This window comes from Streptomyces sp. NPDC003042, assembly GCF_053591315.1.
On record NZ_JBSFTP010000017.1, the window covers coordinates 54232 to 105457 of the forward strand.

The window sequence follows — 51226 nt, forward strand, 5'->3', positions numbered from 1 at the left end:
GCCACCGGCGGCTCCCGCATGCAGGAGGGAATGCTCGCGCTGACCCAGCTCCAGCGCGTCGCCCGCCAGTGCGTCCTGACCCGGGCGGCCGGGCTTCCGCAGATCGCGGTCCTGCGCGACCCCACGACCGGCGGCGGCTGGGCGACCCTGGGGGCGGGGGCGGACGTCGTCCTCGCGCTCCCCGGGGCGCAGGTCGGCTTCGCCGGGTCGCGGGTGCGGCCCGCCGACGCCGATCCGGCGGCCTACACCGCCGAGGGTCAGTACGCCGCCGGTCACGTCGACGCCGTCGTACCGGCCCCGGAGCTTGCGGGCGTACTGGCCGACTGGCTGCGCCTGCTGACCGCGCCCCCGGCCGCCGGCCCCGTCGAGCCCCCGGCCGCGCTGGCGGCCGTAGCACCACCGGCCACCGGCTGGGACGCCGTCCAGCAGGCCCGGCATCCGGACCGGCCGCGCGCCGAGGCGTACCTGGACGCGTACTTCACCCTGCGCCTGCCGCTCTCCGGGGACCGGGCCGGCGGCACCGACCCCGGGATGCTGTGCGGATTCGGGCTCCGGAAGGGCCGGCCGGTGGCGTACGCCGCCCAGTGCGGCACCGCCACCCGCCCGGCGGGCTACCGTACGGCCGCCCGCGTGATCCGCCTCGCGGACCGGCTCGGGATCCCGGTGCTCACCCTGGTCGACACCCCCGGCGCGGCCAACGACGCCGCCGCCGAGCACGCCGGGGCCGGCGCGGCCATCGCCGACACCTTCGCGGCGGTCGCGGCGGCCACCGTCCCGGTGACGACCCTGCTGATCGGCGAGGGCGGCTCGGGCGGCGCCCTCGCGCTGGCCGCGCCCGGGAACACCTGGGTCACCCCGGACAGCTACTTCTCGGTGATCGCCCCGGAACTGGCGGCCGCGATCCTCAAGCGCCCCCCGTCGCAGGCTCCCGCGACGGCGGACCAGCTGCGCATCCGCCCCCAGGACCTGGTCGCCCTCGGCGTGGCCCGGGGCGTGGTCGGACCCTGACCAGGAAAGGCGGCGCGCCGGGACCCGGACAGGTGGGCCGAGTCGGCGCGGTCCTCCGGAGACTGCCGACTATCCTGTGCCGCATCGAAGGAGAACGGAAGCCAACTCCCCTTCACACCCGCCCGGACCGGGCGAACCTCCCCGGACTGATCCCCACGTGCCGCCCGAAGTGCCGTGCCAGATGCGCCTGGTCGTAGAACCCGGCAGCCGTCGCCGCCTCGGCCGGCGGCAGCCCCGCCAGCAGCAGCTCCCGCGCCCGCGCCACCCGCCGCCCCGTCAGGTACGCGTGCGGGGGCAGCCCGTAGGCCTGGCGGAAGGCGCGGATCAGCTGCGTGGGGTGTACGCCGTCCAGCGCCGCCGAGGCCTGCGCCAGGGTGATCCCCTCGGCCACCCGCGCGTCCAGCAGCTCGCGCAGCCGTACGGCGACCCCCGCGCCCGGGGGACGGTCCGGCGCCCGCTCCCGCCCGGCCAGCCACCACCGCAGCCGCTCGCCCACGAAGGCCAGCCGCGACTGCGCCTCGAAGGGGTCGGGTTCGCCCAGCGCGAGGTGCACCCCGTCCACCCGCTCCCGCAGCGCCGGGTCGCGCAGCAGCGGGGCGTCGACGGCGGCTCCGGCGAGCCGCTCCGGCAGCACCGAGGTCTCCAGGTACAGCACCCGCTTGCGGAAGCCCGCCTCGGTCACCGTCCGCCCGTCGTGGACCACCCCGGGCGGGAGCAGGATCACCGACTCCGACACCCCGACGCCGTGGCGTTCCCCGTCCAGGCCGAAGTCCACCTGTCCGCCGTCCAGGACCATCAGGGCCCAGGTGTCGTGGACGTGGGCCGGGTACGCGTGGTCGGTGAAGCGGGCGTGGAAGACCTCGGCGATGCCCTCGACCTGCGGCTGCCAGGCAAAGACGGTGCTGGGCGGACGGATGGCGGCCATGTCAGCAACGTACAAGACCGGCCCCCACCCGCCGGGCAGCCTGTCTCCATGACGACGACGCAGAAGATCGACATCGCCGAGAAGCTGGCCGGCATCACCGAACACTGGGCCCCGCACCGCATCGCCCGCGTCAACGACTACGAGGTCAAGGCGGCCAAGCTCCGGGGCGAGTTCGTGTGGCACACCCACCCGGACACCGACGAGCTGTTCCTCGTCGTGAGCGGCACCCTCACGATCCGCCTCCGTGACGGGGACGTCGTCCTGAACCCGGGCCAGATGTACGTCGTCCCGCGCGGGGTCGAGCACCTCCCGGAGGCGGCCGAGGAGGTGTCGATCCTGCTGTTCGAGCCGGCCGGCACCCCGAACACGGGTGACCGTCCCGGCGCCCGCACCCGGCAGCCGGTGGACGCCTAAGGGCTGTGACCGGCAAGGTTCACCGGGCAGTGGATCAGGCTTTGGGAGACCGGGCGTCGTAGCGGGCGAAGTCGCGCCACCGCGCGGCGAGCAGGCCCACCACCAGCACGCACCCGAGCCCGCCGCCCGTGATGGCGACGGCCGGGGAGGTGAGGTCGGCGACGGTCCCGGCGAGGAAGTCACCGAGCCGGGGCCCGCCCGCGACGACCACGATGAAGACGCCCTGGAGCCGGCCCCGCATGCCGTCCGGGGTCGCGGCCTGGAGCATGGTGGTGCGGAACACCATCGAGATGGTGTCGGAGCAGCCGGCCAGGGCCAGGCAGAACAGCCCGAGCCACAGGTTCCGGGTGAGCCCGAAGACGGCGATCGCCAGCCCCCAGGCGGCGACGGAGAGCAGGATCGCCAGCCCGTGCCGCCGGATCCGCCCCTGCCAGCCGGAGAACAGTCCGCCCAGCAGCGCCCCCACGGCGGGCGCGGCCACCAGCAGGCCGACCGTCTTCGCGTCGCCGCCGTACCAGAGCACGGCGATCGCCGGGAACAGCGCCCTGGGGTGGGCCAGCACCATGGCGGCCAGGTCGGAGAAGAAGGTCATCCGGATGTTGGGCCGGGTCCCGAGGAAGCGCAGTCCGTCGAGCACCGAGGCCCGTCCCCGCTTGCCCTCCGGCAGCATCGACGGCAGCCGCCACATCGCGTACAGGGCGGCGGCGAAGGTCACCGCGTCGATGAGGTACGCCGCCTGGTACCCCCACCAGCCGACGATGAGGCCGCCGAGCACCGGGCCCGCCATCATTCCGGAGGTCATGGTGACGGAGTTCAGCGCGTTCGCCGCGGGCAGCTGCTCGGGCGGCAGCAGCCGCGGGATCATGGCCGATCGGGCCGGCCCGTTCAGCGCCCCGCAGACGGCCTGCAGCGCGACGACCGTGTACAGGAGCCAGACCCGGTGGTAGTCGAGCAGCGCGGCGCCGGCCAGGCCGATGGACAGCACGGCGAGCCCGGTGGCGCTCCACAGGCCGAGCTTGCGCCGGTCGACGGTGTCGGCGATGGCGCCGCCGTAGAGCCCGAAGGCGACCAGGGGCACGAGCGAGAAGAGCCCGACCAGGCCGACGGAGAAGCTGGACCCGGTGATGTCGTAGACCTGGAGCGAGATCGCGAGGGCGGTCATGGCCTGGCCGACCCAGGAAATGGTGCCGCCGATCCACAGCCGGCGATAGTCCGGGGAGGCGCGCAGCGGGGTGAGGTCGGCGAATACGCGCCGCTTGGGGCGGGTGGGCGTCTCTGTCCGGGTCACAGCGGATGGTAACCGGCGGCCGGTCCGCGCCCCGCTGTGTTTTCGGCCGCTCCCCCCACGCGTACCTCGCGCCCCGCCCGGGACCTCAGCCCCGCACCCGGCCACCGCTTGCCGGTAACTCGCCACTGTCACCTGACATTTGACTGAATCGGCAGGCGCTCCCCGCCTCGTGTTCGGCTCATGATGAAAAGACTCGTATGTCCAGGGAGGCGTAGTGATCGAACCTGGCAACAGCACCACGAGCACCGGCGCCACGCAGAACACGGTGCGTTCCCCCGACCCCTCCATCGATCCCCTCACCGTCGGCGTCGAGGAAGAGTTCCTGCTCGTCGACGCCCGCACCTTCAAGGTGGCCCCGGCCGCCCCGCTCGTGCTCGCCACCGCCGGCGGGCTGCTGGGCGAGCTGCACCAGGAGGCCACCCGCTATCAGGTGGAGCTCTCCACCCCGGTCGCCCACTCGGCGGCTTCGCTGCGCGAGGAGCTCGCCGCCCTGCGGCGCACGCTCGGCCGGGCCGCCCGGGACCACGGCTGCCGGCTGCTGGCCGCGCCCTCGCCGGTGGTGGCCGTGGAGGGGCCGCTGCATCTGACCGACGACGAACCGCGCCAGCGCGAGCAGCACCGCCGTTTCGGTTCGCTGACCGACACCCTGGTCAGCTGCGGCCGGCACGTCCACGTCGGCACCCTCGACGTGGACACGGCGGTGGCGGTGTCCAACCGGGTCCGTCCCTGGCTGCCGACGCTGACCGCGCTGGCCGCCAACTCCCCCTTCTGGGGCGGCCGGGACACCGGCCACGCCAGCTGGCGGGCGATGGCCTGGTCGGGCTGGCCCTCGGCGGGCCTGCCCCCGCACTTCACGTCCACGGCGCACTTCCGGCGCTCGGTGCAGACCCTGCTCGGCTCCGGGGCGGCGCTGGACATCAAGATGGTCTACTGGGACCTGCGTCCCTCCGGGCACTGGCCGACGGTCGAATTCCGGGGGCTCGACATGTCCCCGGACATCGACACCTCCATCCTCCAGGCCGAGCTGGCCCGCGCGCTGGTGGCCACGGCTCTGCGCGAGATCGCGGAGGAGCGGCCGGATCCGCCCGTACGGGACGACGTACTGCGCCTCGCGCGCTGGCGGGCGGCCCACGACGGCCTGGAGGGGTTCGGTCTCGACCCGTACACGGGCGCCGAACTTCCGGCGGCCGATCTCGCGGAGGCCCTGCTGGACCTGATCGCCCCGGAACTGGCCGCCTCCGGCGACCTCGACCACGCGGCCAAGACCATGGCCGGCCTCCTGCGCGACGGCTCGGGCGCCGCCCGCCAGCGGTCGGCCTTCGCCCGCCGTGAGGACCTGACCGACGTACTGCGCCACTTGGCCGACGAGACGGAGAACTTCTAGCCACTGCCCCCGACGCCGGACACTCCCCCCGAGCACGCGAGCCGCAGGCGGGAAACACCCTCGCCTGCGGCTCTACTCCGGACGGTCGACGCTCGCGCGGCAGTTGCCTGATGCACATGACACAGGTGCGTGTCGGGCCCGAATCCGCCGGTCACCGTGTTCCTCTGACCACGCGGCCCGGCCCTGTAGGTCGGTGCGAACGGAGGTCCGGATGGCGGAATCCTATGCAGGTACCTATTACCCGCATCTGCGCGAGGTACTCGACCCCCGCTACGCGGGGCTCTCCGACAGGGAACTCGAAGAGGCCTTCGCGGAGGCGTTCGGCGAAAGCGTCACCCCTGCGGAGTACGAAGAGTTCTTCAAGGGACTGGGCAGGACGCTCAGCAAGGCGGCCAAACAGGTGGGCAGGGTCGCCTCAGCCGTCGGCCCTGGCCTTCTCCAAGGGGCCCTCACCGGGAGTGCGCTGGGCCCGTTCGGCGCACTGGGCGGGGCGGTGCTCGGCGCCACCGGGTCGGCACTGAAGAAGTACGGCGGCCGCGATGTGCGCGGCATCGGCGGCCTGCTGAGTGGTGCTCTCAATGCCGCCGGCGCACTGACCGGGCGGGGCGCGCTGACGTCGGGCCTGCTGGGCTTGGCCGGCGGGTTGGCCGGCGGCAAGGGCGGCCCGGCCACGGGCACCCTCATGGCATTGCTGGGACGCCCCGAGATGGCGCGGGCGCTGGCCGCCCTGAGTGGCGGTCGAAACGCCTCGATCCCCGTGGGCCGCCAAAGGGTCCCGGTGCCCGCCAACGCCTTTGCCGGCCTGCTCGGCACGCTGGCGAGAGAGGCCGAGGCGGAGTGGGCGACCGGCGCGGACTCCGATGAGTCGCCGGCGGGCGAGGACCAGGCAGGCAGGCTGCTCGGTCTCCTGGTCCGCGCGGAGCAGGAGACCGCTGCATCCGAGTCATACGAGGAGTCCGGCAGGTGCGGATGCGGCCATGGAGCATCCGGAAAGCACGAGCAACGGCGTGCTGACGACGGGTATGAAGGGTTCGGCGAATCCGAAGAGGTCGAAGGATTCGAAGAGTTCACCGAATACGCCGGGTATGCCGAATTCGACGACGGCCTGGCAGACTCCGAGGAATTCGCCGACCGGTTCCACGACCTTCTGCATGCCCGGTGACCAGCCTGCACGTGCTTGAGATGCTGCAGCGCCGACTTGCCGGTGATGCGCCGGCGTCGGACGGCCTGGCCGACCTCGCCGGCCTCACCGGCGCCACCCCACAGCTCGCCCAGCTGCTGAGCCAACGCGAGGCGCAGCTGCAGCGCGAACTGGCCGCGGCCGAAGAGGCCGAGCAGCGGGAGGCGGAGGAGGCACGCCGCCTCTCCGAACGTCATGAGCGCGACGAGGAGGCCATGCGCCGTGTGGACGAGCTGACGACGGAGCTGGACGCGGCGTACGGCCTGCTCGACGATCTGGCCGCCGCGCTCGGCGCGTGCCCCGCATGCTTCGGCGCGGACGGCGCCTGCCGTTGGTGCCGCGGTCGTGGCGCGCCCGGCTTCACCGCACCCGAACCCGACCTCTTCAACAGGCTGGTTCGCCCGGCCGTTGTCCTGTTCGCCCGCCTGAACCGGCGGGTTGCCCCCACCGTCACCACCGGACCACCGTCCCAGCGCGAAAGGACACAGCAATGAGCGGGTACGACGAACTCGAAGAGCTGCTCGACGGCATCGAGTACGACGAATACGAAGAGAGCAGGCCCGCGCGCCGACTGGTGCGCACACCGACCCGGCGCAGCAGCTTCGCTCCGAGACCTACGCCGACGCCGGCCAGCCAGACCCAGCTGCAGTCCACCGTCCGCAATCTGGACGGCAAGATCGAGACGCTCGGCAGCGCGGTCAAGTCCCTGGAATCCCGGACCACCTCGCTCACCACCGGCCAGAGCAGGCTAGCCGCAAGCGTCCGCAAGGAGGCCGACGAACGCAAGAAGAGCTCCGACGCGATCCGGGCAGACCTCCAGCAGACCAAGATGCTCAGCCTGCTGATGCCAATGCTCACGCAGGAGAGCGTAGAGGCCACGGTGGACGGCAAGCCGACCAAGGTGGTCACCCAGTCGCAGAGCCCGATGGGCGGTCTCCTGCCGTTCATGCTGCTCATGCCGGGCATGAGCAGCGGTGAGCCAGGCAAGGGCGGCCTCGGTGGCGGCGACATGATCATGAACCTGGTCCTGCTGTCGATGCTGACCAAGAAGTGAGGCGCAGATGGCTACGCTGACATTCGGCTCGGGCCCCGGCGTCACACCCGCCAACGGGCAGGCCGCCGGGCAGGTGGGCATCCCCCACAATCTGCTGGGCCGCTCGAAGGCGAAGGCCGAGAAGAGGCTCAAGGGCCTCGGGCTGGTTCCGCAGCTGCGTGAGGTCGTCACCGACGGCGATGCGGACGTCGTCTTCGGCGTCGTACCGCCTCCCGGCTCGATCGTGCCCGCGGGCTCTGTCGTCACCGTGTACGTGGCCACGGCAGCGCCCGGCTCGGTCGACCTGAACCAGAAACTGGAGCGGCTGCTCAGGGTGGTCGCCACGCTGGAGACCGAAGCCGCCGCGAACAAGCGGCAGACGGAGCTGCTCAGCAGGCTCGATCAGATCGTCGACGCCCTGTCCGAACCGGGCGGCGCGAGCACGGCCTTCGCCACCACGGAGTGATCGGAGCAGTCCCAGATGGATCCGGCGCTGTACGAGTTGGCCCGCCACGGCGACCCCGGCGACGAGGTCAGCGTCATCCTGCGGCTGCGGGACCCGCACCGGCCGCCGGCGACGGTGCGGGTCGTCAACACTTTCGGCGACATCGCCACCGTGCGGGTGCGGCGCCGGGACATCGCCGACCTGTGGGCCGACCCCGCGACGCTGAGTGTCAAGGCTCCCAGGCTGTACACCCCGGATGTCGAACCGCCCCCGGTCGGCGCCGGCACGGAGTCCCCGTCGCTGAACGGCCACACACGGCCGGAGCTCGGCGAGACCGGCCGGGGCGTCGTGATCGGAATCGTCGACTGGGGCTTCGACTTCGCTCATCCGGACTTCCGGCATCCGGACGGACGGACCCGGCTCCTGGCCCTGTGGGACCAGCGTGCGGCGCCACCGTCCGGGGCGGGGCGGTTGTTCACCGCCGCCCACATCGACGCCGCGCTCGCGGAACCCGACCCGTACGGGGCGCTCGGATACCACCCGGCCGACTTCGATGCCGGCCTGGGGGCCCATGGCACGCACACCTTGGGCATCGCCGCCGGCAACGGCCTGGCCGGCGGTCCACCCGGCATGGCGCCCGAGGCCGACATCGTCGCGGTCAGCCTGAACAGGCAGTCCGGCGGGCCGATGGTGCCCCTGGGCAGCTCGGGTGACCTGCTGGACGCCTGCGCCATGATCTTCGAAACGGCCGGCTCACGGCCCTGCGTGATCAACCTCAGTCTGGGCCGGCACGCAGGCGAGCACACCGGTCGGCTGCTGCTCGAACAGGCCCTGGACCACCTGGTGAGCGTGGCGCCGGGCCGTGCCGTCGTCCAGAGCTGCGGCAACTACTTCCAGCGGCGGGCCCACGCCTCCTGGCTGCTGCGCCCCGGAGAGACGCGTTCCTTCCGGGTCGAAGTGGACCCGGCCGACTCCACCCCGCAAGAGGTCGACCTCTGGTACCCCGGCCGCGACCGGCTGACCGTCGAGGTGGCCACCGCCGGAGGCGCGCACCGGACCGTGGTGCCGCTCGGCCACCGGGGAGTGATCAGCCTCGACGGACGTGACGTGGGCCGGATCTACCACCGGGCCTGCGACCCCAACAACGGCGACAACCAGGTCTCCCTCTACCTCGAGGCGGACCGCGCGGTGGACGGCTGGGACGTCACTCTGCACGCGGACGATGTGGTGGACGGCCGGGTACACGCCTGGATCGAGCGGGACACCGCGTGCCGGCATTGCCAGGCTCACTTCGCCGACGCCGATGTGGACACCGCCACCACGCTCGGCACGATCGCCAACGGCTTGCGCACCATCGCCGTCGGGGCGTACGACGCGCACCGTACGGACCGGCCGCCGGGCCGGTTCTCCTCCTGCGGCCCGACCCGGGACGGACGGCAGAAGCCCGACCTGGTGGCCCCGGGGGTGATGGTGCTGGGAGCGCGGTCGCACCCCGGCGGAGACGGCGGCGGCGGCCCGGCCTACGTGCGGATGTCCGGCACCAGCATGGCGGCCCCCGCGGTGGCCGGCACGGTGGCGCTGATGTTCGAGGCGGCCGGACGGCCCCTGGCCATCGAGGAGACACACCGGGCACTGCTGGCCAGCTGTGACCCGCCGATGCCGGGTACGGACCCGCGCCGGCTCGGCAGCGGCTACCTGCGCGCGGACCGCGCGGTCGCCCTGGTCCGGCCCCCCGAACCGGCCGCCGGCAGCCGGCCGATGTCCGATCGCCAACCGGTGACCGAGGCCCAGCCGGTGACCGAGGCGCTGGCCGGTCCGCCCGTGATGACCGACTGTGGCACGCCGGTCCGGCCGGTCGACCGTCCGGCGGTTCTCAAGACCGGCTCCCGCCACCTCGCCGTGGGCGACGCGCAGCGCCGGTTGAACCTCGTCCACGCCCAGGCTCTCGTCGCCGGCCGCCGGGGGCTGCCGAACGCGCCGCTGACCGTGGACTGCGTCTTCGGCTCCAAGACCTACGCCGCCGTAGTCGAGTTCCAGCGGCGGGTGTTCCCCGGCGATCCGGACGAGCACGACGGACGGATCGGCCGCAAGACGTGGGCGCTGCTCGACGTCCGGGACACCCCGCCCCCACCACCACCGCCACCGCCCCGCCCGGACAAGGACGCGTGCGCGATGGGCAATCTGCGGGTGGCAGTGATCGGCGGCGGCTTCGCCGGCCTGATGGCCGCCTGGTCGCTGGCCAGCGGTGGCACCCGGGTGACGGTCTTCGAGGCCGCCGGCCGGCTCGGCGGGCGGGTGCGAACGGACCGCTCGCTCGTACCCGGCAAGGTCGTCGAGGCGGGCGCTGAGCTGATCGGCGCGAATCACCCGACATGGATCACCCTCGCCCGCACTTTCAAATTGAAGCTGACCCCGGTCACCCAGAAGACCGACTATCCCAAGAACCTGAAGGTGCGGTTGCGGCTGGGCAGCACCGACCTGACCGAGGCGCAGCAGAAGAAGGCGGGGGTGAAGCTCGATGAGGTGATGCGCAGGATCGGCGCGGAGGCGAAGGCGGTCAACGCCCTCCGGCCGTGGACCAGTACAGGCGCCGCCAAGCTGGACACCATGACACTCGCCGACCGGCTCAACGACTCGAAGATGTTCGGCCCGGCCTCCTCGATCGCCCGCAGCCTGTTCGAGTTCGTCACCGAGAACGACCAATGCGTCCCAGTGGACAAACAGAGCTACCTGGGCTTCCTCACCGCGGTGAAGGCGCACTCGATGGGCGGCAACATGCTGGCCTATTGGACCCACACCGAGACCGACCGCTGCGAGGGTGGCAACGACCAGCTCGCCGACAGGCTCGCGGCTTCCCTGAAGGACATCCGGCTCAATACCGAGGTCACCGGCATCGAGGTGCACGACGAGGGCGCACGGCTGACCTACCGCTCCGCCGGAGCGAGCGGAACCGCCGACTTCGACTTCGCCATCCTGGCCGCGCCGCCCACCGTGTGGCCGCCGGTCGCCGGGCGCACGCCCTTCGACCCCGCCGACTTCACCATGCAGCACGGCCCGGCGGTCAAGTACCTCAGCGCCTTCGACCAGGACATCTGGACCCCGGACCATCTGGCGCCCAGCGCGCTCTGGGACAGGCTCGGCAGCGTGTGGGAGGGCACCGACAAGCAGACGAGCCCGCCGAAGGGCTTCGACCTGACCGTCTATTCGGGCGGGTCGATCGTCCTGGACGCCCCGCGCTACGCGACACGGATGGGCGAGATCTATCCCCGCTTCGCGGCCAACGTGAAGAAGTCGGCGCTGATCGACTGGCCGAACGAGCCCTTCATCCGCACCGGCTACTCCGTGCCGGCCAAGGGCCAGGTCACCACCGTGGCGAAGAACCTGAGCGGTTCGTTCCAGGGGCGGTTGTTCTTTGCCGGCGAGCAGGCCTCGCCGGGATTCTACGGCTACATGGAGGGGGCGCTGCAGTCCGGCGTACTGGCCTCCTACCGGGTCGGCGCGGCCTGGCGCGCGGCCTGCGGCCGGCCGCGCCCGACCGCGGAGGTGGTGGCGGAGCTGGCCAGGTGGATCGGTACGGAAGCGGCGGAGAGCGAGGCGGACATGATTCGACCCGGTGGCCTGCGCGAGCTGTGGACCTCGGTCCCGGACTCGGACGTGTACGAGTACGAGTACGAGTCCGGGAGCCCCGGATACGCGGAGGCGATCGGGCCGTGCCCGGACGTTCCGGTGCCACCGTCCGCCCGACCGGCTCTCCTCGTACGCAACTCCGTACACTCGGCGGTACGTTCAGCGCAGCGCCGTCTCAATGTCATCCACGCCGACGAACTGGCCGCCGGCCAGCCCGGCCTCGCGGGCGCGCCGCTGGTCGACGACTGCGTTTTCGGCTCGAAGACCTTCGCCGTGGTGGTGGCCTTCCAGCAACAGGCCTTCCCGGGGCAGCCGAAGGAACACGACGGCAGGATCGGACCGAAGACGTGGGCCAAGCTGGACGCCGGCCTCGCCCCGCCCCCGCCGCCACCACCCCCGCCGCCCCCTCCGCCGCCCCCGCCTCCGTTCGTGCCGCCTGCCCCGCCCAGCCCCGTACTGGCCGCGGCAAAGCCGGTGCGACGGCCGTGCTGCGCGCTCACCCCGTTCTTCCTCATCGGTACCGGTGGCGTCGGCAGGCACAGTGACAACCTCCCGAACATCGTCTACACGGGCAAGGCCGGATTCGTCGACTTCGGCCACCTCTGGGACACCTGCGATGTCACGGCCTTCGCCTACCAGGAGATCCACAAGACGGGAGGCGCCAACGGTACGAAGATCAATACCGGCGAGGGCGAGGCCACTCTGACGAGCGCGGTTCCCCGCACGGAGTGGCTGGAGGTGGCCCGGTCGATCGCTTTCGACGACTCTCTGGCGCACGAGATCGCCACGTACCCCGACGGCGCCGGCGCCTGCGGCTTCAAGCCCGCCAACCAGCACATCTCCTCGTTCTCCCCCGAGGACCTGTGTTCCAACTACCTCGGCACCGTGGTCGCGGAACGGGCGATCACCGCCGGCGGACCGTTCGTCGCCGAGGCCGAGCGTCAGGCGGCCGCGCTACTCGTCTCGCTCGACGCCCAATCGGCGACGGAGACCGGGGCGGCCTTCGCGAAGATCAAGAACCGGTGGGTGGACTCGACGCTGGGCATCAACAACACGTGCTTCCTCAAGCGACGCAACTTCTCCTCCGTCCCGTGGAAGGCGGGTCACCCTAGCGACGCGGCCACGCCCGCGTTCGTGGTCAAGCCGTTCTCGTTCACCGCCACGTACGACTACAAGCACGTGATGGGCCCCACCCGGGCCAACTTTCCCACCGAGATGGCCGCGATCAAGACGGCGGCGCGGACGCAGTACGGCCCGGACTTCGCGACCCCATAGCCGGCACACCCGACCCGAACACGCCAAAGCCGCAGGTGAGATCGTTTCTTCACCTGCGGCTCGCAGTGGGGCGGGTGGGACTCGAACCCACGGCCGACGGATTATGAGTCCGCTGCTCTAACCGGCTGAGCTACCGCCCCTTTACGGCGTGGCGCGTACATGTGTGCGCGCCGTCTGCCGCAGCATAGCCGCTCATACGATCTCCTGCCTCGGATGCCTCGCATGATCGGCTTCGCCTGTTCAGAGAGACCGCGCCGAGGGCTGCCCGGTTCCCGGATCAGGGCAAAAAGAAAGAGGACCCGCCCGGGGTCCTCTTCTTTTCTGCTCCCCCGACTGGACTCGAACCAGTAACCTGCCGGTTAACAGCCGGCTGCTCTGCCAATTGAGCTACAGGGGACCGCGCTCCCCCGACTGGACTCGAACCAGTAACCTGCCGATTAACAGTCGGCTGCTCTGCCAATTGAGCTACAGGGGATTGCTGCGGTGCGCCGAACAGCCCACCTCCGGCCTTGCCGGGGGGCGACTGCCCGTTGCGAGTCATAGATTAGCGCAAGCAGGGGGGTGCTCCGCCAATCGGTATCCAGAGCGGGCCGGGCACCACACGACGAAGGGTGACAGGCATGCGGTACAAGGTCACATTCGCGGTCGGACTGGCCCTCGGGTACGTGCTCGGGACCCGGGCCGGGCGCGAGCGGTACGAGAAGCTGAAGAAGTCCGCGCAGGACCTCGCGCGGAACCCGGCGGTGCGCAACGCCGCCGAGAGTGCCGGGCAGACCGGGCGCCACGTGGCGGGCAAGGCCCTCGCCGCGGTGAGCGACAAGGTCGGCGACTCCATGCCGGACGCACTGGCCGGACGGGTACGTTCCCTGCGCGGCCGGGTCGGCGCCCGGACCGGCGGCGAGGACGAGTGGGGCACGAGCAACACGTGAGGCCCGGTACGGGCGCGGCGCACTCTGGGCGGAGTCCGGCCCGGCGTGCGGCAGAATTCTCCGCATGGGGATAGTCGCCGGGCTGGACAGCTCTTCCACCTTCACTCGCATCGTGGTCTGTGACGCGGAGACGGGCGCGGTGCTGCGCCAGGGCTACGCGCCCCATCCACAGCCGGCGGGTGAGGCCGTACCCCACGAGACCGACCCGCAGGCGTGGCTGCTCTCGCTCGGCGAGGCCGCCGGCGGCGGGCTGCTGGAGGGGGTCCAGGCCATCGGGGTCTCCGCGCAGCAGCACGGCGTCCTGCCGCTCGACGTACAGGGCAACCTCGCCCGTCCCGCGCTGGTGGGCAACGACAAGCGCGGCCAGGTCGCCGCGGCCGACCTCGTCGAGGCGCTCGGCGGCCGGCAGGCCTGGGTCGCGGCCGTGGGATCCGTCCCGCACGCCGCCCAGCCGATAGCCAAGCTCGCCTGGCTGGCCCGCAGCGAGCCGGAGGCGGCCCGCCGGGTGTCGGTGGTGTTGTCCCCGCACGACTGGCTCGTCTGGCAGTTGCTCGGCCGGCCCGCCCGCCGCACCACCGACCGGGCCAGTGCCTCCGGGACCGGCTACTGGTCGGCGGCCACCGGCGCGTACCGCCCCGACCTGGTCGAGCTGGCGCTCGGGCACCAGGCGCTGCTGCCCGAGGTGCTCGGCCCCTGCGACGCCGCCGGGATGACCCCCGAGGGGCTGCTGATCTCCGCCGGGACCGGGGAGACGACCGCCGCCGTCCTCGGGCTGGGCCTGGGCCCCGGCGACGCGGTGGTCTCGCTGGGCGCCTCCGGCTCGGTGATGGCGGTCCACCACGAGGCCGTGTCGGAGCCGGGCGGCCTGGTCACCTCGCTCGCCGACGCCGCCGGCATGCACCTGCCCGTCGTGAACACCTCCAACGCCGTACGGGCCCTGCGCGGCACCGCCGAGCTGCTGGGCACCGACCTGGAGGGGCTGAGCGCGCTGGCGCTGAAGTCGACCCCGGGCGCGCACGGCCTCGTACTCCTGCCGTACCTGGAGGGTGAGCGCACGCCGAACCTGCCGCACACCGCCGGAACCCTGTCGGGGCTGCGCCGGGACTCGATGAAGCCCGAGCACCTGGCGCGGGCCGCCTTCGAGGGCATGCTGTGCGGGCTGGTGGACGCCCTCGACGTGCTGCGGCACCGGGGCGTAACGATCCGCCGGGTGTTCCTGCTGGGCGCGGCGGCCGAGCTGCCCGCCGTACAGGCCGCCGCTCCGGGGCTGTTCGGGACGCAGGTCGTCGTACCGGCGCCGGCGGACTACGCGGCGCTGGGCGCGGCCCGGCAGGCGGCGTGGGCGCTCGGGGTGCGGCAGGGCACGCTGGCCCCGCACACCCCGCCGCTCTGGGCGGCTCCGGCGGCTCAGGTCTTCGAGCCGGGCGAGGAGTTCCCGGCCTGGCAGGCGGTGCGCCAGCAGTACATCGCGACGCGCGAGGAACTCCACCCGGGCGCGTTCCAGTAACCCGGGCGGGACCTGGGCCGCAGGGCGGGGCGGCCTACGCCTTTTGACCGGGCTTTGCGAAAACCGGTGGGGATCTGGGGGCCGGTTGGCACAAGATGGAGCGAACCCCCTCGATCTTGCCGACCGGAGCCTGCGCGTGCTCATACGACTTCTGCGGGCCCACCTGGGTCCGTACCGGAAACCGATCGCCGCACTGGTGCTGCTGCAACTCCTGCAGACCAGTGCGAGCCTTTACCTGCCCACGCTCAACGCCGACATCATCGACAACGGTGTCGTCAACGGCGACACGGGCTACATCCTGCGCTTCGGCGCGCTGATGCTGGCCGTCTCCCTCGTACAGCTCGTCACCAACGTCGGAGCCGTCTACTACAGCGCCCGCACCGCGGCGGCGCTCGGCCGGGACGTCCGCGCCGCCGTCTTCGACCGGGTGCAGAGCTTCTCCGCGCGGGAGCTCGGCCAGTTCGGCGCCCCGTCCCTGATCACCCGTACGACGAACGACGTCCAGCAGGTCCAGATGCTGGTGCTGATGACCTTCACGATGATGGTCTCGGCGCCGATCATGTGCGTCGGCGGCATCGCCATGGCGCTGTCGCTCGACGTGCGGCTGTCGGGCGTGCTGATCGCCGTGGTCCCCGTCCTCGGGATCTCCGTCGGCGCGATCGTCTTCAAGACGCGGCCGCTGTTCCGGCAGATGCAGGAGCGGCTCGACACCGTGAACCGAGTGCTGCGCGAGCAGATCACCGGCAACCGGGTGATCCGTGCCTTCGTCCGCGACACCTACGAGAAGGAACGCTTCCGCGAGGCGAACGCCGACCTCACCGGCGTCTCGCTGGCCTCGGGCAAGCTCCTCGCGCTGATGTTCCCCGTCGTCATCCTGGTCGTGAACGTCTCCAGCGTCGCCGTCATCTGGTTCGGCGCGATGCGCGTCGACAGCGGCGGCATGGAGATCGGCCAGCTGACGGCCTTCCTCGCCTACCTGATGCAGATCGTCATGTCCGTGATGATGGCCACCTTCATGTTCATGATGGTGCCGCGCGCCGAGGTCTGCGCCGAACGCGTCCAGGAGGTCCTGGACACCGACTCCAGCGTGGTCCCGCCCGCCGACCCGGTGCGCGAGCTCGTCCGGAGCGGGCGCCTCGAACTGCGCGGCGCCGACTTCCGCTACCCGGGAGCCGAGGCCCCGGTGCTGCGCGGGGTGGACCTGGTGGCCCGCCCCGGCGAGACGACCGCGGTGATCGGCTCCACCGGAAGCGGCAAGTCCACGCTGCTGGGGCTGGTGCCCCGGCTGTTCGACGCGACCGGCGGCGAGGTGCTGGTCGACGGCGAGGACGTACGCCGGCTCGATCCGGAGCTGCTGGCCAGGACGGTCGGCATGGTCCCGCAGAAGCCGTACCTGTTCTCCGGAACCGTCGCCTCCAACCTGCGCTACGGGCGCCCGGACGCGACCGACGAAGAGCTGTGGCAGGCCCTGGAGGTGGCCCAGGCCAAGGGCTTCGTCTCCGAGCTGGAGGGCGGGCTCCAGGCGCCCGTCACCCAGGGCGGCACGAACGTCTCCGGCGGCCAGCGCCAGCGCCTCGCGATCGCCCGCACGCTCGTGCAGCGCCCGGAGATCTACCTCTTCGACGACTCCTTCTCCGCCCTGGACTACGCGACGGACGCGGCGCTGCGCGCGGCGCTGTCCCGCGAGACCGAGGACGCGACCGTGGTCATCGTCGCCCAGCGGGTCTCCACGATCCGTGACGCCGACCGGATCATCGTCCTGGACGAGGGGCAGGTGGTGGGCGAGGGACGCCACCACGAGCTGATGGCCGGCAACGAGACCTACCGGGAGATCGTGCTCTCCCAGCTGACGGAGGCGGAGGCCGCATGAGCGGGCCCGGAGGACGGATGATGGCGGGGCCAGGAGCCGAGCGGTCCATGGATTTCAAGGGCTCGGGCAAGCGGCTGCTGGGTCAGCTGGCGCAGGACCGGGGCAAGTTGTGGGGCATGGTCGCGGCCGTCGTCGGCAGCGTCGGCTGCGCGGTGGTCGGTCCGAAGATCCTCGGCGACGCCACCGACCTGGTGTTCGCGGGGATCGTCGGCCGGCAGATGCCGGCCGGAACCACGAAGCAGCAGGCGCTGGACGGGCTGCGGGCCGACGGCCGGGACGGTATGGCGGACATGCTGTCCGGCACCGACTTCACCCCGGGCCGGGGCATCGACTTCGGCGCCGTCGGGGTCGTGGCGATCTGGGCTCTGGTGGTCTTCGTCCTGGCCGGCCTGCTGATGCTGGTCGCGACCCGGCTGTCGAACCACGTCATGAACGGCACCGTCTACCGGATGCGCGAGGAGCTCCAGGCGAAGCTGTCGCGGCTGCCGCTGTCGTACTTCGACCAGCAGAAGCGCGGCGAGGTGCTGAGCCGGGCGACGAACGACATCGACAACATCGGCCAGACGCTCCAGCAGACGATGGGTCAGCTGATGAACTCTCTGCTGACCATCGTCGGTGTGCTGGTCATGATGTTCTGGATCTCGCCGCTGCTGGCGCTGGTCGCGCTGGTGACCGTACCGGTGTCGGTCTACGTCGCGGCGAAGATCGGCAAGAAGTCGCAGCCGCAGTTCGTGGCGCAGTGGAAGAGCACCGGCGCGCTCAACGCCCACGTCGAGGAGATGTACTCGGGGCACACCCTGGTGAAGGTCTTCGGGCGGCAGAAGGAGTCGGCGGCCGTCTTCGCCGAGCAGAACGAGGCGCTGTACCGGGCCTCCTTCAAGGCGCAGCTGGTCAGCGGGATCATGCAGCCGGTGATGTTCTTCATCTCGAACGTCAACTACGTGCTGGTCGCGGTCGTCGGTGGTCTGCGGGTGGCCTCGGGCACCCTGTCGATCGGTGACGTGCAGGCCTTCATCCAGTACTCGCGGCAGTTCTCGATGCCGCTGACGCAGGTGGCCTCGATGGCGAACCTCGTGCAGTCCGGTGTCGCGTCGGCGGAGCGGGTGTACGAGCTGCTGGACGCGGAGGAGCAGGAGCCGGACGCCGAGGTTCCGGAGCGTCCGGAGGAACTGCGCGGCCAGGTCACCCTCGACAAGGTGGCCTTCCGCTACGAGCCCGACAAGCCGCTGATCGAGAACCTCTCGCTGACGGTCGAGCCGGGTCAGACCGTCGCGATCGTCGGCCCGACGGGCGCCGGCAAGACGACCCTGGTGAACCTGCTCATGCGGTTCTACGAGGTCACGGGCGGGGAGATCGCCCTCGACGGGGTGGACGTCGCGAAGATGACCCGCGAGGAGCTGCGCGGCGGCATCGGCATGGTCCTCCAGGACACCTGGCTGTTCGGCGGCACCATCGCGCAGAACATCGCCTACGGTGCCTCGCGTGAGGTCACCCGCGCGGAGATCGAGGAGGCGGCGCGGGCGGCGCACGCGGACCGCTTCATCCGCACGCTGCCGGACGGCTACGACACGGTGCTGGACGACGAGGGCGCCGGGGTCAGCGCGGGCGAGAAGCAGCTGATCACGATCGCGCGGGCGTTCCTGTCGGATCCGGTGATCCTGGTGCTCGACGAGGCGACCAGCTCGGTGGACACCCGTACCGAGGTGCTGATCCAGAAGGCCATGGCGCGCCTCGCGCACGGACGGACGTCCTTCGTGATCGCGCACCGGCTGTCCACGATCCGCGACGCGGACGTGATCCTGGTGATGGAGAACGGCTCGATCGTGGAGCAGGGCACGCACGAGGGGCTGCTGGCGGCGGGCGGCGCGTACGCGCGGCTGTACGCGGCGCAGTTCGCGCAGGCGGTGGCCGAGGTCGACTGACCGGCGCGGCACGTGGGTGGGGGCGCCTTTCGGGGCGCCCCCGTTCTTTTCATGTACGAGCTCATGTACCAGCCCGTGCTACCAGCCCGTGTCCCGGCAGCGTTCAGTCGAGGTAGCCGCGCAGCTGGTCGGCGAAGGCGTGGTCGCGGAGCTTGTTGAGGGTCTTGGACTCGATCTGGCGGATCCGCTCGCGCGTCACGCCGAAGATCCGGCCGATCTCCTCCAGGGTGCGCGGCCGCCCGTCGGCGAGCCCGTAGCGGAGCTGGACGACCTTGCGCTCGCGCTCCCCGAGGGTCGACAGCACGGCTTCCAGGTGCTCGCGCAGCAGGAAGAACGCGGCGGACTCCACGGGCGAGGCGGCGTCGCCGTCCTCGATCAGGTCCCCGAGGGCCACGTCGTCCTCCTCACCGACCGGCGCGTGCAGGGAGACCGGCTCCTGCGCGAGGCGGAGCACCTCCAGCACCCGCTCGGGGGTCAGTTCCAGGTGGACGGCGACCTCTTCGGCGGTGGGCTCGTACCCGCGTTCCTGGAGCATGCGGCGCTGGACGCGGATGACGCGGTTGATCAGTTCGACGACGTGCACGGGGACGCGGATGGTGCGCGCCTGGTCGGCGAGGGCCCGGGACATGGCCTGGCGGATCCACCAGGTGGCGTACGTGGAGAACTTGTACCCGCGGGCGTAGTCGAACTTCTCGACGGCCCGGATCAGTCCGAGGTTTCCCTCCTGGACCAGGTCGAGCATGGTGAGGCCGCGGCCGACGTAGCGCTTCGCGACGGAGACGACGAGCCGCAGGTTGGACTCGATCAGCCGGCGTTTGGCCATCCGGCCCATGACGACGAGCTTGTCGAGGTCCAGGGCGAGCCGGGAGTCGAGGTCCGCGGCGCTGCCCAGCTTCTCCTCGGCGAACAGCCCCGCTTCCACGCGCCGCGCGAGGTCGACCTCCTCGGCGGCGGTGAGCAGCGGGATCCTGCCTATCTCGCGCAGGTACTGCCGGAAGAGGTCGGCGGACGGTCCGGCTCCGCTCCCGCTGTCCCTGCTGCGCGCGCGCTGCGCGGGCACGTGCTCGATCAGCTCCACGACCTCGGGCTCGACCTCGGGCTCGACCTCGGGCTCGTCGTCGGGCTCGTCGTCCACGGGGTCGGCCTCCGCCTCGGCCTCGGGGTCCGCGGTGGCGACGGCGACGCCGTCGTCGGCGGGGCGGCTCGCGGTCACGGTCAGGATCCGGGTCTGCACGGGGGCGACCTCCAGGGCTCCGAGGACGGGGGCACCGCCCCTCAGTGTGGGGTACGACACATCGCCGCCACGAGGGGCGTGCGAGCACTTTCTGAGTGGGGTACGTGACGCATGGTTACCCGCCGACGGGAACCCCGATGCGGATCGGACGCATGTCCGACAAGATCTGTTCCATGTCCGAGTACGAAACGCACGTCACCGTCCGCTGCGCGGATCCGGCGGCGCTGGCCCGGCTCGACGCGTGGGCGCGGGCGCGGCAGTTGAAGGTCACGCACATCGTGCTGGCGCGGGGGCGGATGGTGTCGCAGCCGATGCTGACCCTGCGGGACCGCACGAGCCACGAGCGCCTGCTGCCCCGGCTGCGGGCGGCCGGCTTCGACCCCGTGCGGGTCAAGGTGGAGACCGTCCCCTGGACCACGGACCTCCCGGGGCCGGGAGGCGGCTACTTCGAGCACCACCTGGGGCTGCTGCTCCCGGCGGACTTCGACCGCGCCGCCCTGGAACCCCTGGTGACACCGCACGGCGCCCACCTGTCGTGGAACGCCCGCCGGGACCTGTCCGGGGCGCGCCACGAGCGGTTCGTGACGCAGCGGTTCCGGGGTGACGCGGCGGGGGCGACGGCGGCCTGCGACACGCTGATCGCCGCGCTGCGCTCGGCCGGGTACGAAATCCGCTCGGAGGAGCGGGAGTTCGTGCTGTACGACAGTGACCTGTCGGTGGACGACGGGTGGATCGAGGAACGGATCGAGGAGGGGACGACCCCATGAACGGGAACAGCACCGAGGCCGCGGCCCGTGCCGACTGGGCGCGCCGGCAGGACGAGTTGCCGCGCACCTCGACGGCCGGCATGGGCGCCCCGGCCGGGCCCGGGGACCGGGTCTTCGACCCGGCGCTCAAGCACTTCGCCTTCGGCTACCGGGTGGCGGACACGATCGTCGACGCCGGTTCCCGGCCCGCGTGGCAGGCCGCCCGGCGTTCCGCGCTCGACGTGGTCGCGCGGGCGGTGGCCCGGTCCGGGTGGGCGGACTCGCTGGTGTTGCGCGGCAGCATGCTCATGGCGGGCTGGTTCGGGGCACGGGCCCGGGAGCCGCACGACCTCGACTTCGTCGTCGTCCCGCAGGACTGGGGCATCGAGGAGCCGCGTACGGCGGCCATGCTGACGGCCGTCGCGCAGGCGGCCGAGCGGGAGGCCGCCGAGCGGGGCGGTCTGGTCATCGCGGCCGCGGAGGCGGTCTGCGAGGACATCTGGACGTACGAGCGCGTCCCGGGCCGTCGCCTCGTCCTGCCGTGGTCGGCCCCGGGGCTGCCCGGCGGGCAGGTCCAGCTGGACTTCGTCTTCAACGAGCGGCTCCCCGTCCCGCCGGAGCCGGCCGAGGTCGCGGGCGTGCGCCTGCGGGCGGCGACGGCGGAGCTCTCCCTGGCGTGGAAGCTGGTCTGGCTCGCCACCGACACGTACCCGCACGGCAAGGACCTCTACGACGCGGTCCTGCTCGCGGAGCGCTGCTCCGTCCCGTACGGCCTCGTCCACACGGTGTTCCACGAGTCGGGCGAATGGTTCCCTCCGAGCGCCGCGCCGGACGAGCGCGTCACCCTGGAGGCGTTCGACGAGGTCAAGTCGGCCGAGTGGGAGGACTTCCGACAGGAGTACCCGGGTATCACGGGCTCCGCCGAGTCCTACGCCGAGCGCCTGCTGACGGCCCTGGCGCCGACCTTCGAGGGGTAGTCCGTACGTACGGACTTCACTCGGCCGGTTCGACGCGGACCGCGCAGACCTTGAACTCCGGCATGCGGGAGACCGGGTCCAGGGCGGGGTTGGTGAGGGTGTTGGCGCGGCCCTCGCCCGGCCAGTGGAACGGCATGAAGACCGTGTCCGCGCGGATGGTGTCCGTGATGCGCGCCGGGGCCACCGCGCGGCCGCGGCGGGAGGTGACGGCGAGGGGGCGGCCGTCGACCGCGCCGATGCGGGCGGCGAGGCGGGGGTGGATTTCCACGAAGGGGCCGGGGGCCGCGGCGTTGAGCTCGTCCACGCGGCGGGTCTGGGCGCCGGACTGGTACTGGGCGACGACGCGGCCGGTGGTGAGCAGTACGGGGTACTCCGCGTCGGGGATCTCGGCGGAGTCGCGGTGGGAGACGGGGACGAAGCGGGCACGGCCGTCGTCGGTGGCGAAGCGGTCCAGGAAGAGGCGCTCGGTTCCCGCGGAGCCGTCGGGGCAGGGCCAGAAGACGCCCTGTTCGGCCTCGATACGGGCGTACGAGATCCCCGCGTAGTCGGCGGGGCCGCCGGCCGAAGCGCGGCGCAGCTCGTCGAACACCTCCTCGGGGGCGGTGGGGAAGCCCTTCTCCACGCCCAGGCGGCCGGCGAGTCCGTGCAGGACCTCCAGGTCGGTGCGCACGCCCGGCGGCGGGGTCAGCGCCTGGCGGCGGAGCAGGACGCGGCCCTCCAGGTTCGTGGTGGTGCCGGTCTCCTCCGCCCACTGGGTGACGGGCAGGACCACGTCCGCGAGGGCTGCCGTCTCGGAGAGGACGACGTCGGCCACGGCCAGGAAGTCCAGCGAGCGGATGCGGTCCTCGATGTGGGAGGCGCGGGGCGCGGAGACCACCGGGTTGGAGCCCATGAGGAGCAGGGCGCGGACGTCCGTGCCGAGGGCGTCGAGGAGTTCGTAGGCGCTGCGGCCGGGGCCGGGGAGGGAGTCGGGGTCGATGCCCCAGACCTCCGCCACGTGCGCGCGCGCCGCCGGGTCGGTGAGCTTGCGGTAGCCGGGGAGCTGGTCGGCCTTCTGGCCGTGCTCGCGCCCGCCCTGGCCGTTGCCCTGCCCGGTGAGGCACCCGTAGCCGGAGAGCGGGCGGCCCGCGCGGCCGGTGGCGAGGCAGAGGTTGATCCAGGCGCCGACGGTGTCGGTGCCCTTGGACTGCTGTTCCGGGCCGCGGGCGGTGAGGACCATCGCGGAGGAGGGGGCGCAGAACATTTCGGCGGCGGCGCGGAGTTGGGGGACCGGGACGCCGGTGATGCGTTCCACCAGCTCGGGCCAGTGCGCCATCGCGGCGGCCCGGGCCTCCTCCCAGCCGGTGGTGCGCTCGGCGATGAACTCCTCGTCGGTGCGGCCCTGCGCGACCACCAGGTGCAGCAGGCCCAGCGCGAGGGCGAGGTCGGTTCCGGGGCGGGGGGCCAGGTGGAGGTCCGCCTGTTCGGCGGTGCGGGTGCGGCGCGGGTCGATGACGATCAGCGTGCCGCCGTTCGCCTTCAGCTCGGTGAGGTAGCGCAGCGCGGGCGGCATGGTCTCGGCCAGGTTCGAGCCGACGAGGATGACGCAGCCGGTGCGCGGGATGTCCTCCAGCGGGAAGGGGAGCCCCCGGTCGAGCCCGAAGGCCCGCTGGTGCGCGGCGGCGGCCGAGGACATGCAGAAGCGGCCGTTGTAGTCGATCTGCGAGGTGCGCAGGGCGACGCGGGCGAACTTGCCGAGCGCGTACGCCTTCTCGTTGGTGAGCCCGCCGCCGCCGAAGACGCCGACGGCGTCCGGCCCGTACGCGCGTCCCGTGCGGGCGAGGCCCTCGGCGACGGCGTCGAGGGCCTCCTCCCAGGTGGCCGGGGCGAGCTGCCCGGCGTGGGTGCGGATGAGCGGCTCGGTCAGGCGCACCCGGGAGGAGAGCACGGCGGGGGCGGTACGGCCCTTGCCGCACAGCGCGCCCCGGTTGACGGGGAAGTCCGCCCGCTCCTCCACCGTCACGCCGCCGCCCGGTTCGGGGCGGAGGTTCATCCCGCACTGCAGTGCGCAGTACGGGCAGTGCGTGGCGGTGACGGATTGCGAGGTGTGCATGCGGCCCAGCGTGCGTCGGCGGTGTTACGCCGACCGCCGCCCCGCGTTACGGGCGGGGGTTTTCGGCCTCAGCGCCGCCGGGGCGGTCCGGTGAGGGCGCCGGGCGCAGCGGGGACCGGAAGAGGATCTCGACGTATTCGATCCGGCCGTCGACGACGTCGAGGATCAGGTCCCCCTCCTCGGGGAGGAGCAGCACGTCGCGGTGGCCGGTGCCGTAGGGCGTGCCCGGCGGGTGGGCGCCGGTGCGCAGGCTCTGACAGAAGTCGTCGCCGCAGCCGCACGGCCCGAGCACGCGGAGGTCGTAGGCGCAGATGGCGAGGTCGCGCTCCCCCTCTTCTTCCAGCAGGCGCACGAGCTCGGCCGTCAGGGCGGGGTGGACGTCACGGAGGAGGGGTGTGTCCGCTTCTTGTCCCACTTCTTGTTCCACGGGCGGGACCGTGGTTCGCCGTCCCGGCCGGGGCACGCGGATTTACGGCGTACCCCCGGGCCCCCAGGCGGGTCCGGCCGCCGGTCACTGGCCGGTCAGGTGCTTCACCGTGAGGCCCGCCGTCCAGCCGCCGTCGACCGCGAGCTCGGCGCCCGTCATGTAGCCGGCGGCGTCCGAGAGGAGGAACGCCACCGCGGCGGCGATCTCCTCGGGGGCGCCGACGCGGCCCATCGGGGCGCCGGGATAGTTGCCCTCTCCGGCCCGGATGCCGATGGGGGCGGTCATCGGGGTCAGCGTCATGCCCGGGTGGACGGAGTTGACGCGGATCCTCGCCTCGGCGAGCTCGACCGCGCCGATCTTCGACAGGCCGCGCACGCCCCACTTGGAGGCTCCGTAGCCGGCGGTGAGGGCGAGGCCGGTGAGACCGGCCGCGGAGGAGATGTTGACGATGGAGCCGCCGCCGTTCGCGCGCATCAGCGGAATCGCGGCCTTGATGCCGATGAACACGCCGACCAGGTTGATCTCGACGACCCGGCGGAAGTGCTCGACGCTCTCGTGCTCCAGGAACTGGCCGGTGGCTATGCCGGCGTTGTTGACGAGCCCGTCGATCCGGCCGAACGCGGCGACCGCGCCGTCCAGTGCCGCCTGCCAGTCGGCCTCCCTCGTCACGTCGTGCCGCAGGAAGCGCGCCGCGTCACCGAGCTCGGCCGCCGTCTCGGCGCCCTCCGCCTCCAGCACGTCGGTGATCACCACCTGGCCGCCGCCGTCGACGACGGCCCGCGCTGCCGCGGCGCCCAGGCCGCGGGCCCCACCGGTGATGACGACGACCTTGCCGCCCAGATCCGCCACAGCCACGGTTCCCCACCCCTGCTCGTATGCCTGATCGGCATACGCCGACGGCCGCGCGTCAGTCTGCCAGAGCGCCCAGGACCCGCGACACCCCCTGCTCCTTGGGTCCCAGGAACCGCGGTTCGGGCTTGAAGACCGCGTCCATCGCCGCCTTGCCGGCCGCGAACACCTCACGGGCCCCGCCGTAGTACCAGGTCGCGTCGTGCACGTCGGCGACCCCGACCCCGTACGAGTCCACGCCCGCGGCCTGGCACAGCGCGACGGCCCGGCGGATGTGGAAGCCCTGGCTGATCAGCACCGCCCGCTGCACCCCGAAGATCTCCCGGGCGCGCACACACGAATCCCATGTGTCGAAACCGGCGTGGTCGCTGACGATCCGGTCGTCCGGCACCCCGTGTCCGGTGAGGTACGTACGCATCGCGGAGGGCTCGTCGTACTCGGTCCGGCTGTTGTCCCCGGTGACCAGGACGACCTTCACCTTGCCGGTGCGGTACAGCTCGGCGGCCGCGTCCAGCCGGTCGGCAAGGTAAGGGGTGGGCCGGCCGTTCCACAGCCCCGCCCCGAACACGACGGCCACCTCGGCGGCGGGCGCCCCGGCCGTGCTGCGCAGCCGGTCGGCGGCGGCCGCGTGCGTCCACGCCGAGGGCAGCAGCGCCAGCACGCAACCCGCCATCACGGCCTGCACGGCCAGCCGCCGGGCCCGTACGCCGCGCGGCAGCCGCGACCGTACAGTGCGCGCGATCCGGTTCAGGCGCGCTCCGCGCATGACGATTCCCCCCGAGTGTCGAGTGTCCTGGGCCGATGCCCCGAAACTCAGGACGCCCGCGGAGATCATCCGGTTTCAGCCGCCGGCCGGCCGGGCCCACCGCACCCGCGCCCTCCACCCCCGGTGAGCAGGTGGAAAACACCCGTCACCGCGACGCAACGCCCACGCAACCTGGGCCCCTCAGGATCGGTTCATGACGGAGCCGGCGCAGCCTTCCGACCCCCCGCCCCTCCCCCGCGGCAGCGCCGCCGACCCGCCGGGCGCCAGCACCGCCGAGCTGCTGTCCCGGATCACCGCCCAACTCGGCACGCAGCTCAGCGGCCTGCACCCGCCGCGCGCCCGGCCCAGAGGGCGGCGTACGGACCAGGCCGGGCTCGCGGCGTCCGGTCCGCACGAATCCCCCTGACGGAGCCGCCATGCAGCCCACCCTCGTCGCCGTCGCCCACGGCAGCCGTGACCCGCGCGCCCCGCACACCGTCCTCGCCCTGCTCGAACGGGTCCGCGAGTTGCGCCCGCGCCTCGACGTCCGGCTCGGGCACATCGAGCTGAACCGGCCGCTGCTCGGCGACACCCTGCGCGAGGTGTCCGGAGAGGCGGTGCTCGTGCCGCTGCTGCTCGGCCGCGGGACCCACGTCAAGCGGGACCTCCCGGAGGCCGCCGCCCGGGCCGCACATCTGCGCACCCGCGTCGCCGCGCCGCTCGGCCCGCATCCGCTGCTCGTCGAGGCGCTCTACGAGCGGCTCCTGGAAGCCGGCTGGGGCTCGGCCCGTGGCGGGAGGCCGGCGGTCGTGCTGGCCGCCGCCGGATCCCGCGACCCCGACTCCGCCGCCGACACCCGGCGCAGCGCCGCCCTGCTGCGCGAGCGCCTCGGCGGGGTCCCGGTGGTGCCGGCCTACGCCTCCGCCGCCGCGCCGAGCGTGCAGGACGCCGTACGGGCGCTCGCCGCCCGGGGCCACCACCGGGTCGCGGTGGCCTCGTACTTCACCGCCCCGGGCCGCTTCTCCACCGCGAGCGCCGCCGCCGCGCCCGCCCTGGCCGCCGACCCCCTCGGCGCCCACCCGGCGCTGGCCCGCCTGGTCCTGCTCCGGTACGACGAGGCTCTGGCGGGTGCCTCGCCGATCAGGCCGGGCCCGCGCGAACTGGCCACCGTACAAGCGGGATGAACACGTGCGGATCGCGCGGATCGTCGGTGTCTGCGGTTAACGTCGGAGCATGGAAGGCACCACGCACGCTCCCGCCTACGAGTCCTACGATCCGGCCGCCACCGAGCGCTGGGCCACCGAGCCCGACAAACGGCCCGGCCGTACCGCCTTCCAGCGCGACCGCGCCCGTGTGCTGCACTCGGCCGCGTTGCGCCGCCTCGCCGGGAAGACCCAGGTCGTCACCCCGGGCACCCGCTCGTACGACTGGGACGCGAGCCCCCGCACCCGCCTGACCCACTCCCTGGAGTGCGCGCAGGTGGGCCGCGAGCTCGGCGCGGCCCTCGGCTGCGACCCCGATCTGGTCGAGGCGGCCTGCCTGTCCCACGACATGGGCCACCCGCCGTTCGGGCACAACGGCGAGGAGGCGCTCAACGAGTTCGCGAAGGACTGCGGCGGCTTCGAGGGCAACGCCCAGTCGCTGCGCCTGCTGACCCGGCTGGAGCCCAAGCGCTTCGTACCGGATCCGGCGACGGGCGAGCTCGTCAGCGTCGGGCTCAACCTCACCCGTGCGTGTCTGGACGCCGCCACCAAGTACCCGTGGGCGCGCGGGGACCACCCCACCGACCCCGGCTCGGTGAAGTTCGGCGCCTACGACGACGACCTGCCGGTCTTCGCGTGGCTGCGGCGCGGCGCGCCCGCCGACCGCAAGTGCTTCGAGGCCCAGGTCATGGACTGGTCGGACGACGTCGCGTACTCGGTGCACGACTTCGAGGACAGCCTGCACGCCGGACACCTGGACCCCAACCTGCTCTTCGCCGAGCCCGAACGCGCCGCGATCTGGCGGGTCGCGATCGGCCGGTACGTGCCCGCCGACACCGCGCCGGACGAGCTGCGCGAGGCATTGGACCGGCTGATGGAGCAGGAGTGGTGGCCGCACGGCTACGACGGCTCCGCCGTGGCGCAAGCCCGGCTGAAGGACGCCACCAGCCAGCTGATCGGCCGTTTCTGCCTGGCCGCCGAGGGCGCCACGCGCGAGGCGTACGGCACCGGCCGCCTCACCCGGTACGCCGCCGAGCTGGTGGTGCCCCGCGAGGCGCGCAACGAGTGCGCCGTCCTCAAGGCGGTCGCCGACCTGTACGTCATGCAGCGCGACGAGCAGGAACGGATCCGCGCCGATCAGCGCGTGGTCCTGGCCGAACTCGCCGAGGCGGTGAGCGCCCGCGCCCCCGAGGGCCTGGACCCGCAGTTCCGGGCCATCTTCGACGCGGCGCCGGACGACAGGGCGAGGAAGCGCACGGTCGTCGACCAGATCGCCGCCCTCACCGACGCTTCCGCCCGCTCCCTGCACGCCCGCCTCACCAGACGCCCGCGACGCGCCGAAGCGTGAGCAGATCGGGCCCCTGCCCCTTCACGCGGCAGGCTCAGTGCGGGACGCTCGCATGTGGTCGCATGTGGCGGTGAGGTTATGAGGAGGCATCAGGTGGTCGACGCACATCGGACGTTCGTCATCGTCGGCGCGGGGCTCGCCGGGGCAAAGGCGGCCGAAACGCTGAGGTCCGAGGGGTTCACCGGCAGGGTGATCCTGATCGGCGACGAGCGTGACCATCCGTACGAACGGCCTCCGCTGTCCAAGGGGTACCTGACGGGCAAGGAGGAGCGCGACAGCGTCTTCGTCCACGAGCCGTCCTGGTACGCGGCCGCCGACATCGAGCTGCACCTCGGCCAGCCGGCGGTCCACCTCGACCGGGAGGCCAAGACGGTGCGCCTGGGCGACGGCGCGCTGCTGCACTACGACAAGCTGCTGCTGGCCACCGGGGCCGAGCCGCGCCGCCTCGACATCCCGGGCACGGGCCTGGGCGGGGTGCACCACCTGCGGCGCCTCGCGCACGCCGAGCGGCTGCGCCACGTACTGACCGCCCTGGGCCGGGACAACGGCCACCTGCTGATCGCGGGCGCCGGATGGATCGGCCTGGAGGTCGCGGCGGCGGCCCGCGGCTACGGCGCCGAGGTCACCGTGGTCGAGCCGGAGGCCACTCCGCTGCACGTGGTCCTCGGCCCGGAGATCGGCCGGCTCTTCGCGGACCTGCACGCCGATCACGGGGTCCGCTTCCACTTCGGGGCGCGCCTCACCGAGATCGTCGGGCACGACGGCATGGTGCTGGCGGCCCGTACGGACGACGGCGAGGAGCACCCGGCGCACGCGGTGCTCGCGGCGATCGGGGCCGCGCCGCGGACCGCGCTCGCCGAGACCTCCGGGCTGGCCCTGGTCGACCGGCAGCACGGCGGCGGGATCGCCGTGGACGCCTCCCTGCGGACGTCCGACCCGGACGTCTTCGCCGTCGGGGACGTGGCGGCGGCGCACCATCCGCTGCTCGGGACCCGGCTGCGGGTGGAGCACTGGGCCAACGCCCTCAACGGCGGCCCGGCGGCGGCGCGGGCGATGCTGGGGCAGGACGTCTCGTACGACCGGGTGCCGTACTTCTTCTCGGACCAGTACGACGTGGGGCTGGAGTATTCGGGGTACGCGCCGCCGGGCGGCTACGACGAGGTCCTGATCCGCGGGGACGTGGGCAAGCGGGAGTTCGTCGCGTTCTGGCTCTCGCACGGCCGGGTGCTGGCCGGGATGAACGTGAATGTGTGGGATGTCACCGAGCACATCCAGGCCCTGATCCGGTCCCAGGCGCCGGTGGACCGCGACGCCCTGGCGGACCCGTCCGTTCCGCTTCAGTCCCTGGTGACGGGAGCAGGGGCCTGACGGGTTCGCCCCCGCCCGGCCGTAGACTTCACGCGTGGCAGGACGGATCAACGACGACGACGTGAAGGCGGTACGGGACGCGGTCCCGATCGACGCCGTGGTCTCGGAGTACCTCCAGCTGCGCAACGCCGGCGGTGGCAACCTCAAGGGCCTCTGCCCCTTCCACGACGAGAAGTCCCCGTCCTTCCAGGTCAGCCCCAGCAAGGGTTTCTACCACTGCTTCGGCTGCCAGGCGGGCGGGGACACCCTCGACTTCATCATGAAGATCGACCACCTCTCCTTCTCGGAGGCGGTCGAGCGCCTGGCCGGCCAGGCCGGCATCACCCTGCGGTACGAGGAAGGCGGCTACACCGCCGGCACCAGCGGCCGCGGTGAGCGGATCCGGCTCGTCGAGGCCCACAAGGCCGCCGCCCTCTTCTACGCCGAACAGCTCGGCGGCGCCGAGGCGGAGATCGGCCGCACGTTCCTGGCGGAGCGCGGCTTCGACCAGGCGGCCGCCGAGCACTTCGGCGTGGGCTACAGCCCGGCCGGCTGGGACCACCTGACCCGGTTCCTGCGCGGCAAGGGCTTCAGCGACAAGGAGCTGATCCTCTCCGGGCTCGCCCAGGACAGCCGCAGCGGCAAGCCCATCGACCGCTTCCGGGGCCGGCTCATGTGGCCGATCCGCGACATCAGCGGCGAGGTGGTGGGCTTCGGCGCACGCAGGCTGCGCGACGACGACACCGGCCCGAAGTACCTCAACACCCCCGAGACGGCGATCTACAAGAAGTCCCAGGTGCTGTACGGCATCGACCTGGCGAAGAAGGAGATCGCGAAGACCTCGCGGGCGGTGGTCGTCGAGGGCTACACCGATGTCATGGCCTGCCACATGGCCGGGGTGACCACCGCCATCGCCACCTGCGGCACGGCCTTCGGCGGGGACCACATCAAGATCCTGCGCCGACTGCTCATGGACAACGCGACCGCCGAGGTGATCTTCACCTTCGACGGGGACGCGGCCGGGCAGAAGGCGGCGCTGCGGGCCTTCGAGGACGACCAGAAGTTCGCGGCGGAGACCTCGATCGCGGTCACCCCCGGCGGCATGGACCCCTGCGACCTGCGGCTCGCGCAGGGCGACGCCGCCGTGTCCGGGCTGGTGGAGTCACGGACCCCGCTGTTCGAGTTCGCGCTGCGGCACATCGTGGCCCGGCACAACCTGGAGAACCCGGCGGGCCGCGCGGCCGCGCTGGACGAGGCGGCGCCCGTCGTCGCCCACATCAAGAACATCGCGATCCAGCACGAGTCGGCGGTCCAGCTGGCGGGCATGCTGGGCATCCGCGACGAGCAGTTCGTGGTCAAACGGGTCGCGCAGCTGGCCCGCTGGGCCCGCGAGCGCGGCGGTCAGCCGCCGCAGCAGGGCCGGGGCCGCCCGGCCTACGAGGCCGCCCCCGCGCCGGCCGACCGGCCGGCCGGCGGCCCCGCGCTGAACCTGCGCAGCCCGGCCCACCGCACCGAGCGCGAGCTGCTGAAGCTGGCGCTCCAGCGGCCGGCCCTGGTCTCGCCCGCCTTCGACGCGTACGGGCTGGACGAGTTCACCGCCCCGCCCTACGCGGCGGTCCGCCAGGCCATCCAGGACGCGGGCGGCGCCTCGCAGGACACCGAGGACTACCTGGTCCGGGTGCGCGCGGCCGCGCCGAACGACACCGTCCGCGCGCTCGTGACGGAGCTGGCGGTCGAGGCCATCCACGCCAAGACGGTGGACGAGATCTACGCGGGCGTCCAGCTGGTGCAGGTCCGCCTGCGCGCGGTCGACCGCCGGGTCCACGAGGTCCAGGGCACCATGTCCCGGCTGAGCCCCCAGGCCCCGCCGGAACAGCTGGCGGCGATCCAGGAAGAGCTGTGGACCCTCCAGCAGTACGGCCAACGCCTCCGCAACCGCGGCGCGGAAGGCCTCTGACCTCCGGCGGTCGGCAGGGAACACCCCGGGCGCTGCCGCCCGGCACCCCGGCTCCCGGCTGCGGCGCGGCCGCCCGACGCGGCAACCCCGTGTACCCCCGGCGCCCCGGACCCGCGAGCCGAACCCACGGCCCGCCCCGGCGCATCGGGCGACCGGGAGACGACCCGGCGCCTCCGGGCCCCAGGACAGCCCCGGCGGACTGCTCCGGCCCCGGATCCGGCCCTGACCGGGGCTGAACCCCCGGTCAGGGCCGACGGCAGCGGCGCGCCGGGCGTGCCCGTGGCCCGCCCGTCGGGCGACCGGGTGTCCCGGTCCGGCGGGCCGGGCTGTCAGGGAAACGCCCGGCCGGGGCCGCGGTGGAGCCAGTCGCCGCTCGGGATCTCGGTGCCCGACCGCGTCAGGCGTTGGGCCAGGGGGGCCGCCGCCAGGTAGACCCAGGCGCGGACGGGGGTGCCGTCGGGGCGGAGGGTCTCGCGGGCGACGCGGTCGTAGAGGTTTCCCGGGCGGCCCGGGCCCTCGTACCCCTCCAGCAGGTCCAGCGCGGCCAGCAGTTCCCCGTACGCGCCCGGCACCGGGGCGATCAGCTCGCCGGCGACGACCGCGCCGGGGCGCTCGACGGCGTACGGGTATCCCGGGCCCTCGTACAGCGCCGCGCCCGGCAGCCGGGCCGGTTCCTCGGCCGCCGTGCGGCCCCGCAGGAACAGGTCGTGATTGACCTCGCCGGGCCGTAGCGTCCCGTACACGAAGATCGGCAGCAATGTCACCCGGGCCTCCCTCGACCACACCCTAGTCACCCGTACGGGGTGGAGGGACACGGATGGCCGCGCAGGGCTGTGACCTGGGCAGATACGGGTTCGAAAGGCGGCCGGAGCCGGATCTGACGGGGGCTCAGCAGGCGGCGGCCGAGCGTGCCGGTTTAGCTCGGGACACGACCCCTTGTCCCCAGGAGTTGCCATGCGCCGCAGCCGCAGCACCGCCCACGTGCTCACCGCCACCGCGCTGACCGCCGTCGCCTTCGCCGGCCCGGTCGCCGGAGCGGTCGCCGCCGCGGAACTGGGCATGACCGGCTTCGCGGCCGGGGACTTCGCCCCGCTGGAGGTCTGGCCGAAGTCGGCCACCCCGGGCACCACCGTCACCGTGAACACCACGGCGTGCGGGCCGGGCAGCCACGCCGAGGGGGATGCCACGACCGTCGGCGGCGGCCGCTTCAAGCTGGTCCCCGGCACCCGCAAAGAGGTGGTCGTGGGACAGTTCCAGGTCGGCCACACCACCCGGCCCGGCACCTACGGCATCGGCGTGACCTGCGCGAACGGGAAGTTCGCCACCGGCGACCTGGTCGTCACCGAGCGCGGCCCGCAGGGCCACGTACGGACCGGGGTGGGTGGTGGGACGACCACCACCGCCGACCCCGCCAAGATCGCGGCGGGAGCGGCCGTACTGGCCGTGGCCGCCGCCGGCGGTACCTGGCTCCTGCGTCGCCGGGCGAGCGGCACGCGGAGCTGACGGGCGCCCACCGCGGCTTCGGCCGCGGTCCGACCGGTACCGCCCCCCGTCGCCCGCCCCGCGAGGTCCCCCCGTTCGCGGGGCCGGGCGACGGCCAGTCACAGGAACGGCGAGGCGAGGGGGCTGACATGAGGACCTCCGGGCGCGGCGGGCTCATCGCGCTCGCGGCCTGCGTCGGAGTCTGGCTCGTCGGCAGCGGCTCCGGCGAGACCGTCGGGCCGCCCCTGCCCTCCCCCGCCGAAGCGCTCAGCGCGCAGGCCCTCTACACCGGGAGCATCCGCCCTCTTCCCGGCTCCCCGCCCACCCGGATCCGGATCCCCGCCATCCGCGTGGACGCCCCGCTCGCCGGGCTGGGCCTGGAACGCGACGGCAGCCTCGAAGTGCCCCCGCCCTCCCGGCGGGACCTCGCCGGCTGGTACCGCGAGGGAACCCCGCCGGGCGCGGCGGGCACGGCCGTCGTCGCGGGCCACGTCGACCACGCCAGCGGCCCGGCCGTCTTCTACCACTTGGGCGCCCTGCGCCGGGGGGCCGTGATCGAGGTCGCGCGGGCGGACGGGCGTACGGCGGTGTTCACCGTCCACGCCGTCGAGGTCTACCGCGCCGAGGCCTTCCCCGACGCCCGTGTATACGGCCCGTCGCCGCGCGCCGAGCTGCGCGTGATCACCTGCGGGGGCGGCTTCTCACCGCGTACGGGCTACGCGGGGAACGTGGTCGTCTTCGCCCACCTGACGGGCACGTACTGACACGCCGGACACCGTCAGCCCCACTGCTCGAAGCCGAGCCGCACGACCAGCGCGCCGACCACCGTCAGGAGCACGCCCCGGACGAAGCCGCTGCCCTTCTTGAGTGCCATCCGGGCCCCGATCATGCCGCCGGCCAGGTTGAAGACCGCCAGCAGCGCGGCCAGCTGCCACAGCACCATCCCCTGGTAGGCGAACATCGCCAGCGCGCCCGCGTTCGTGCACGTGTTGACGATCTTCGCGGTGGCGGAGGCGGTGACCAGGTCGAGGTGGAGCAGCGCCGTGAGGGCCAGCACCAGGAAGGTGCCGGTGCCGGGGCCGATGAGGCCGTCGTAGAAGCCGATGCCGAGGCCGGCGAGGGCGATGGTCAGCAGCACCCGCCGGCGGGAGACGGGTGAGGTGGAAGGGGCCGTGCCGAATCCCGGCTTGAAGATCACCACCACGGCGACGATCACGAGGACCACCATGATCAGCGGCCGCATCGCGTCCTTGCTGATGCCCCCGGCCAGCGCGGCCCCGCCGACCGATCCGGCGAGGGCGGCCAGACCGATGCGGACGGCGAGCTTCACGTTCACCGGGGCCTTGCGTACGTAGGTGACGGCCGCACCGGCCGTGCCGACGATGGCCACCGCCTTGTTCGTCCCGAGGACGGTGGCGGGGTGGGCGTTCGGGAGGCCGAGCAGCAGGGCGGGCAGCAGCAGGAGTCCGCCGCCGCCCACCACCGCGTCGATCCAGCCGGCGGCCGCCGCGGCCACGCACAGCACGATGATCATGGTCGTCGATATCTCAGGCACGGCCCCGACCCTACGGAGCGGATCGGTGCAGCAGCCATCGATGTCCGGAAAGTTGCGCAAAGGTTGAGCTTTCCGGGACACGCCGCCTCACGGACCCTGGAGCCGGGCGCTGAGGTGGGCGTTCCGTCGGGGTAACAGAAGCGGTGCCGAGGGGAAACAGCGGCCGCGCACGCTCGTGCCATGACCTCGGAGCAGCGTGTGGTGGTGATCGGCGGCGGCCTGGCGGGCCTGCGGCTCGCGCAGCGGCTCGGCGCGGGTGCGGCGGTGACCGTCCTCGGCGAGGAAACGCACGCCCCGTACAACCGGGTCCTGCTCGCCGAGGTCCTGGCGGGACGGTACGCCCCCGAGGTGACCGCCCTCCCGGCGCCCGGCCCGATGCTGCGCCGGGGCGTCCGGGCGGTCCGGATCGACCGCGCGGACCGCAGGGTCCACTGTGACGACGGCACGGCGCCGGAGTACGACACGCTGGTCCTGGCCACCGGGTCCAACCCGGTCCTGCCGCCGCTGCGCGGACTGTTCGCGCCCGACGGGCGGGAACTCCCCGACGGGGTCCACGCGTTCCGCACGATGGACGACTGCCTGGCCCTCGGGGCCGCCGTAGCCGTACGGCCGGGCGTCCGCGTCGTGGTGATCGGCGGCGGGCTCCTGGGCGTCTCCGCGGCCCGTGCGCTGGCCGCGCGGGGGGCGCAGGTGGTGCTCGCCCAGCAGGCGGAGCGCCTGATGGAACGGCAGCTGGACGCGGACGCGTCGGCGCTGCTGCACGCGCACCTGACCGCGCTCGGCGTGGAGATCCACACGGAATGCCGCGTCCGCGGCCTGGTCACGGCGGGGCCGGGCTCGCCGTCCGCGGCGCCGCTGCCGGGGCTCCGCCCCGGACTCCGCGCCTCAAACGCCGCCCAGGCTGACGTGGCCCAGCGGGCAGATCCGCCCGCCGGGCGGTACCGCCCGGCGCCGCCGTCGGCGTCCCGCCGGGTCACCGGGGTGGAGCTCGCCGACGGGTACCGGCTCGACGCCGATGTCGTCGTCCTCGCCTGCGGCGTACGGCCCCGCACCGGGCTCGCGCAGGCGGCCGGGCTGGAGGTCCGCAAGGGGGTCGTCGTCGACGACCGGCTGCGTACGAGTGACCCCCGCATCCACGCCATCGGCGACTGCGCCGAGCACGCCGGCCGGGTGTACGGCCTGGCCGGCCCCGCGCTGGAGCAGGCCGACGCCCTCGCCGCGACCCTCACCGGCACACAGGCCAAACCCGACTACGCCGGCACCCGCGCCCTCACCCGCCTCACCCTCGGCGGAGCCGACGGCACCTTCGACCTCGCCGCCTTCGGCGAGCCGACCCCGCTCCCCGGCGACGACGTGCTCCGCCTCGCCGACGCCACCCGCCGCACCTACCGCAAGGTCGTCGTCCGGGGCGACCGCCTCGTCGGCGGGGTGCTGCTCGGTGAGCTCTCCACCGTGGGGGCCCTCGCCCGCACCTGGGAGGGCGACGAATCACTGGACGACCTGTTCCACCTGCTCACCGACGACGGAGGCCACTGACATGACCGAGCCCCTGCCCGCGATCGTGCTCATCGGGCACGGCATGGTCGGCCAGCGCTACCTGGAGGCGCTCGCCGAGCGCGGGGCCACCGCCACGCACCGCATCACCGTGCTGTGCGAGGAGCCCCGGCCGGCCTACGACCGCGTGCACCTGACCTCGTACTTCTCCGGCTCCAGCCCGGAGGAGCTGTCCCTGACCCCGGCCGGGTTCATGGAGCAGCACGGCATCGAGCTGCACCTGGACGACCCCGCCGAGAGCATCGACCGCGAGGGCCGCACCGTCACCTCCCGCTCCGGGCAGGTGTTCCCGTACGACGTGCTCGTGCTGGCGACCGGCAGCTATCCCTTCGTGCCGCCCGTCCCCGGCAAGGACGCCCCGGGCTGCTTCGTCTACCGCACGATCGAGGACCTCCTCGCGATCGAGGACTACGCCAAAACCCGGGCGAGCGGCGCCGTCGTCGGCGGTGGCCTCCTCGGCCTGGAGGCGGCGGGCGCCCTGCAGGGGCTCGGCCTCGCCACCCGCGTCGTCGAGTTCGCCCCGCGCCTGATGCCCGTCCAGGTCGACGAGGGCGGCGGCGCCGCCCTGCTGCGCACCATCGAGTCCATGGGCCTGACCGTGCACACCGGCGTCGGCACCCAGGAGGTGCTGACCGGCGAGGACGGCCACGTCAGCGGTATGCGGCTCTCCGACGGCTCCACGGTCGACGCCGACCTCGTCGTCTTCTCCGCCGGCGTCCGCCCCCGCGACCAGCTCGCCCGCGACGCCCGGCTCGACGTCGGCGAACGCGGCGGCATCACCGTCGACTCCCGCTGCCGCACCTCCGACCCGCGCGTCTACGCCATCGGTGAGTGCGCGCTGGCCTGCGACGGCCGCGTCTACGGCCTGGTCGCCCCCGGCTACGAGATGGCCGAGACCGCCGCCGAGGACCTCCTGGGCCGCGACAAGGAGTTCACCGGGGCCGACCTGTCGACCAAGCTCAAGCTGCTCGGCGTGGACGTGGCCTCCTTCGGCGACGCTCACGGCACCGCCCCCGGCAGCCTCGACGTGGTCTGGTCCGACTCCCGCACCGGCGTCTACAAGAAGCTGGTCGTCTCCCCCGAGGGGGTGCTGCTCGGCGGAGTGCTGGTCGGCGACGCGGACTCGTACGGCCTGCTGCGCCCGCTGACCGGCAGCGTTCCGCCCGTCGCCCCCGAGCAGCTGGTCCTGCCCGCCGGGCTCGGCCCCGCCACCCAGCTCGGCCCCTCCTCGCTCCCCGACAGCGCGGTGATCTGCTCCTGTCACAACGTCACGAAGAAGGCCATCACCGCCTGCGCGACCCTGCCCGAGGTCAAGAAGTGCACCAAGGCGGGCACCGGCTGCGGCAGCTGCGTCAAGGTGATCGGCCAGCTGCTGCCCGCCGCCGCCGACAAGGGGCTGTGCGGCTGCTTCCCCTTCACCCGCGCCGAGCTGTACGAGATCGTCCGCACCCGGCAGCTGACCTCGTACGAGGCGATCCTCGACGGCCACGGCCGCCCGGAGGCCCGCGGCGGCGACGGCTGCGAGGTCTGCAAGCCGACCGTCGGCTCGATCATCGCCTCGCTGGCCCCCACCCTCGGCGCGAGCGGCTACGTCCTCGACGGGGAGCAGGCCGCCCTCCAGGACACCAACGACCACTTCCTCGCGAACATCCAGCGCAACGGCTCGTACTCGGTCGTCCCGCGCATCCCGGGCGGCGAGATCACCCCCGACAAGCTGATCGTGATCGGCGAGGTGGCCCGCGACTTCGGCCTCTACACGAAGATCACCGGCGGCCAGCGCATCGACCTCTTCGGCGCGAGCGTCGACCAGCTCCCGCGGATCTGGGCCCGGCTCGTCGACGCCGGATTCGAGTCCGGGCACGCGTACGGCAAGGCCCTGCGGACGGTGAAGTCCTGCGTGGGCCAGACCTGGTGCCGCTACGGGGTGCAGGACAGCGTACGGATGGCCATCGACCTGGAGCTGCGCTACCGGGGCCTGCGCGCCCCGCACAAGCTCAAGTCGGCGGTCTCCGGCTGCGCGCGCGAGTGTGCGGAGGCGCAGAGCAAGGACTTCGGCGTCATCGCGACGGCGAGTGGCTGGAACCTGTACGTCGGCGGCAACGGCGGCGCCACCCCGCGCCACGCCGACCTACTCGCCCAGGACCTGTCGGACGCCGAACTGGTCCGGCTCATCGACCGGTTCCTGATGTTCTACATCCGCACCGCCGACCGGCTGGAGCGGACCTCCACCTGGCTGGACCGGCTGGAGGGGGGCCTGGAGCACCTGCGCGACGTGATCGTGCACGACTCGCTCGGGCTGTGCGCGGAGCTGGAGTCGCTGATGGCCGACCACGTGGCGCACTACCGGGACGAGTGGGCCGAGACGCTTCAGGACCCGGAACGGCTGCGCCGGTTCGTGTCCTTCGTCAACGCGCCGGGCGCGCCCGACCCGACCGTGCGGTTCGTTCCCGAGCGCGGTCAGGTCAAGCCCGACCTGGCCGTCCTGACCATAGGAGGAGGCGTCCGATGACCGTCGAACTCGAGGTGGCCGAAGGCTGGCTCACGGTGTGCGAGCTGTCCTCGCTCATCCCCGGGCGCGGGGTCGCGGCCCTGCTGCCCGACGGGAGCCAGGCCGCGGTGTTCGTCGACCGCGCGGGGCGCCCGTACGCGATCGGCAACCAGGACCCCTTCACCGGCGCGCACGTCCTGTCGCGGGGACTGGTGGGACGCGCGGGCGGCAGGCCCTTCGTGGCCTCGCCGCTGCTGAAGCAGCGCTTCGACCTGGAGTCGGGGCACTGCCTGGACGACGAGGCGGTGGCGGTCCGGACCTACCGGGTGCGGACCGCCGCGACCTCCTGAGCGCCTCTCAGCCCTGGACCATCGCCGGGTCCATCCCTGATCTTGCGTGGGTATCCCCGGCTTCAGCCGGGGAGGGAAACGCATCCTGACTATCGGAGCCGCGAAGCGGTGTACGCTGCGCATCTGCTTCGGCAGCGGTCAGGGCTTGGCCGTCCTGCGGGGCTTCGGTTCCAAGGGAGAAGCCCCCTCGTTCACGAGGGGGAGGAGTCACCCACATGATCTCCCAGGTGTGGCCGTCGAGGTCGTCGAAGGCCCGGCCGTACATGGTGCCGTAGTCCATGGCCGGCCGGGGCTCGGTGGCACCGGCCGCCAGGGCGCCGTCCACCAGCTCGTCGACCTTGTCGCGGCTCTCGGCGCTCAGGCAGAGCAGCACCTCGGAGGTCTTCGTCGCGTCGGCGATCTCCTTGTGGGTGAAGTCCTTGTAGCGGGCCTCGGTGAGGAGCATGGCGACGATGGTGTCGCTGATGACCACGGAGGCGCAGTTCTCGTCGGTGAACTGGGCGTTGAAGGTGTAGCCGAGGGTGCTCCAGAAGGCCTTGCTGGCGTCGAGGTCCTTGACCGGCAGGTTGACGAAGATCATGGTGGCGGACATCTCGGTCCCTCTTCTCTCGGGTGCGTTCGCGGTGCTGTGCTGATGGTTTCGAGGGGTGGACCGGGGGACGGGCAGAAACTCATCGGTCCGCCGGAAAGTTTTTCGCCGGGGTCCCCGGCTCCCCCGGGCATGTCACCGCGAAGCGGTGCACACCGTACGCAGGTGGGGGTGGGGCACCCGAACCGGGCGGAGGCGGGCGCCGGGGGTGTCCGCCCGGGGTTGCCCGGGGAACGCCCCGGTGTACGAAGTCACTGCCGGAGGATTGACCCCGAGCCGGTCGCTCCTGCGTCATAAGGAATTGACGTCACGTCAACTCGACGCCTCTAGGTTCCTCGACGCGTGCGACCCCGCGTCCGACCGGACGCGGGGCCTTCCTCCCACAGGAGTGACCGTGGAACGTCGTACCTTCCTGCGCGGTGCAGTCATCGGCTCGTCCGCCGCCGCCTTCGGCGGCACGTTGATGCACGGAGCCGCCTACGCGGCGCCCGCCCAGCCCGGCGCCGGCCCCTACGGGGCACTCGGCGCGGCCGACGCGAACGGCATCATGCTTCCGGCCGGCTTCACCAGCCGCGTCATCGCCCGCTCCGGCCAGAACGTCGGCTCCACCACCTACAAGTGGCACAGCGCCCCCGACGGCGGCGCCTGCTTCGCCGACGGCACGGGCTGGATCTACGTCTCCAACTCGGAGATCTCCTCCACCGGCGGCGCGAGCGCGGTCAAGTTCAACTCGTCCGGCTCGATCACCTCCGCGTACCGGATCCTGTCCAACACCAACCGCAACTGCGCGGGCGGCGCCACACCCTGGAACACCTGGCTGTCGGCCGAGGAGGTCAGCCTCGGCTACGTCTACGAGACCGACCCGTGGGGCGTGAACCCCGCCGTCCGCCGCTCCGCGATGGGCCGCTTCAACCACGAGGCGGCCGCCGCCGACCCGGTGCGCAAGGTCGTCTACCTCACCGAGGACGACTCCAGCGGCTGCTTCTACCGCTTCGTCCCCACCACGTGGGGCGACCTCTCCACCGGCACCCTCCAGGTCCTCAAGGCCGGAACGGCCACCTCCGGCTCCTTCACCTGGGCCAACGTGCCGGACCCGGACGGCTCCCCGACCGCGACCCGCAGCCAGGTCTCGGGCGCGAAGAAGTTCAACGGCGGCGAGGGCTGCCACTACGCCAACGACACCGTGTGGTTCACCACCAAGGGCGACAACCGCGTCTGGCAGCTCAACGTCGCCTCCAACACCTACGAGCTGGCCTACGACGACTCCCTCGTCCCGAGCGGCACGGCCCCGCTGACGGGCGTGGACAACGTCACCGGCTCCTCGTACGGCGACCTGTACATCGCCGAGGACGGCGGCAACATGGAGATCTGCGTGATCACCCCGGACGACGTGGTGGCGCCCTTCCTGCGGATCACCGGCCACTCGTCCTCGGAGATCACCGGCCCGGCCTTCTCCCCGGCCGGCAACCGGTTCTACTTCTCCAGCCAGCGCGGCACGAGCGGCAGCTCCTCCGGCGGCATCACGTACGAGGTCACCGGCCCCTTCCGGGTGTAGCGGCCACAGGGGCCCTCAGGACACCATGGCGCCGCCCTTCAGCAGGGCGGCGCCCAGGGGCGTCACCGTGTGCAGGACGGCGTTCCCGTGCCGCAGGGTGGTCACCAGGCCCGCCTCCCGCATCACGCAGGCGTGCTGGCTCGCCGAGGCCAGGGAGACCCCGGCCCGGCGGGCCAGTTCGCTGGTGGTAGCCCCGTCGCCGATGGCCCGCAGCACCACCGAGCGGGTGTGGCCCACCAGCTTGCCCAGGGTCCGCTGGCGCTGCTCCTCCGGCCGGGCGGACTCGCCCCCGGCCCCGGTGGAGGCCAGCTGCGCCGCGGCCGGGTAGACCAGCACCGGCGGCAGCTCCGGGTCGTGCAGGGTCACCGCCGTGCGCCGGCAGAAGAAGGACGGCTGGAGCAGCAGCCCGCGTCCCCGCAGCCGCAGGTCCCGGTCCACGGGGTACTCGCACTCCAGGACCGGCGCCTTCCAGCGCAGCATCGGCGGCAGCGAGGCCAGCAGCTCGTCCGCTCCCCCGTCGAGCAGGGCCCGGCCGCGCGCGGCCCGCTCCGCCTCTATCTGGGCCTGGATGTGCGTCCAGTACGGCTCCACGGCCGCCCGGTGGTAGCCGCGCAGCTCGGCCAGCAGCCGGGGCAGGTGCTTGGTGCCGCCGTCGATGAACTGCCGCAGCCGCGCGGGCGGCGGCGTCCCGAAGGCCGCCCCGAAGCCCGTTCCGGCGCCGGCGGCAGCGGCCGCGCCGTCGCCGACGAGGGCCAGCTCCCGCCGCAGCCGCTCGGGCCGCAGCGCGCGCAGCGCGTCGAGCCCGACGTCCCAGCCGTACTGCCCCTCGACGGGGGTCAGGAAATCCGGGAAATAGCCGCGAGCCGGTATCAAGGCGCCGAGGAGTCTTGTTTCACCATTCAACCGGTTCCTGGTTTCCGTACGCCATTCACCGAACAGCCGGGCGTCTCGCCGGTCTCTTAAACGGTGAAAACTGAGAATCGTTTCCCACAACGCATCGGGACGCCCTGCCATCCGTACGCGTGCCAGGTCCACTCCAGTGAAATGGATACGAAGCACCGAACCCCCACCTGTGCAACCGCAATCCCCCCGCCTCACGAGTATGCATGCCGTCACACGTGGTCACCACGCCCTTTCAGCCACAGTTGAAACCCCTTTCGGCAGGGGCGTGACAACCGAAATCCTGTACTCCGCCAGGCACACTCCAGTGCGACCGAAACGCTCCGTGAAGGCCGTGGGGGGCTTTGCGGGGCCTGGCGGTCGGTCGCACCGGGAAGCGCCGACGTGCCTGGCAGAAAGGCGGCAGGCGGTGGACGGGTGGGGATCCGTCCACCGCCTGGTGCCGTAAAGGCTCGCCGCCGAATACGCGGCCGTGAAAAGTGGAGTGCGCCCGCCCTCGGGTGTCAGGGAACCCGGGGGCAGGCGCAGTCAGTGGGGACCCGAGGGTCCTACGGGGGCCTCAGCGGCTGTCGGAGCCCTTCGACTCGGCCGCCGCGCGGCCCGCCTCCAGGCGCGCCACCGGGATCCGGAAGGGCGAGCAGGAGACGTAGTCGAGGCCGACCTCGTGGAAGAAGTGCACCGACTCCGGGTCGCCGCCGTGCTCGCCGCAGACGCCGAGCTTGAGGTCGGGGCGGGTGGCCCGGCCGGCCTCCACGGCACTGCGGACCAGCGCGCCGACGCCGTCCTTGTCGATGGTCTCGAACGGCGAGACCCCGAAGATGCCCTTCTCCAGGTACGCGGTGAAGAAGCTGGCCTCGACGTCGTCGCGGGAGAAGCCCCACACCGTCTGGGTCAGGTCGTTCGTACCGAAGGAGAAGAACTGCGCGGCCTCGGCGATCTGCCCGGCCGTCAGCGCGGCACGCGGCAGCTCGATCATCGTGCCGATGCTCAGCTTGAGGTGCGTCCCCGTCGCGGCCTCGACCTCGGCGATGACCTGGTCGGCCTCCTCGCGGACGATCTCCAGCTCCTGGACGGTGCCGACGAGCGGCACCATGATCTCGGCGCGCGGGTCGCCCTTGGCGTTCTTGCGCTCGGCCGCGGCCTCCGCGATCGCCCGGACCTGCATGGCGAACAGACCGGGGATGACCAGACCGAGGCGGACGCCGCGCAGACCCAGCATCGGGTTCTGCTCGTGCAGCTTGTGCACGGCCTGGAGCAGGCGCAGGTCGTTCTCGTTGTGGTCCTTGCGGGACTCGGCGAGGGCGACGCGCACCGACAGCTCGGTGATGTCGGGCAGGAACTCGTGCAGCGGCGGGTCGAGCAGGCGGACGGTGACGGGGAGCCCGTCCATCGCCTCGAACAGCTCGACGAAGTCCTTCTTCTGCAGCGGCAGGAGGGCACTGAGTGCCTCCTCGCGCTCGCTGTCGGTGTCCGCGAGGATCAGGCGCTCGACCATCTCGCGGCGCTCGCCGAGGAACATGTGCTCGGTGCGGCACAGGCCGATGCCCTGAGCGCCGAAGCGGCGGGCGCGCAGGGCGTCCTCGGCGTTGTCGGCGTTGGCGCGCACCCGCAGGCGGCGGACGCGGTCGGCGTACGCCATGATCCGGTGCACGGCGGCGACCAGCTCGTCGGCGTCGTCGGCGCCGGCGTGCATGCGGCCCTCGAAGTACTCGACGACCGGGGACGGTACGACGGGTACCTCACCGAGGTACACCTTGCCGGTGGAGCCGTCGATGGAGACGACGTCGCCCTCTTCGATGACCGTCTCGCCGACCGTCATCCGGCGGCGCTTGGTGTCGACGTCGAGCTCCTCGGCGCCGCAGACACAGGTCTTGCCCATGCCGCGGGCGACGACGGCCGCGTGCGAGGTCTTGCCGCCGCGCGAGGTCAGGATGCCCTCGGAGGCGATCATGCCGTCCAGGTCGTCCGGGTTGGTCTCGCGGCGGATCAGGATGACCTTCTCGCCGGAGCGGGACCACTTGACGGCCGTGTACGAGTCGAAGACGGCCTTGCCGACCGCCGCGCCCGGGGAGGCGGCGATGCCGCGGCCCAGCAGGGTGGTCTTGGCATCGTCGTCGAAGCGCGGGAACATCAGCTGCGCCAGCTGGGCGCCGTTGACGCGCTGGAGGGCCTCGGCCTCGTCGATCAGGCCCTGGTCCACGAGCTGGGTGGCGATGCGGAAGGCCGCGCCCGCGGTGCGCTTGCCGACACGGGTCTGGAGCATCCACAGCTGGCCGCGCTCGATGGTGAACTCGATGTCGCAGAGGTCCTTGTAGTGGGTCTCCAGCGTCTCCATGATCGTCATGAGCTGGTCGTACGAGGCCTTGTCGAGGGTCTCCAGGTCCGCGAGCGGCACGGTGTTGCGGATGCCCGCGACCACGTCCTCGCCCTGGGCGTTCTGGAGGTAGTCGCCGTAGACGCCCTGGTGGCCGCTGGCGGGGTCGCGGGTGAAGGCGACGCCGGTGCCGGAGTCGGGGCCCAGGTTGCCGAAGACCATGGAGCAGATGTTGACCGCGGTGCCCAGATCGCCGGGGATGCGCTCCTGGCGGCGGTAGAGCTTGGCGCGGTCGGTGTTCCACGAGTTGAAGACGGCCTCGACGGCGAGGTCGAGCTGCTCGCGGGCGTTCTGCGGGAACTCGCGGCCGGCTTCCTTCGCCACGATCTTCTTGAAGTGCTTGACCAGCTTCTTCAGGTCGGCGGCGTCGAGGTCGGTGTCGACGGCGACCTTCTTGGTGGCCTTGGCCTCGTCGAGGGCTTCCTCGAAGAGCTCGCCGTCGACGCCGAGGACGGTCTTGCCGAACATCTGGATGAGCCGGCGGTACGAGTCCCACGCGAAGCGCTCGTTACCGGCCTGGGCGGCGAGGCCGGTCACGGACTCGTCGGAGAGGCCGATGTTGAGGACGGTGTCCATCATGCCGGGCATCGAGAACTTGGCGCCGGAGCGTACGGAGACCAGGAGCGGGTCGTCCGACTGGCCGAGCTTCTTGCCCATCTTCGCCTCGAGGGCGCCCAGGTGCGCACTGACCTCGTCGCGCAGCTCGGCCGGGGCCGTACCGCTTTCGAGGTAGACCTTGCAGGCCTCGGTGGTGATGGTGAAGCCGGGAGGGACGGGGAGACCAAGGTTGGTCATCTCGGCGAGGTTGGCCCCCTTGCCGCCGAGAAGGTCCTTGAGGTCCCGGTTGCCCTCGGTGAAGTCGTAGACGAACTTCTGATCTTTGTTTTCCGACACGGGTCTCGACTCCTCGAGGCTCGGTGGCTGCCCTGACGGCCAGGAACATACCCAGATCAAAGGCTTATGGGTACGTCCACCTGGCCGTCATGAGGCTGTAACCACTCGTGCGCCAGCAGATCGAAAGTAACTTACGGGTAACCAGAACGTACGAATCGCCTTCACATCCCGAAGGCAGAGGCGCCCACTGGGGCCTGTTCCCGCTCGGATGAGCGATCATCGATATATTGGCGTTCAAGAGTTGAACGCTCAAAGGGTGGCACCCAGTGCCACCCTTTGAAAGTCTTACCCGTCACCCTGACGCTCATCTGAGCGAAACCTCACGCATGCGTGGCGTATATCACGCGACACGGAGGGCGATTTGTCAGCCTCCGGAGGTGTCGAGCTCAGCTTCCTCACCGATGCCCGCACAGTCGTAAGGGTCCTTCAACCAGCCGTCAGGCAGGACAACTCGGTTGTTTCCGGACGTCCGACCGCGCGGACCGTCCGCACCCTCCGGCCACGCCTGATCCAGATCAAGCTCGCTCAGATGAGCATCCAGTTCGGCCAGGGAGGAAGAGATCGCCAGCTTCTTGCGCATCTCCGACCCGACCGAGAAGCCCTTGAGGTACCAGGCGACGTGCTTACGGAAGTCGATCACCCCGCGGGTCTCGTCCCCGATCCACTCCCCCAGCAGCCGTGCGTGCCGGTGCATGGCGCCCGCGACCTCGCGCAGCGTCGGCTTGTGGAAGTCCTGGGGCCGTCCTTCGAAGGCCGCGACCAGGTCGTTGAACAGCCACGGCCGCCCCAGGCAGCCGCGCCCCACCACGACGCCGTCGCAGCCCGTCTCGCGGACCATGCGCAGCGCGTCCTCGGCGCACCAGATGTCGCCGTTGCCGAGCACCGGGATCTCCGGCACGTGCTCCTTGAGCCGTGCGATGGCCTCCCAGTCGGCGGTGCCGCCGTAGTGCTGGGCGGTGGTGCGCCCGTGCATGGCGATGGCGGTGACGCCCTCCTCGACGGCGATCCGGCCGGCGTCGAGGTAGGTGAGGTGGTCGTCGTCGATGCCCTTGCGCATCTTCATGGTCACCGGCAGGTCGCCGGCGCCCGCGACGGCCTCGCGCAGGATCGCGCGCAGCAGGTTGCGCTTGTACGGCAGGGCCGAGCCGCCACCCTTGCGGGTGACCTTGGGCACCGGGCAGCCGAAGTTGAGGTCGATGTGGTCCGCGCGGTCCTCTTCGACGATCATCCGGACCGCCTTGCCGACCGTGGCCGGGTCCACCCCGTACAGCTGGATCGAGCGGGGCTTCTCGGTCTCGTCGAAGTGGATCAGCTGCATGGTCTTCTCGTTGCGCTCGACCAGGGCGCGGGTCGTGATCATCTCGCTCACGAACAGCCCCTTGCCGCCGGAGAACTCGCGGCAGAGGGTACGGAACGGGGCATTGGTGATGCCGGCCATCGGCGCGAGCACCACCGGGGGCTGCACGGTGTGCGGGCCGATCGCGAGAGGCGGAGGGAGCGTGGTCATCCGCCCATTGTCCCGCATGCCGGGGCCGTGGTGCCGCCGTACGATCGGCCGCATGATCGAGCCGAGTCACCGGCAGCGCACGCTCGTCCTGGCGGTCTGCTGCATGAGCCTGCTCATCGTCAGCCTCGACAACACCGTCCTCAACGTCGCGCTGCCCTCGATGCGCCGCGAACTGCACGCCTCGGTGGCGGGGATGCAGTGGGCCGTCGACTCCTACACCCTCGTCCTGGCCTCCCTGCTGATGCTCGCGGGCTCCACGGCCGACCGGATCGGCCGCCGCAAGGTGTTCGTCGCCGGACTGGTGCTCTTCACCGCCGGATCCCTGCTGTGCTCGCTCGCCCCCGGCCTCGACTGGCTCGTCTTCTTCCGGATGGTCCAGGCGGTCGGCGGGGCGATGCTCAATCCCGTGGCCATGTCGATCATCGCCAACACCTTCACCGATCCGGCCGAGCGGGCCCGCGCCATCGGCGTGTGGGGCGCGGTCGCGGGTATCTCCATGGCCGCGGGCCCCCTGATCGGCGGACTGATGGTGGATTCCGTGGGCTGGCGTTCGATCTTCCTGCTCAACCTGCCGATCGGCCTGGCCGCGCTCGCCCTGACCCTGCGCCACGTCCCCGAGTCCCGCGCCGCGCGGCCACGGCGCCCGGATCCGGTGGGCCAGCTGCTGGTCATGGCGCTGCTCGGCTCGGTGACGTACGGGATCATCGAGGCACCGGCCGCGGGCTGGCGTTCTCCGCTGATCGTGGGCTGCGCCGTGGTGGCCGTGGCCTCGCTCGTGGGGCTGCTGCTCTACGAACCCCGGCGCGAGGAGCCACTGATCGATCTCCGGTTCTTCCGGAGCGCGCCCTTCAGCGGGGCGAACGCGATCGCCGTCTGCGCCTTCGCCGCCCTGTCCGGGTTCCTCTTCCTGAACACCCTGTACCTCCAGGACGTACGGGGGCTCAGCGCCCTGCAGGCCGGGCTCTACATGCTGCCCATGGCGGTGCCGACGCTCTTCTTCGCACCCCTGTCGGGGCGCCTGGTGGGCAGCCGGGGGCCGCGGCTGCCGCTGATGGTCGCCGGGGTGGCGATGGGGGCGAGCGGGCTGCTCTTCGCCGTCTTCCGGGCCGAGAGCTCCACTCCCCTGCTCCTCACCGGGTACGTGCTGTTCGGCATCGGGTTCGGCATGGTCAACTCTCCGATCACCAACACGGCCGTCTCGGGGATGCCCCGCTCCCAGGCGGGGGTCGCGGCGGCGGTGGCCTCCACGAGCCGGCAGACCGGCGGAACGCTGGGGGTCGCGCTGATCGGCGCCGTCCTCGCGGCCGGCACGGCGGGGGGCGGGGGCTTCGTGGCGGCGGCCGGGCCCGCCTGGTGGGTCATCACCGGGTGCGGGCTGCTGGTGCTGGTGGTGGGCGCCGCGACGAGCGGGCGCTGGGCGCGGGACACGGCCTCCCGTACGGCCCGCGACCTGGAGTCGGCCACCGCCGCGCCCCGCGGCTGAGAGCCCGCAGGGGCGCGGTGCGCCCCCGGCTCACTCCTGGCAGTCGAACTCGTCGGCCTGCGAGTCGATGCGGGCCAGCAGCCCGCGCAGTACGCCCTGCTCCCGCTCCGAGAGCCCGGCGAACAGCCCGGCCTCGACCGCGTCCAGCGCTGCGTTGGTCTTGCCGAGGGCGGCGGATCCGACGTCGGTGATGGCCACGTTGTGGCGGCGGCGGTCGGCCGGGTCGCGGCGGCGTTCGACCAGACCGTCGCGCTCCAGGTCGTTGAGGATCCCGACGAGCACGCTCGGGTCCACCTCCAGCCGCTCGGCGAGCGCCCGCTGGCCGATGGGGCCGCCTGCGAGGTGCATCAGCGTCATCGCGTGCCGGGGGGTGAGCCCTGCCGCGCTGAGGGCCTTCTTCATCCGGGTCTGGGTGACCGCTCCGTGCCAGGCCAGCAGCATGCCAAGCCGCTGCGGTGGGTGCGGGGCTTCCTGTGCTGCCGTCATGTTCCACACCGTAGCAGGCAGGAAATGATTGCAATCTCCGGATCGTTGATGGTATTCAATGATCTGACAATTTCGACTGTTGGAGTTCACCATGTTCATTGCCTACGCCGTCGTCACCGGCCTGCTCGCGCTCGTCCTCACCGCGTCCGCCACCTTCACGTTCCAGCGCAACGAGGCGATCGTCGCCAGCATGCGCAAGGTCGAGGTGCCGGAGTCCTGGCTGCCACGCCTCGCCACGCTCAAGGCCGCCGGCGCGGCGGGCCTGGTCGCCGGGCTCTGGGTCACCCCGCTCGGGGTGGCGGCCGCCACCGGCGTGACCCTCTACTTCGCCGGCGCCGTCATCAGCCACCTGCGCGTCAAGGACTTCGACCTCGCCCCGGCGGCCGTCCTGACGGTGATCGCCGCGGCGGCGCTGGCGCTGCGCGTGGCGGCCTGACCGACAGACCGGCCGACACTGACGAGTGACAGATATTGAAATCTGTCACTCGTCATGCCATTCTCGTTGCATGACCACTCACGAGAACGCGTCCACCTCGGTCCTGACGTCCACCACTCCCCGCAGGCTCGGAGCCACGGGGCCTGCGGTCTTCCCGCTGGGGCTGGGCTGCATGGGCATGTCCGCCCTGTACGGCGGGGCCGACCGCGCCGAGTCCGTCTCCACGATCCACGCCTTCCTGGAGGCCGCGCCCGACGGCGTGAACACGCTGCTCGACACCGGCGACTTCTACGGCATGGGCCACAACGAACTACTGATCCAGGAAGCCCTGCGCACCGCCCCGGCGGCGACCCGCGAGCGGGCGCTGACCAGCGTCAAGTTCGGCGCCCTGCGGACGGTGGAGGGCGGGTTCACCGGCTACGACGGCCGGCCCGAGGCCGTGAGGAACTTCCTGGCCTACTCCCTCCAGCGGCTCGGCCGGGACCACATCGACATCTACCGGATCGCCCGCGTCGACCCGGACGTGCCGATCGAGGAGACCGTCGGCGCCATCGCCGAGGCCGTCCAGGCCGGGCACGTCCGGCACATCGGCCTGTCCGAGGTCGGCGCGGACACCCTGCGCCGGGCCGCCGCCGTGGCCCCGATCTCGGACCTCCAGATCGAGTACTCACTGATCTCCCGCGGCATCGAGGAGGAGATCCTGCCGACCGCCCGCGAGCTGGGCATAGGTGTCACGGCGTACGGGGTGCTGTCCCGCGGCCTGATCAGCGGGCACTTCACCCGCGACCGCGCCCTCGCCCCGGGTGACTTCCGCGGCATGAGCCCCCGCTTCCAGGGGGAGAACCTGCACCGCAATCTCGACCTGGTCGAGGCCCTGCGCAAGGTCGCCGAGGAGAAGGGCGTGAGCGTCGCCCAGACGGCCATCGCCTGGGTGCTCTCCCGCGGCGAGGACATCGTGCCGCTGGTGGGAGCCAGGCGCCGGGACCGGCTGGGCGAGGCACTGGGTGCCCTGGAAATAGACCTCAGCGCCGCCGACCTGGCCGCCATCGAGGAGGCGGTCCCGGCCGGGGCCGCGGCGGGCGAGCGCTATCCGGCGGCCCAGATGGCCCACCTCGACAGCGAGCACTGAGCCGCCAGGTACGGTCGTACCCATGCCCCCCGCAGCTGCCGAGCCCCTGACACCCGAGCGCATCCTCGAAACCACCGAGGAGGTGCTGCGCCGCTTCGGCCCCACCAAGGCGACCGTGGTGGACGTGGCGCGCGCCCTGGGGGTCAGCCACGGGAGCGTCTACCGGCACTTCCCCTCGAAGGCGGCGCTGCGCGAGGCCGTCACGGACCGCTGGCTCGCCAAGAGCGTCGTCATGCTGGAGGAGATCGCCTCGGCTCCCGCCGAGCCGGCGCCCTCCAAGCTGGAGGCGTGGCTGGAGGCCCTCTTCGAGGTCAAGCGCCGCAAGGCGGGCGCCGACCCGGAACTGTTCGCGACGTACACGGTGCTGCTCGCCGAGAACAGCGGTGTGGTCGACCTTCACCTGAACCAGCTGATCGACCAGTTGGCCCGGATCATCGCCGAGGGCGTCGCGGCGGGCACGCTGGCCGCCTCCGATGTCCCGGCCGCCGCCCGCGCCGTCTTCGACGCCACCGGCCGGTTCCACGATCCGCAGTACGCGGCGGACTGGGTCTCGCCCACGATCCTGACGGAGTTCGAGGCCGTCACGGCCCTGGTGATCCGGGGCCTGCGCCCCTGAACCGCGCCTGAAACGCCGGTGGCCCGGTGGGGCCCGGGGCGCACGGGCCCCCCCGGTTGAGGGGGGGGGGGAGCAAGCGACACACCGCCCGGCGGAC

40 protein-coding genes, 3 tRNA genes and 2 pseudogenes (1 of these 45 cut by a window edge) are annotated in these 51226 nt (G+C 72.3%); 28 read left to right on the plus strand and 17 right to left on the minus strand.

What is annotated here, in order from left to right:
- Positions 1-1008: the 3' portion of a carboxyl transferase domain-containing protein gene (locus tag ACWDYJ_RS12460; RefSeq protein WP_451565472.1), read on the plus strand. The gene continues 330 nt to the left of window position 1, outside the view; 1008 of the gene's 1338 nt are visible here — the last part of the coding sequence; its start codon lies off the left edge, out of view; it ends in the stop codon at positions 1006-1008.
- 112 nt (positions 1009-1120) lie between these two features.
- On the opposite strand, the gene ACWDYJ_RS12465 is transcribed toward ACWDYJ_RS12460, so the two are convergent.
- Entirely contained in the window at positions 1121-1933 is an 813-nt protein-coding gene (locus tag ACWDYJ_RS12465; RefSeq protein ID WP_451565473.1) for an AraC family transcriptional regulator, read from the minus strand.
- Positions 1934-1981: 48 nt separating this feature from the next.
- On the opposite strand from ACWDYJ_RS12465, the gene ACWDYJ_RS12470 reads away from it, so the two are divergent.
- Positions 1982-2347 (plus strand): cupin domain-containing protein, encoded by a 366-nt coding sequence (locus ACWDYJ_RS12470; RefSeq protein ID WP_451565474.1) that lies wholly within the window; start codon positions 1982-1984, stop codon positions 2345-2347.
- 34 nt (positions 2348-2381) lie between these two features.
- On the opposite strand, the gene ACWDYJ_RS12475 is transcribed toward ACWDYJ_RS12470, so the two are convergent.
- Positions 2382-3635 (minus strand): MFS transporter, encoded by a 1254-nt coding sequence (locus tag ACWDYJ_RS12475; RefSeq protein ID WP_451565475.1) that lies wholly within the window; start codon positions 3633-3635, stop codon positions 2382-2384.
- 214 nt (positions 3636-3849) lie between these two features.
- On the opposite strand from ACWDYJ_RS12475, the gene ACWDYJ_RS12480 reads away from it, so the two are divergent.
- The 6 genes from ACWDYJ_RS12480 (at position 3850) to ACWDYJ_RS12505 (ending at position 12579) form a co-directional block, all read left to right on the plus strand.
- Positions 3850-5019: a carboxylate-amine ligase gene (locus ACWDYJ_RS12480; protein WP_451565476.1), complete on the plus strand. Its 1170-nt coding sequence runs from the start codon at positions 3850-3852 to the stop codon at positions 5017-5019.
- A 211-nt stretch (positions 5020-5230) separates the two neighbouring features.
- A complete protein-coding gene (locus ACWDYJ_RS12485) occupies positions 5231-6181 on the plus strand; it encodes a hypothetical protein (RefSeq protein WP_451565477.1) in 951 nt (316 codons plus the stop codon).
- The gene (locus ACWDYJ_RS12490) at positions 6178-6693 is read left to right on the plus strand and encodes a hypothetical protein (RefSeq protein ID WP_451565478.1); all 516 of its coding nucleotides are present in this window, start codon (positions 6178-6180) and stop codon (positions 6691-6693) included. Before ACWDYJ_RS12485 ends, ACWDYJ_RS12490 begins: the two co-directional genes overlap by 4 nt.
- Complete coding sequence (locus tag ACWDYJ_RS12495) at positions 6690-7253, plus strand: hypothetical protein (protein WP_451565479.1); 564 nt, start codon at positions 6690-6692, stop codon at positions 7251-7253. The genes ACWDYJ_RS12490 and ACWDYJ_RS12495 overlap by 4 nt, the downstream gene beginning before the upstream one ends.
- Before the next feature lie 7 nt (positions 7254-7260).
- Complete coding sequence (locus ACWDYJ_RS12500) at positions 7261-7698, plus strand: PASTA domain-containing protein (protein ID WP_451565480.1); 438 nt, start codon at positions 7261-7263, stop codon at positions 7696-7698.
- A 15-nt stretch (positions 7699-7713) separates the two neighbouring features.
- Positions 7714-12579 (plus strand): FAD-dependent oxidoreductase, encoded by a 4866-nt coding sequence (locus ACWDYJ_RS12505; protein ID WP_451565481.1) that lies wholly within the window; start codon positions 7714-7716, stop codon positions 12577-12579.
- A 66-nt stretch (positions 12580-12645) separates the two neighbouring features.
- On the opposite strand, the gene ACWDYJ_RS12510 is transcribed toward ACWDYJ_RS12505, so the two are convergent.
- From ACWDYJ_RS12510 to ACWDYJ_RS12520, 3 genes are all read right to left on the minus strand, one after another.
- Positions 12646-12719, minus strand: a tRNA-Ile gene (locus ACWDYJ_RS12510).
- Between the two features lie 184 nt (positions 12720-12903).
- Positions 12904-12976, minus strand: a tRNA-Asn gene (locus ACWDYJ_RS12515).
- Between the two features lie 5 nt (positions 12977-12981).
- Positions 12982-13054: transfer RNA gene (locus ACWDYJ_RS12520), tRNA-Asn, on the minus strand.
- Between the two features lie 145 nt (positions 13055-13199).
- On the opposite strand from ACWDYJ_RS12520, the gene ACWDYJ_RS12525 reads away from it, so the two are divergent.
- The 4 genes from ACWDYJ_RS12525 (at position 13200) to ACWDYJ_RS12540 (ending at position 18807) form a co-directional block, all read left to right on the plus strand.
- Entirely contained in the window at positions 13200-13508 is a 309-nt protein-coding gene (locus ACWDYJ_RS12525; protein ID WP_451565482.1) for a YtxH domain-containing protein, read from the plus strand.
- 64 nt (positions 13509-13572) lie between these two features.
- Positions 13573-15015 (plus strand): FGGY family carbohydrate kinase, encoded by a 1443-nt coding sequence (locus ACWDYJ_RS12530; RefSeq protein WP_451565483.1) that lies wholly within the window; start codon positions 13573-13575, stop codon positions 15013-15015.
- A gap of 136 nt (positions 15016-15151) precedes the next feature.
- Positions 15152-16885, plus strand: coding sequence for an ABC transporter ATP-binding protein (locus tag ACWDYJ_RS12535; protein ID WP_451565484.1), 1734 nt, complete (start codon positions 15152-15154; stop codon positions 16883-16885).
- Positions 16882-18807 (plus strand): ABC transporter ATP-binding protein, encoded by a 1926-nt coding sequence (locus tag ACWDYJ_RS12540; protein WP_451565485.1) that lies wholly within the window; start codon positions 16882-16884, stop codon positions 18805-18807. The genes ACWDYJ_RS12535 and ACWDYJ_RS12540 overlap by 4 nt, the downstream gene beginning before the upstream one ends.
- Positions 18808-18910: 103 nt before the next feature.
- Here the strand turns inward: ACWDYJ_RS12540 and ACWDYJ_RS12545 are convergent, their stop codons facing one another.
- On the minus strand, positions 18911-20101 hold the full coding sequence (locus tag ACWDYJ_RS12545) for an RNA polymerase sigma factor (protein WP_451565486.1): 1191 nt from the start codon (positions 20099-20101) through the stop codon (positions 18911-18913).
- A gap of 113 nt (positions 20102-20214) precedes the next feature.
- Between ACWDYJ_RS12545 and ACWDYJ_RS12550 the strand changes: the two genes are divergently transcribed.
- Positions 20215-20808: a hypothetical protein gene (locus tag ACWDYJ_RS12550; protein ID WP_451565487.1), complete on the plus strand. Its 594-nt coding sequence runs from the start codon at positions 20215-20217 to the stop codon at positions 20806-20808.
- On the plus strand, positions 20805-21764 hold the full coding sequence (locus ACWDYJ_RS12555; protein ID WP_451565488.1) for a nucleotidyl transferase AbiEii/AbiGii toxin family protein: 960 nt from the start codon (positions 20805-20807) through the stop codon (positions 21762-21764). Before ACWDYJ_RS12550 ends, ACWDYJ_RS12555 begins: the two co-directional genes overlap by 4 nt.
- A gap of 16 nt (positions 21765-21780) precedes the next feature.
- Here the strand turns inward: ACWDYJ_RS12555 and ACWDYJ_RS12560 are convergent, their stop codons facing one another.
- From ACWDYJ_RS12560 to ACWDYJ_RS12575, 4 genes are all read right to left on the minus strand, one after another.
- A complete protein-coding gene (locus ACWDYJ_RS12560) occupies positions 21781-23856 on the minus strand; it encodes a molybdopterin oxidoreductase family protein (protein WP_451565489.1) in 2076 nt (691 codons plus the stop codon).
- 46 nt (positions 23857-23902) lie between these two features.
- Complete coding sequence (locus ACWDYJ_RS12565) at positions 23903-24283, minus strand: hypothetical protein (protein ID WP_451565490.1); 381 nt, start codon at positions 24281-24283, stop codon at positions 23903-23905.
- A gap of 84 nt (positions 24284-24367) precedes the next feature.
- Positions 24368-25132 carry a glucose 1-dehydrogenase gene (locus ACWDYJ_RS12570; RefSeq protein ID WP_451565515.1) on the minus strand — a complete coding sequence of 255 codons (765 nt, stop codon included), beginning with the start codon at positions 25130-25132 and terminating at the stop codon, positions 24368-24370.
- A gap of 58 nt (positions 25133-25190) precedes the next feature.
- Positions 25191-25898: a SanA/YdcF family protein gene (locus ACWDYJ_RS12575; RefSeq protein ID WP_451565491.1), complete on the minus strand. Its 708-nt coding sequence runs from the start codon at positions 25896-25898 to the stop codon at positions 25191-25193.
- Between the two features lie 193 nt (positions 25899-26091).
- On the opposite strand from ACWDYJ_RS12575, the pseudogene ACWDYJ_RS12580 reads away from it, so the two are divergent.
- The 4 genes and pseudogenes from ACWDYJ_RS12580 (at position 26092) to dnaG (ending at position 31731) form a co-directional block, all read left to right on the plus strand.
- A pseudogene (locus ACWDYJ_RS12580) lies at positions 26092-27061 on the plus strand (sirohydrochlorin chelatase).
- A 49-nt stretch (positions 27062-27110) separates the two neighbouring features.
- Positions 27111-28427 (plus strand): deoxyguanosinetriphosphate triphosphohydrolase, encoded by a 1317-nt coding sequence (locus tag ACWDYJ_RS12585; protein WP_451565492.1) that lies wholly within the window; start codon positions 27111-27113, stop codon positions 28425-28427.
- 93 nt (positions 28428-28520) lie between these two features.
- Positions 28521-29795: an NAD(P)/FAD-dependent oxidoreductase gene (locus tag ACWDYJ_RS12590; protein ID WP_451565493.1), complete on the plus strand. Its 1275-nt coding sequence runs from the start codon at positions 28521-28523 to the stop codon at positions 29793-29795.
- 34 nt (positions 29796-29829) lie between these two features.
- Entirely contained in the window at positions 29830-31731 is a 1902-nt protein-coding gene (gene dnaG / locus ACWDYJ_RS12595; RefSeq protein ID WP_451565494.1) for a DNA primase, read from the plus strand.
- 329 nt (positions 31732-32060) lie between these two features.
- Here dnaG and ACWDYJ_RS12600 read toward each other — a convergent pair whose 3' ends face one another.
- Positions 32061-32495 (minus strand): gamma-glutamylcyclotransferase family protein, encoded by a 435-nt coding sequence (locus tag ACWDYJ_RS12600; protein ID WP_451565495.1) that lies wholly within the window; start codon positions 32493-32495, stop codon positions 32061-32063.
- Positions 32496-32685: 190 nt separating this feature from the next.
- Here ACWDYJ_RS12600 and ACWDYJ_RS12605 point away from each other — a divergent pair, with 190 nt between their 5' ends.
- Positions 32686-33234, plus strand: coding sequence for a hypothetical protein (locus tag ACWDYJ_RS12605; RefSeq protein ID WP_451565496.1), 549 nt, complete (start codon positions 32686-32688; stop codon positions 33232-33234).
- Between the two features lie 128 nt (positions 33235-33362).
- Complete coding sequence (locus tag ACWDYJ_RS12610) at positions 33363-33977, plus strand: class F sortase (RefSeq protein ID WP_451565497.1); 615 nt, start codon at positions 33363-33365, stop codon at positions 33975-33977.
- A gap of 14 nt (positions 33978-33991) precedes the next feature.
- Here ACWDYJ_RS12610 and ACWDYJ_RS12615 read toward each other — a convergent pair whose 3' ends face one another.
- Positions 33992-34768, minus strand: coding sequence for a sulfite exporter TauE/SafE family protein (locus ACWDYJ_RS12615; protein WP_451565498.1), 777 nt, complete (start codon positions 34766-34768; stop codon positions 33992-33994).
- Positions 34769-34948: 180 nt separating this feature from the next.
- On the opposite strand from ACWDYJ_RS12615, the gene ACWDYJ_RS12620 reads away from it, so the two are divergent.
- From ACWDYJ_RS12620 to nirD, 3 genes are read left to right on the plus strand one after another with little or no spacing between them, the layout of a single operon-like run.
- The gene (locus ACWDYJ_RS12620) at positions 34949-36304 is read left to right on the plus strand and encodes an NAD(P)/FAD-dependent oxidoreductase (RefSeq protein WP_451565499.1); all 1356 of its coding nucleotides are present in this window, start codon (positions 34949-34951) and stop codon (positions 36302-36304) included.
- Between the two features lies 1 nt (position 36305).
- Positions 36306-38831, plus strand: coding sequence for a nitrite reductase large subunit NirB (nirB, locus tag ACWDYJ_RS12625; RefSeq protein ID WP_451565500.1), 2526 nt, complete (start codon positions 36306-36308; stop codon positions 38829-38831).
- Positions 38828-39160: a nitrite reductase small subunit NirD gene (gene nirD / locus ACWDYJ_RS12630; protein WP_451565501.1), complete on the plus strand. Its 333-nt coding sequence runs from the start codon at positions 38828-38830 to the stop codon at positions 39158-39160. Before nirB ends, nirD begins: the two co-directional genes overlap by 4 nt.
- A 202-nt stretch (positions 39161-39362) precedes the next feature.
- On the opposite strand, the pseudogene ACWDYJ_RS12635 reads toward nirD, so the two are convergent.
- A pseudogene (locus tag ACWDYJ_RS12635) lies at positions 39363-39752 on the minus strand (VOC family protein); the annotation flags it as partial.
- 391 nt (positions 39753-40143) lie between these two features.
- Between ACWDYJ_RS12635 and ACWDYJ_RS12640 the strand changes: the two are divergent.
- Positions 40144-41304, plus strand: coding sequence for an alkaline phosphatase PhoX (locus ACWDYJ_RS12640; RefSeq protein WP_451565502.1), 1161 nt, complete (start codon positions 40144-40146; stop codon positions 41302-41304).
- A gap of 15 nt (positions 41305-41319) precedes the next feature.
- Here ACWDYJ_RS12640 and ACWDYJ_RS12645 read toward each other — a convergent pair whose 3' ends face one another.
- The 3 genes from ACWDYJ_RS12645 to dusB all read right to left on the minus strand — a co-directional run bounded on the left by ACWDYJ_RS12645 (position 41320) and on the right by dusB (position 46997).
- Positions 41320-42363, minus strand: a complete 1044-nt coding sequence (locus ACWDYJ_RS12645) for an ArsR/SmtB family transcription factor (protein WP_451565503.1) — start codon at positions 42361-42363, stop codon at positions 41320-41322.
- 400 nt (positions 42364-42763) lie between these two features.
- The gene (gene ppdK, locus ACWDYJ_RS12650) at positions 42764-45472 is read right to left on the minus strand and encodes a pyruvate, phosphate dikinase (protein WP_451565504.1); all 2709 of its coding nucleotides are present in this window, start codon (positions 45470-45472) and stop codon (positions 42764-42766) included.
- A gap of 364 nt (positions 45473-45836) precedes the next feature.
- Positions 45837-46997 (minus strand): tRNA dihydrouridine synthase DusB, encoded by a 1161-nt coding sequence (dusB, locus tag ACWDYJ_RS12655; protein WP_451565505.1) that lies wholly within the window; start codon positions 46995-46997, stop codon positions 45837-45839.
- 34 nt (positions 46998-47031) lie between these two features.
- Between dusB and ACWDYJ_RS12660 the strand changes: the two genes are divergently transcribed.
- A complete protein-coding gene (locus ACWDYJ_RS12660; RefSeq protein ID WP_451565506.1) occupies positions 47032-48462 on the plus strand; it encodes an MFS transporter in 1431 nt (476 codons plus the stop codon).
- Between the two features lie 30 nt (positions 48463-48492).
- On the opposite strand, the gene ACWDYJ_RS12665 is transcribed toward ACWDYJ_RS12660, so the two are convergent.
- Complete coding sequence (locus tag ACWDYJ_RS12665; RefSeq protein WP_451565507.1) at positions 48493-48948, minus strand: MarR family winged helix-turn-helix transcriptional regulator; 456 nt, start codon at positions 48946-48948, stop codon at positions 48493-48495.
- A gap of 91 nt (positions 48949-49039) precedes the next feature.
- Here ACWDYJ_RS12665 and ACWDYJ_RS12670 point away from each other — a divergent pair, with 91 nt between their 5' ends.
- From ACWDYJ_RS12670 to ACWDYJ_RS12680, 3 genes are all read left to right on the plus strand, one after another.
- Positions 49040-49384 carry a DoxX family protein gene (locus tag ACWDYJ_RS12670; RefSeq protein ID WP_451565508.1) on the plus strand — a complete coding sequence of 115 codons (345 nt, stop codon included), beginning with the start codon at positions 49040-49042 and terminating at the stop codon, positions 49382-49384.
- A 70-nt stretch (positions 49385-49454) separates the two neighbouring features.
- Positions 49455-50513, plus strand: coding sequence for an aldo/keto reductase (locus tag ACWDYJ_RS12675; protein ID WP_451565509.1), 1059 nt, complete (start codon positions 49455-49457; stop codon positions 50511-50513).
- A 22-nt stretch (positions 50514-50535) separates the two neighbouring features.
- Positions 50536-51129, plus strand: a complete 594-nt coding sequence (locus tag ACWDYJ_RS12680) for a TetR family transcriptional regulator (protein WP_451565510.1) — start codon at positions 50536-50538, stop codon at positions 51127-51129.
- The last annotated feature ends 97 nt before the right edge of the window (positions 51130-51226 follow it).

Excerpts from the sequence above, each read along its gene's own strand:
- ACWDYJ_RS12470 (WP_451565474.1), top strand. The coding sequence starts at position 1,982 with ATGACGACGACGCAGAAGATCGACATCGCCGAGAAGCTGGCCGGCATC.
- ACWDYJ_RS12675 (WP_451565509.1), top strand. The coding sequence starts at position 49,455 with ATGACCACTCACGAGAACGCGTCCACCTCGGTCCTGACGTCCACCACT.
- ACWDYJ_RS12605 (WP_451565496.1), top strand. The coding sequence starts at position 32,686 with ATGCGCCGCAGCCGCAGCACCGCCCACGTGCTCACCGCCACCGCGCTG.
- ACWDYJ_RS12585 (WP_451565492.1), top strand. The coding sequence starts at position 27,111 with ATGGAAGGCACCACGCACGCTCCCGCCTACGAGTCCTACGATCCGGCC.
- ACWDYJ_RS12465 (WP_451565473.1), bottom strand. The coding sequence starts at position 1,933 with ATGGCCGCCATCCGTCCGCCCAGCACCGTCTTTGCCTGGCAGCCGCAG.
- ACWDYJ_RS12620 (WP_451565499.1), top strand. The coding sequence starts at position 34,949 with ATGACCTCGGAGCAGCGTGTGGTGGTGATCGGCGGCGGCCTGGCGGGC.
- ACWDYJ_RS12540 (WP_451565485.1), top strand. The coding sequence starts at position 16,882 with ATGAGCGGGCCCGGAGGACGGATGATGGCGGGGCCAGGAGCCGAGCGG.
- ACWDYJ_RS12575 (WP_451565491.1), bottom strand. The coding sequence starts at position 25,898 with ATGCGCGGAGCGCGCCTGAACCGGATCGCGCGCACTGTACGGTCGCGG.
- nirD (WP_451565501.1), top strand. The coding sequence starts at position 38,828 with ATGACCGTCGAACTCGAGGTGGCCGAAGGCTGGCTCACGGTGTGCGAG.
- ACWDYJ_RS12500 (WP_451565480.1), top strand. The coding sequence starts at position 7,261 with ATGGCTACGCTGACATTCGGCTCGGGCCCCGGCGTCACACCCGCCAAC.
- ACWDYJ_RS12485 (WP_451565477.1), top strand. The coding sequence starts at position 5,231 with ATGGCGGAATCCTATGCAGGTACCTATTACCCGCATCTGCGCGAGGTA.
- ACWDYJ_RS12665 (WP_451565507.1), bottom strand. The coding sequence starts at position 48,948 with ATGACGGCAGCACAGGAAGCCCCGCACCCACCGCAGCGGCTTGGCATG.
- ACWDYJ_RS12550 (WP_451565487.1), top strand. The coding sequence starts at position 20,215 with ATGTCCGAGTACGAAACGCACGTCACCGTCCGCTGCGCGGATCCGGCG.
- ACWDYJ_RS12495 (WP_451565479.1), top strand. The coding sequence starts at position 6,690 with ATGAGCGGGTACGACGAACTCGAAGAGCTGCTCGACGGCATCGAGTAC.
- nirB (WP_451565500.1), top strand. The coding sequence starts at position 36,306 with ATGACCGAGCCCCTGCCCGCGATCGTGCTCATCGGGCACGGCATGGTC.
- dusB (WP_451565505.1), bottom strand. The coding sequence starts at position 46,997 with ATGCGGGACAATGGGCGGATGACCACGCTCCCTCCGCCTCTCGCGATC.
- ACWDYJ_RS12555 (WP_451565488.1), top strand. The coding sequence starts at position 20,805 with ATGAACGGGAACAGCACCGAGGCCGCGGCCCGTGCCGACTGGGCGCGC.
- ACWDYJ_RS12670 (WP_451565508.1), top strand. The coding sequence starts at position 49,040 with ATGTTCATTGCCTACGCCGTCGTCACCGGCCTGCTCGCGCTCGTCCTC.
- ACWDYJ_RS12505 (WP_451565481.1), top strand. The coding sequence starts at position 7,714 with ATGGATCCGGCGCTGTACGAGTTGGCCCGCCACGGCGACCCCGGCGAC.
- ACWDYJ_RS12530 (WP_451565483.1), top strand. The coding sequence starts at position 13,573 with ATGGGGATAGTCGCCGGGCTGGACAGCTCTTCCACCTTCACTCGCATC.
- ACWDYJ_RS12525 (WP_451565482.1), top strand. The coding sequence starts at position 13,200 with ATGCGGTACAAGGTCACATTCGCGGTCGGACTGGCCCTCGGGTACGTG.
- ACWDYJ_RS12660 (WP_451565506.1), top strand. The coding sequence starts at position 47,032 with ATGATCGAGCCGAGTCACCGGCAGCGCACGCTCGTCCTGGCGGTCTGC.
- ACWDYJ_RS12680 (WP_451565510.1), top strand. The coding sequence starts at position 50,536 with ATGCCCCCCGCAGCTGCCGAGCCCCTGACACCCGAGCGCATCCTCGAA.
- ACWDYJ_RS12610 (WP_451565497.1), top strand. The coding sequence starts at position 33,363 with ATGAGGACCTCCGGGCGCGGCGGGCTCATCGCGCTCGCGGCCTGCGTC.
- ACWDYJ_RS12560 (WP_451565489.1), bottom strand. The coding sequence starts at position 23,856 with ATGCACACCTCGCAATCCGTCACCGCCACGCACTGCCCGTACTGCGCA.